This window comes from Sulfitobacter sp. L-8 (assembly GCF_056859255.1).
The window spans coordinates 513712-569572 of the sequence record NZ_JBSXOD010000056.1; the positions used below are offsets into that span (position 1 = coordinate 513712).

Here is a 55861-nt window from a genome sequence, read left to right on the forward strand (position 1 = left end):
AACGAAAAAAAGGCGAAGGTACTGATGCGCCCTCGCCCTTTGTCTTATCTGCTGTGTGACAGCTTAGCCTTTTGCGGCTTTTGCAACTTCGGCTGCGAAATCTTCCTTGACGACTTCAATGCCTTCGCCGACTTCCAACCGGACGAAACCGGTGATTGTCGCGCCGGCTTCCTTGGCCGCGGCACCCACGGTCACATCAGGGTTCACCACAAACGCCTGGTTCAGCAACGTCACTTCGGACATGTACTTTTGCATACGGCCGGAAATCATCTTTTCGATAACAGCTTCAGGTTTGCCGGACTCGCGAGCGATGTCCATCTGAACCTGCTTTTCTTTTTCAACAACAGCCGGGTCCAGATCATCCTCGGACAATGACGCAGGGTTAACAGCCGCGATGTGCATCGCAATCTGCTTGCCAAGTGTTTCGTCACCGCCGGTCATTGCGACCAGAACGCCGATTTTGCCCATGTCAGGTGCGGCTGCGTTGTGCACGTAGGAAACCACCAGATCGCCGTCGATGGATTGCATGCGGCGTACCGACATGTTTTCGCCGATGGTGGCGATCGCGTCTGTGATAACGGTGGATACAGGCTTGCCGCCAATTTCAGCCGCGTTCAGCGCGTCGATATCCGAAACGGACACAGCCGCATTCGCAATACCAGCAACCATTTTCTGGAAGTCGGCGTTTTTGCCAACGAAGTCGGTTTCCGAGTTCACTTCGACAGCAACACCGTGGCCGCCTTCGACCTTAACCGCGACCAGACCTTCGGCAGCGGTACGGCCGGATTTCTTGGCAGCTTTTGCCAAACCTTTGGTCCGCAGCCAATCGACGGCTGCTTCCATGTCGCCATCTGTTTCTGTCAGCGCCTTTTTGGCGTCCATCATGCCCGCACCGGTTGTGTCGCGCAGTTCTTTGACCATGGATGCTGTAATTGCCATCGCTTTGGTTCTCCTTGAATGGGAATGAAAGAAGGGGCAGGAAATCCTGCTCCGATGTCTCAATCATGTGAATTTTCAGGGCAGGCAGGAGCTAACCCCTGCCCGCTTATATTCAGTCGATTACGACTTGGCTTCGGCGACGGTTTCTTTTTTGGATTCGATATCCAGAACCGCGTCCTTGCTCATTGCGTCGTTCGATACGGTCTCTTCCGACGCATTGCCGACTTCGACGCCACCGTCGATCAGGGCTTCTTCTTCGGGCGCTTCTTCCATCGCGCCGATATCAACGCCGGCTGCACCCAGCTGCGCAGACATACCGTCAAGCGCGGCGCGTGCTGCCAGGTCGCAATACAGTCCAATGGCGCGTGCCGCGTCATCGTTGCCGGGGATGATATAGTCGATGCCATCGGGGGAGCAGTTGGTGTCGACGACGGCGATAACCGGGATGCCCAGCTTGTTCGCTTCGGCCACGGCCAGCGCTTCTTTTTTCACGTCGATGACGAAGATCAGGTCAGGGCGACCGCCCATTTCACGGATACCACCCAGCGATGCTTCCAGCTTCGCTTGGTCACGTTCCATGCCAAGACGCTCTTTCTTGGTCAGGCCGGCAAAGCCACGCTCGGACTGTTCGTCGATGGATTTCAGACGCTGGATCGACTTGGAAACAGTCTGCCAGTTGGTCAATGTGCCACCCAACCAGCGGTGGTTCATGTAATACTGTGCGCATTTTTCGGCGGCATCGGCGATCGGCTGGGCAGCCTGACGCTTGGTACCAACGAAAAGAATGCTGCCGCCCTTGGCGACGGTGTCACGGATGACTTGCAGTGCCTGGTCCAGCATTGGAACAGTCTGTGTCAGGTCCATGATGTGGATGCCGTTACGCGCGCCGTAGATGAACGGACCCATGCGTGGGTTCCAGCGCTGCGTCTGGTGGCCAAAGTGTACGCCTGCTTCAAGCAATTGGCGCATGGAGAACTCAGGAAGAGCCATGTCTCTATACCTTTCCGGTTTTGCCTCGTCGGGGGTCTCGATCCGCGTATGCGGACCAACCGGCGGACATTCAGGGATTTTTCCCCCAAAGGCCCAACCCCGACTGCGGGTTTAAGTCCCGCGCATATAGGATACAGGCCGGTGGTGCGCAAGGCGTAAGTTGATGTCAGGCAATGAACTGCGCAAATTCAGGGCGCGAGCGACGTGTCCGGCATGCCCAGGCTACGAAACCGGGGTGTCGGTGGACTGATGGCTCGATCTCACCTGTCTTTCACATGCCAGCGCGAGCTCTTTGCGGTTCGGGAAATCGCTGACCTTCAGCGGAGGGTGATAATGCGCGATAACGCTGCCTTGGCGATAGACCGAGAGCGTCTTCAACAGGTGCACACCAAAGGTCATATCACCCCACCATCCATAAAACCGAGGGTCGGCCCCTAGGGGGGCGGTATAGGATATGGTCACAGGTTGTATCCAGATGGCATCGCGCAGTGCGTCGGCAAAAAATGACTGGAACAATGTCGTCTTGAAAGGCAGCACCTGTCGTCCGTCGGTGCTGGTGCCTTCGGGGAAAAACAGCAGCCGCTGTCCTTTCAAAAGTCTTTTCTGGAAAACCACCGTTTGCTCTCGGGCCCGGATGGGGTTGCGTTCGATGAACAAGGTTCCGGTGGCACGGGCCAGCCAGCCGATACCCGGCCAGCTTTCGACTTCGGATTTAGACACGAAATAAATCCGCTGCGCCGCGTTAAGCGTGAAAATGTCCAGCCAACTGGTATGGTTGGCCACCACCGCGCCTCTGAAGCGCATGGGCTCACCTTTTATGATATGTTTCAACCCCATGATCACAAAAGCCCCCCGGCAAACGCCTTGCGTGATATAGGGTGTGACAGGGCGGCTTTGACCATAAATCGGGCGTTCGATCAGGCGGATCAAAAGCAACAAGATCAACCCGCCGAAAACCAACAGGGCCAACATCAGGGCCCTCACCACCGCCAGCCCCCAGCCCAACGGTCTGATCTGCAACTGAACCGGTGGTTCGGTACTGTCCCATGCAGTGCTCATCTGGTATCCCCGCCAAACATCTTCCATTTTCGTTCGCTCAAGCAGGAAATGTCCAGCATCACACAGACATCGGTGGTGTTGAAATCATGGTCAATGAACGCACCATCCCCGACGAATCCGCCAAGCCTAAGGTATGCCTTTATCAAACTGGGAATCTGTATCATCGCGCTGCGCCGATCCAGTGAGGTTTCTTCGATCAGGTTCATATTTTGATACGCTTCCGGCAACGCAGTGACCCGAAACTCCGGCGGGGCAAGGTGATGGTGATGCAGCATCGACAGTGGCTGCGCCAACGTGTTGATAACGGTACCGTGAAAGCTTGCCACCCCAAACAGGATTTCGATTTTGTGAAGAGCGACATATGCGGCAAGCCCGGACCACAGTTGATGCATCGCCGTACCGCCGCGATAGGCGGGGTGCAGACAGGATCGCCCCAGTTCGAGGATCGGGCACCCGGAAGACTTCAGTTTGCTGAGATCGTATTCATTTTCAGAATAGAAGCCCCCTGCCCGGTCGGCCATATCGCGGCGCAATAATCGGTATACACCAACTGTTTGACCGGTCTTTGTGTCAATCAGCAACAAATGATCGACGAAATCGTCAAATTTGTCGATCTCGAGCTTGTGTGCGTGGTCCACCAACGGTCCGCTGCCACCCAATTCGGTGATGAAAACGTCATAGCGCAGCCGTTGCGCCGCACGCAAATCTTCCGAAGTGCGTGCAAGCCGGACTTGGTACGCTGCCGATTTCACAAGTGTCATGGGCGGTTGGTATTTCCTTCACGTGTCCGGGTCGTTAAATATGCACTTGTGTGTTCCAGCGCAATCCTTGCTTAACGGCGGATACAGGGCAGATAACACCGGACAAATTCCTATCTTAATCATTTGCTAACGATGACCGGTCATCAAAGACAGGCGTTAAGCCGACGCGGTAGCTGTCGATCACCATCTTACCCTGATTGCGAAAGTTCACCGTCAGTTTTCCGCCTATGTTACTTTGGACCTGTCCCACACCCCAATCGGGATGTTGAGGGTGACGCACAAGCATACCGGGTGTAAGAATGGCATTGAGATCATCCATGGACGTATCCTTTACAGCGAAAGATTGATTGATGGCCGATTCAGAAAACGACCTCGCCGCGCTTATCGGAAGCCGTGTTTGCCATGACCTGATATCGCCGATTGGTGCGATCAACAATGGCCTGGAACTGGTCGCGATGAGCGGCAATGTAATGAGCCAGGAAATGGAGCTCATTGCTCAGAGTGTGAATAACGCCAGCGCTCGCATACGATTGTTTCGCATCGCGTTCGGCGTTGCCGGGGAGCAGTTGATTGGCCGCGCTGAAATTGTGTCGATCTTGACCGATCTGTATGCGCAAGGACGCATGCAGGTCACATGGGATGTAGCAGAACCCCAGCCCCGCCAGGATATAAGGTTGGCTTTTCTGGCAGTGCTTTGCCTTGAGACCGGCATGCCATACGGCGGCAATATCACGGTCAGCAAAGACGGCGCGAACTGGCAATTCGTGGGCACCGCTGAAAAACTGCTGATCGATCCTGATTTGTGGCAGTTGTTAGGGGGCGGCCCCAGAACAGGATCTCTGGAGCCCAGGCACGTTCAATTCGGGCTTCTGCCCGGTTTTGCCCATGACGCCGGTCGCAAAATCAAATCATCAGCGGATGAAACCGACATCAAGCTTACGTTCTAATCGCCGCCTAACCACGAACGGTCCCTTCGCCGCGCACGAGGTATTTAAAGCTGGTCAGCTGTTCGGCACCGACCGGTCCACGTGCATGCATCTTGCCCGTGGCGATACCGATCTCGGCTCCCATGCCGAATTCACCGCCGTCCGCGAACTGGGTTGACGCATTATGCATCAATATCGCCGAATCCAGCTGCGTCATGAATTTCGTCGCCGCTGCGTTATCTTCGGTGATGATGCAATCGGTGTGATTGGACCCGTATTGGCGGATATGCGCGATCGCGCCATCGATATCGGGCACTGTTTTGGCCGCGATTATCATTTCCAGATACTCGTGCCCCCAGTCATCGTCGGTTGCGGGGACCGTCCCTTCGATTTCCGACAAAGTCTGGTCGGCGCGCACTTCGACGCCGGCGTCCATCAGAGCCTTGATCACGCCCTTGCCCATGGTGCGCGCGACATTTTCGTGGATCAGCAGGCACTCGGCGGAACCACAAATACCCGTGCGCCGGGTTTTGGCATTCAACACGACCTTCAACACTTTTTCAGGATCGGCGTTTTCGTCAATGTAAATGTGCACGATCCCTTCGAGGTGGGCAAACACCGGCACGCGCGCCTCGCGTTGCACCAGCCCGACCAACCCTTTGCCGCCGCGCGGCACGATGACGTCAATGGTATCGGTCATCGACAACATCGCGCTGACGGCCGCCCGATCACGAGTCGGCACGAGCTGGATCGCATCGACGGGTAAATCCGCGGAGTCAAGACCGCGCTGCAAGGCCGCATGGATCGCACGCGATGAATGAAAGCTTTCGGAGCCGCCACGCAGGATCACCGCATTTCCGGCCTTGAGACAGAGGGCACCGGCATCGGCGGTGACGTTGGGCCGCGATTCATAGATGACCCCGACCACACCAAGAGGGGTGCGGACACGTTGTATGTTCAGCCCTGAAGGTTGATCCCACTCGGTCAAGACCTGCCCGACCGGGTCATCCTGCGCGGCAATGCTGCGCAGGCTGTCAGTGATAGCCTGGATACGGTCGAGATCGAGCGCAAGCCTGTCCATCATCGCATCGGACAGCCCTTTTTCGCGCGCATAGGTCATATCTTTTTCATTGGCGGAAAGGATATTCTCGCGGTCGTCCCATATGGCTTGGGCCGCGTTCTCAAGCGCTTTTTGTTTCTGCTCAGCGCTGGCAAAACCCAAGGTGGCACTGGCAGATTTCGCCCGGGTGCCGATATCTGCCATCAACGCAGGAATGTTGTCGGTTTGTGTCATATCCAGTGTCATAGCCTAATTACTGCTTTTTATAATTTCGGGTTGGTCACTACCTAACGCCTTCGGCGAGGATTTTAAACCATTTGGAAGTCAGGAAAGCGCTAGATCGTCACGGTGTATGAGTGCGGCGCGGCCAGGTGAGCCTAAAAGGGCTTCGATATCAGAGGTTTGGTGGCCTTTTATAATTTCGGCTTCGGCGGAGGTATATCGGGTAAGCCCGTAGCCGATCGGGTGACCCTGTGGGGTAAGGAGGGCAATGCTGTCCCCCCGGCCAAAGGGACCATGGACGGAGATGACCCCGGCGGGGAGCAAAGACTTGCCTTTGGACATGGCGGCCACAGCCCCGGCATCAAGAGTGACGCTGCCACGGGGTTTTATCGAGGCGATCCATTGCTTGCGGGCGGTCTGGGGATCGGAATGGGCGGTAAACCAGGTGGCATTTGCCCCCATCGACAGCGCGTGCAAGGGCCGATTGGTCGCCCCGTGAGAGATGGCCATGGCGCACCCCGCAGCGGTGGCGGTTTTGGCCGCCATGAGCTTGGTCTTCATACCACCTTTCGACAGGCCGGAGCCTGCGTCACCCGCCTGTGCTTCGATGTCGGGGGTAATGAGGGTGATGGTTTCATAGCGGATCGCCAGGGGATCATCGTTTGGATTGGCAGAATAGAAGCCGTCTACATCGGAAAGCAGGATCAACCGGTCCGCGCCCACGGTCACCGCGATCTGGGCCGCGAGCCGGTCATTGTCACCAAAACGAATTTCATCGGTCGCCACGGTGTCGTTTTCATTGACGATCGGTACGGCGCCTAGTGACAACAGTTGTTCCATCGTCGCGCGGCTGTTGAGATAGCGGCGGCGATCGGCGCTGTCTTCCAGGGTAACCAGCACCTGGGCGGTGGTAATGCCATGCGGTTCAAGTGCTTCTTCGTATGCGCGGGCCAGACGTATCTGGCCGACGGCAGCGGCCGCCTGCGATTGTTCCAGCGCCAGCGGCGTTGCGGGAAGTCCAAGCACTCCGCGGCCCAGAGCAATGGAGCCGGAGGACACCAGCACCACGTCTTTGCCCTGCCCCTTGAGCCATGCCACATCCTGCGCGAGCGAGTGCAGCCAATCGGAACGCAGCAAGCCGGTTGCGCGATCCACCAACAAGGCGGACCCGATTTTTACAACGATGCGTTGGCCGTCGCTCAGGGCTGCCACGGTGCCTCTTCCTCGGTATCACGAAATTTCAGGCGGTCATCGTCGATCTGCCCCCGGAGGGCGCGCAGCACCTCTGTCACACCTTCACGGGCGACGCCGGACATCATCATCACGTCGCAACCGCACGCGTTTATCAAGCAATCACGGGCTGTTATGCGTTCTTCTTCATCAAGTGCATCAATTTTGTTGAGAACGGTTATGCGCGGTTTACCGGCAAGTTCCCCGCCATAGGCTTCGAGTTCGGTGATAATGGTCTGGTAGTCTTCGGCAATCGTCGCGGACGTGCCATCGACGAGATGCAACAACACGGCACAGCGTTCGACATGACCCAAAAACAGGTCACCCAAACCGCGCCCTTCGGATGCGCCTTCGATGAGACCGGGAATATCGGCGACGACGAATTCGGTGTTGTCGACCCCCACGACGCCCAGATTGGGGTGCAACGTGGTAAAGGGGTAATCGGCAATTTTCGGACGTGCATTGGAAGTGGCCGCCAGAAAGGTAGATTTCCCGGCGTTTGGCAACCCCAGCAACCCGACATCAGCGATCAGCTTCAGGCGCAACCATAGGGTACGGTCCACGCCTTCCTGTCCGGGGTTGGCGCGGCGAGGAGCTTGGTTGGTGGCGGATTTGAAGTGCAGGTTACCCCAGCCACCATTGCCGCCGCGCGCCAGTTCCACGCGTTGACCTAGTTCGGTCATGTCGGCAATTACGGTTTCCTGGTCCTCGTCAAGGATTTCAGTGCCTACCGGAACGCGCAGTACAATGTCGTCGCCGTCCTTGCCGGTGCGTTGCTTGCCCATGCCCGGCTGGCCGTTCTTGGCAAAAAAATGTTGCTGATAGCGAAAGTCGATGAGGGTGTTGAGCCCATCCACCGCTTCGGCCCACACGGAGCCGCCGCCTCCGCCGTCACCGCCGTCGGGCCCCCCGTATTCGATATATTTCTCGCGCCGGAATGACACACAACCGCCCCCGCCTGCGCCAGAGCGAATGTAAACTTTGCACAGGTCGAGAAACTTCATTGCAGGAGCCTTTCCGGGCACAGGTGGTCAAAGCTTGTGGCTATAGGTCCATGTAGGTACGCAGGTCTCGCGTGCCAGACAATAGGTTTCCGCATTGCCAAGGTAACGAAAACCCGCATTTGTCAACACTTTGGCAGAGGCCGGGTTATCGCGAAACACCGAAGCGAACATGTTTTTGTTGCCCAGTGGGTTCGCCTTTACCAAGGCCTGCACCGCATCGGATGCCAGATGGGTGTTCCAGAACGCCGGGGCAACCCAATATCCTACTTCGGATTGGTCGCGGTCCATTCGCACCAGTGAAATGACGCCCATGACCTCTGCACCATCGGCCTTGAGGCCGTCCATCACCCACACGTCTTCGGTGCGCGGTTCGGTGGTGGCCCGCTTTATGTAGGATTCGATTACCCCAGGCGGTAATGGATGGGGGATCGATATCGTATTGGTCGCTACCCGAGGGTCGCTGGCGTAATGTTCGATCAACCCTAGATCGGAGCGACGCACAGGGCGCAGGTCGAAACGTTCTGTTTCTATCACTGCCTGAGGTGTAAGCGTTTGAGTTTCCACCGTTATGTTCCTCCTCCGAACAATACGAAAAGAACCACGATGGCAGTCAGATGTGCCAGGGTCCAGCGAAGATGTCGCGTGTCAGATGCAACTGTCAGACCGGGAGAAAGCGCGGCAAAGCTTGCGCGGCTATCCAGGGGCGGTTTTCCGGACCGGCCGGATGCTGCGACCATCCGGGAACGCGCCGGTTTGCGGTACTGCCTGACCCTTGCCTGGGCATCAGCGTCTTTGGGCACATGCAAGACAACGCCCTCGTCCGAAAGCTCGGGGTGTTTAAAGATTGTCATTCTGACCCGTCTCCTTTCCGGATAGGTGTGGTCGTGCAAACACGAAAAAGGACCGGCGCTTCCGCCGATCCCTGAATTTTAAAAACCCTGAGGGGTGCGGCTTACTCTGCGGCTTCTGCCACCGGAAGAACCGAAATAAACGTACGGTTTTTCAGGCCCTTATGAAACTGAACCTTACCGTCGACCTTGGCAAAGATCGTGTGATCCTTGCCCATGCCCACGCCTTCGGCTGGCCAGAACTTCGTGCCGCGCTGACGCACCAGGATGTTGCCGGGAATGACTGCTTCACCGCCGTATTTCTTCACGCCAAGACGGCGACCCGCTGAGTCGCGGCCGTTACGGGATGAGCCGCCTGCTTTTTTATGTGCCATTGGTGTCTCTCCTTAGCCTTTTGCCAGTTCTTTGGCCTGTGCGATCCAGTCTTCACGACCGACACGACCTTTGAACGACAGTTTCTCTTCGATAGCTTCGACGTCTGCGTCAGTCCATGCAGCAATCTGAGCGAAGGTTGTGATGCCCTCACCGTTCAGCTTGCCAACAATCACCGGGCCGATACCCGAGATCTTGCTTAGATCATCGGCGCCTTCAGCTGCGGGGGCCGCTTTGGCCTTTTTGGCTTTTGCGGGCTTTTCAGCGGCTGGTGCAGCCTCTGCCTTGACCTTCTTGGCTTTGACCGGCTTGGCCGCTTGGGTTTTGGCCGCAGCGTTCGCAACGATCTCGGCTACCACAGCAGCGCTGACAGACCCTGTTCCGATAGCAGCCTTTGCGCCGGACTTGTCTGCGCCGGACGCAAGGATGTCGCCAATCTTCACCAACGTCAGTTTCTGACGGTGGCCCTTCGTGCGCTTGGAAGAGTGCTTCCGGCGGCGCTTGACGAAGTGGATTACCTTTTCACCTTTGATCTGCTCGACAACTTCGGCTTGAACGCCGGCATCCGCAACCAGTGGTGCGCCCAGCTTGGGGCTGTCGCCGCCCAGCATGAGAACTTCGTTGAATTGAACTGTTTCGCCCGCGTCAGCAGCCAAACGTTCCACCCGAAGCATATCTCCGGATTGAACCTTGTACTGCTTGCCGCCTGTCTTGATGACCGCAAACATGCGTCTTCCTTTACTGTTTCCGCGTCCTGTGGTCCCCCTCTGGGTGTTTGCGGGCAAAGCCCACCTCGGACAGCGCACCCCGTTTCGGGATGATCATAAAATAACAAAGGCACGCAAAACGCGTACCTATGGAGTGAGGTCTGCCATTTGCACCAGCCCTGACCATATGTCAAGAGCGGCAGGCAGGTAAATCATTCTAAAGCTCTTGCGCGATGACGTTCAGCGCCACAGCGCGCCCAAGCGCATACGAGATGTCTTCGTAGGCTGCGCCAAATCCGTCGAACAAGGCACGATTTAATGCCACCCCGGCGTCGCTGAGAGAGAATTCAACGTAGGCATCAAGCATGTCGTCAGGCAGCGGTGAATACGCAAGTAAAAGATAGCCGTAAAGCCAGGACGTCGTATCAGTGGTGATTGCTTCCTGCTGCGCGCTGATATCGGCGATCAATTCATCCTGGGTCATTTCAGCCGCGCCACCGTCCACCAGACCGCGCATGAACTGTAGGTTTGAATTCATTGTGGCAGTGACGTTTCGATCAATCATGTCGCCGCTTTCGATCAGCGCTGATATCTGCGCTAGCCTCGGGTCATCGCTACCTTCAAGCTCGAAATAGCGCTCGCGCGCGGCATCCTCTATCGTTTGATCATTTATGGCGGCGCGGGCAGCATTTTCAAGCGTGACAATCCTCTGACCGGTGTCGGAAGCAAAAAAGGCAATGACCTCTTCACGCAGGTCCCCTTGCAATTCAGCATCAAGCCTGGCGCTCAGCGTATCCGCTATCCGGTCCGGATCATAGATATTCGCGACCTGAAGCTGCCAACCCGCTCCACCCTTGCCCTGTAACATTTCCTGATTTAGCGTCTCCGCGTAAGTTTCGCCTTCCGCTTGCAAGATTTTAACAATCTCGGCGATCTTGAGCACTTCCAGCAATACGGCTCCTCTTGCGTCGGCCCATGCCGGAAGGGCCAACACCCACAAGAGCGGCGCGATCAGAAACGCTTGTTTCATCATAACTCCTGACTGGGCTGCATCCCTGCCAAGCGCTGCGCCACGACTTCATAACGGTTGGCCATAATCTCGAATTGCACCGCGTTCATGAGCGCGTAAACTTCCTGCATCTTCGGGTCTTCCAGCGCCGCAGCATATGTGCGGATCTCCTCATCCGAAAATGCCTGATACGTATAGGCCGAGCTCGCCAGGGCGTTGTTCTTGATAGAGGCCCGCATCTCGGGTTCCTGGGCCCGCAAGACCTCTCGTAGGTCGGGTTCTTCCATTTGCAATTTTATCACCCCGGCGTTGGCCGCCGCCATCAAGAACCGGATCTGCACCTCCTGGATTGCCCGAACCGAGCTGTCTTCGACATCGCTGGCCTCATTCAGCCGCGTCAACAACGCTACCCGGGGCGACTTTATACGCTCAAGCCCGGCCAGAATGGCATTTCCCGCTTCGGCTTTGGTGGCTTCGTCTTCCTCCATATGAGACCCGTTTTCCGCCTTGACCAGCCGCTGGCCCAGATCGGTTGCGTAAAACGCCGATGCGTGATTCAGGGCCTGTTCGCTCAGGGTTTTCGAAAGAATCCCGATCCCCATATCTAGCATGACCCCAGTATCGAACACCTCGCTCACGAGGCGCGACCATTCCGAGCCGAATTCCTGCGCGTTTATACCCAACATCTCGGGGGCTGAATCCGCTGATAGTCGAATACTTTCTAGCGCGACGTCGAAACCGGTTACCTTCAGAAAAGCGTCGACCTGTTTCACGTCAGCCGCCTGGGCAGAGGGCGTTATACTGGCCAGCATTACCGCAAACATGAAACATAAGGTAAGTGAAAATCGGATCATGGCGCGCATCGGGTTCATCCTTTCAGAAATCTATATCATCGACATTAGGCGAATTACCCCGAGCATCAATGAAATTCCCCGTGACTTCGAAAACTGGTCCTGCCCTCTTGCCAGCCGCGAAAATCAATACTAAACGGGCGCACCACACCAACACGGAGAGGTGCCGGAGTGGTCGAACGGGACGGTTTCGAAAACCGTTGAGCCTCTAAAGGGTTCCCAGGGTTCGAATCCCTGTCTCTCCGCCATTACCTCAAATCGTTCATTCCCATGCTCGGCAAGAACTGTCTCTCTGCTATATGTCATGGTACATGCGATTGAGTTCTGTCGATGACGAAATGCGTGAATGAAAAGCGTATAACTGTATGTTTGGTCTGCATATTCGCAATCCAGCGCAGTGAATGACGTCGCGTGCGGTATGCGGTTCAAACATGCCGTCGGGCGACCGGGCTGACGGATGATTGGAAACATCTGTTCCGTGTTGAGGTTTTAGCGTGGGTGCGGGCGACGTGGTGTTGATACCGCTGGCTCAGGTTTCGTTTTTGCGGGTTGAATCGATCAGCAGGTTTTCCGGTTCAATGCCCCGTTGTTCGGCGCTTGCCCGAACGGCGTTGCGCAGCGCCGAACTGCGAGACAAAAGAGAACGAAACCGCTTTTCGTCCAGAACAAGCAAGGTTGACGGAGCGATTGCCTGGACTTCGACCCGGCGCGGCCTGTTCATCAAGATCGCCATTTGGCCGAACATCTCACCCCGGCCCAGCCGCCACGTTTGTCCCGCAGTTTTCAGCTCAACCGCCCCCGAGGCTATAAAAACGACGCTTTTTGGTGCGTTGTCTTTGGGAACTATGACCTTGCCCGCATTGACATATCTGGTTTTCAGCGCCCGCCCCAGCCGTTTCGAAGCTTTTTCGTCAAGGTCGACAAACAGCGGAAACTGACGGACAAGCTCGCTCCGCTGTACAGCGATATCAAGCGTGGGGCGTGCTTCAGCAGAGTTCCTGCGTTCAGCCAGATCCTGCATGAGGGCCGTATAGACCTCGGCACCGATCAGGCCATCCTCGCGGATGGCAGTGTACTCTCGTTCCTCTAACCGCAGGGCTGTGCGACGGATAAAGCGGCGCTCCAGTTCCTCCGCGTATCCGGGGTATTGCAGCCGCAGCCCTTCCAGTGCCGTATCGACGCTTTCTATGCGCCGCGACAAAAGTTCGTGCAAAAGATCGGCAACGCGGCGCCCGTGAATTCTCCGTATCCGACCGTCGATGAACGCGGCCAGATCGCGCAGGATCAGGCGTTGCGACAGGAGGCGTTCGAAACGATCCGCAGTCAGGCGCACAAGGGGCTTTGAGAAGCCCAGCCTGCTGTGCAACACAACCGCTGTCCGAAAAGCCCGGCTATACGCAACCGACCGCCGCGCGGACCGCTGATAGCCGCTGCGGCCTCCGGCGTGGGTACCTTCGATCAAGCGGTCGGCTTCGGACAGGATCTGGTCGGCCATGCGTGCCGAAATAGTGCGTTCGCGTACGCGCTCCAGGATCGTCTCGCGTTCAAAGCCGGCAAGCGCGATCAGCCCCAACGTGACCCGGTCCCGGTCGAGGATGTCTTCGCTGTCTTCGGCAGCCTTCACCGCGTCGTCCAACCGTTCGCCGAATGTCTTTGCCTCGGACCGAACCGTTTCGTGTGTTAATTCATAAGCTTCGGTCGTGCGGGCAATATCTTCGCGCACGGTCTGAAGTGCCACCGCGACCACTTGTCGTGACATCGCCTCGTCTATCGGCGACAACCGATCCAACCCCAGCCAGCCGATCATCGTCCTGAGCGTCGTACCCTGCACGATCAACGTGAATAGCGTGAATCCGGTGGCCAGGATACCGACAAGGCGCTTGACTTCAACCGGGACGCGCAGGCTTTCGGTAACAGCCAGTGCCAGCGCCAAGGTAACGGCACCGCGCAAGCCGCCCCACAGAATAGCCGCGCGATACGGGCGATCAACAGCAGGCGAAAGACGCAGAAATGTCAACGAGGGCAACAGGCCGAACAGGATAACGGCACGTGCCGCCGTGGCCGCCAGAACAACCACGCCGATCAGCCCAAGATCGCTCAGCCTGACCTCTTCGAGCATTCGGGGGATCAGCAGAGCGGCGAGGATAAAGATCAGGGCCCCGGCCCAATGCGCCAGCAAATTCCACACATCGCGCAGGTTGCCCCACGCTTGCGGCGGCACGCGCCCCGGCCCGGCAAGGTTAAGCGTCAAACCGGCGGAAACGACAGCAATAACCCCCGACGCACCGATGCTTTGTTCTGCACCGATGTAGGCAAGGTAAGGCAGCGCTACCGAAACCGAGATGATAGCAAGCTCTTGTCGGCCGAACATCGCCATGATCCAGATCGCGATATGTGCGGCCACCCAGCCGGTCAAGGCACCTCCAGCGATCAAAACGGGGAACCGCGCCACCGCATCGCCCAGTTCGGGGTCCGGGGTGTTCAGCATCACAAACCCCATGAAAAGCCCGAACAGGGCGATGGCCGCCGCATCGTTCAGCAGGCTTTCGCCCTCGATGATCCGGGCCAGCCGTCGCGGTGCCGAGATTGATCGAAAGATGGATACCACCGCAGACGGGTCGGTCGTTGATACGATTGCACCAATCAAAAGACACGCCGCCAACGGCAAGCCACTGACCCAAGACAGCGCATAGCCCACGCTCAGCGTGGCGACGATGACCGCTACCACGGCAAGGACAAGTATCGGTACCCAATCGTCAAGCATGCGGCGCAGGTTCATCCCGAGCGTGGCTTGAAACAGCAACGTCGGCAGGAACACATATACAAAGACGTTCGACCGGATCGGCAGTCCGAGGATCGCCTCTGCCACCGGGTTCAGAGCATCGGTGATATTGGTGCGCAAAAAGAAAACGGCCCCCAGGGCAATGAGGATGCCGAGGATCGCAAGGATCACGCTATAGGGTAGCTTTACACGCTCCGCGAGAGGTTCTGCCACGCCTATAACAAGGAACAGCGAAGCGACGACAGTAGTGATCAGAACGATATCCATACCCAGCAAATATCAGCTTCGGATGGTATTGGAATAATGCAAATGAGATATCGACAGCAGATTATGTCCTTCGCGTGCCGCATAGGGTGCCGCGCTTGCCTGTGCACAGTCTGAAAGACTCGTTTATCAATCGCTAAGCGCTATGGCATGAAGGGCAAAACCATGCCCCTGGCGGTGGAGATGTTTCTGCCGACTGCACTTTATGAAATGCGTGAAGCCGAAGGGCAACGGGCAATCGCTGGTTACCTGTTGCCCCAATGGCTATACGACTTAATATTCAAGATTAGTATTCAAGACGCTTATTTTAGGTGCGCCCGCAGCATCCATGCGAACTTTTCGTGGACCTGCCCGCGTTCGATACACATGTCTTCCGTCAACGTATCGCCATGGTTCGCTGCGGTTTCGCCCGCGCCCGCGATTGTCTCGGCAAGGGTTTCTTGCGCATCTTTCATCAAACGGATCATCTCCTCCGCGGAAGGAGCCTCCTCTACCTCGGAGACCTTGGACCGCTTGAGCATTCCGGCCAGGGTTCCTTCGGCGTGGCCTTCAAGTGCCCTGATCCGCTCGGCCAGATCGTCTTGGGCCTTGAAGTGGTCTTCATAGATTGTCTGGAACAGGTCATGAAGCGTACCAAACGCCATTCCCGTCACATTCCAGTGAAAGTTCTGCGCCAACATCGTGGTCACAGCGGTTTCGGCGACAGATTGGTTTAGAGCTTCGATAATTTGTGCAGTCGCGTCAGTTGAAAGTGTCTGTGCGGTCTGGGTCATCTTTGTCTCCTGCATCATGGTTTGGCGCTGGTTGGCGAAACGCTCGCTTACTGGTGCAGACATAGCCCGACAAAGTAGTGCATCAAGAGAGCCCGACGATATTGTCGACTTGGTCGAAGCTCTCAACGACAGACCGCACCAAGAACACCAGATTTCGGTGGGCAGACTTCGGAACTTGCGAGTGGAGAAGGAAGGTCACGCTTGGCGTGTCGCCTGATTTCAGGCCCCGGGCGAGAGCCAGCAGCCAATTTTCGTCGAAAGATGTTTCTGATTCACCTGTCCGAAACATCACCGGGCGTCGGCCAAGCGCTTGATCCAGACAGCGCATCAGAACCTCGCAAGCGGCTTTGGCGGCAATTTGCCGATTGCCTGACAGAACGGCACATGCCCCAAAAAGATCGACGTATCGTTTTGAACGCGCATCTCGGGCGGCGTTGCGCAGATGGTCAAGAAGCGGCGGGACATCCGTGTGATGGTCATTCGTGAAAGCTGTGCCAACAGCCGGCTTGCGCCGTTCAGCGGTCATAAATCCGGTACCCTTTTTATTCTTTGGGCGGTCACGTGTCAGGCCAGAGCAACATTAGGCTGCCTTGTTCCCATTGATTACCGCAATGCTGGCAGTCTTGCCGTGACATTGTTTTTCATAAGCCTGTTGCCAGTGCTTATAGCGGCCCAATACAGCCTGCTGCGCGATGACCAGCTCGACAAATGCCTCGCGGTGTTCGGATTTCTTCAGTTTCTTGAAGGCTGATTTTTGCTTTTTGGTCATTGAGCAACCGATGCAGTGACCGGCACGTTTAAACTTGCACACGTTTATGCAAGGGCTGGGAACCTTGGTCATATAGTTTCTCCCCCGTCGCCTGACATTCCAACGCCTCACAAGATCTCAGCGGGACATTCAGGGCTAATGACACGTTGTGATATCTGACTAATACACTCGGAAATAAAGGGCAAGCGTCATTGTCATAGTGTTTTGGTCAAGAAAATGTTATTCGTGGCATCGATTACCCTTGGGCCAGAGAGGCTCGGCGCAAAATGAAACCGCCGCAAAGCGGGCAGGCTTTGCGGCGGGGGAAATCTGGTCCATAAAGGCTGGGGTTCAGCCGCTTACGGTTGCCTGCGAGGCAATATGGCGAATGTCGCCGCGCGCGATGCCGATATCGGCCAGATCGCGATCGCTCATCGCGGAAAGTTCATTATAGGTCTGACGCATCGCGCGACGTTGGGCGCGCTGGTTACGGATCGCGTCACGCAGGACACGCAGCTTTGGCATCAAACCCGAAACAGGGCTGGCGGTATATGTGGATGTATAGCTCATCTTGATTTTCTCTTTCACGGATATGCGGTGGCCTATCCACCGCAGACGGGTTGGTATGATTGTATGCTTGGGGCGTCATGCCCGAGGCACAGCTGGGTTAACTTGTGACAGCGCCTTGAGGTGCTGCGCGAAAAAGACCTGCAATCTTGCGCTTTGTAGAAGCGGCCCAAGACGCGATATACGCGCTGCGCAGGGCGGTGGCTTCGGCAAGAAGACGGTCGACTTCGATCGGGGTAGCGGTGTGATAAGTAGTGTCGGTATTCATTTTTCAGGCTTTCCGTTTCTGGGCTTCATTGCCCGTGACCCTCATATGTGCCCGCTTATGCAAAGGTGCAAACCATAGTCGTTATGCGTATTTTGCATGGCTCATCGGCAGGAAAACCGGTCGTGAAACCGCCTCATTCCCGCCCCGTGATCGGCAGTTTCATGGGGCAGCCTGTATTGACCGCCGAAGTTTTTTCGGCAGCTAGACAGGAGAAGTTCGATGCCCCAGACGAAACCCTATCCTCAAAAGCCCACAGGTCCGGCACAACCTACCGCCGCCCCTGCCCCCCCGTCTACGCGGAAGCCTCCACGGGTGATTTTCACGGATTTCGCCAGTATCTGAAAGTGACAGCACGGCACGATCGGTATAAATTGCACCTATGACCGACCCCGTATCTTCCATTCGCAACCTCGGCCCCGCCTTTGAGGAAAGCCTCGCGCGTGTGGGTGTCCACACGGCTGATGAGCTTCGCGAACTGGGGGCCGATGCCGCCTATGAAAAGCTGCTCAGGGCCGGCAGTCGACCGCATTTCATCGCTTATTATGTATTGGTGATGGGGTTGCAGGGGCGCCCTTGGAATGACTGCAAGGGTACCGAGAAAAAGGCGCTGCGCGTCAGGTTCGACGCGCTCAAGGCATCCGCACATGACCCGGCGGCGGCTGAGTTTGAACGCATGATGGACCTGATCGGCGTCAAGGATCCGTAAAGCGCTGCACACTGACAATGGCGGTTGGAACGCGACCGGGTGTCGATGCGTTGGAAACAAACCGCAACGACTAGTGTCTGGAGCCAATACATGTCGCAATCCCAACCAGAGGTGCAACGAGACCTTGACCGGCTGCGTGGGCTTGCCCGGCGGATGGATACCGCTTTCAAGATACCGCTGATCGGGGTTCGCGTGGGCTGGGATTCGATACTGGGTCTTATTCCAGGTGTCGGCGACGTCCTTGCCCTTGCTCCGGCTGGGTATATCCTGAAGGAAGCGCACAGACTGGGGGTGCCCGGTTCGGTTCTGGCCCGGATGGGTACCAATGTTGGCATTGACCTGGCGATCGGGGCGATTCCGCTTGTGGGCGATTTATTTGACATCGGTTGGAAAGCGAACACGCGCAACGTCGAATTGCTTCACCGTCATTTCCAACAGACCACACCGCCCGGGCGCGACCATAATGGCGAAGGTGCGCTTTCCTCGCACCATCCAACTTTGCGCGGCTAGATGCTGCGGCGCATGCGCAAAAGAGCCGCAATCGCTTGCGGCCCTTTGTATCGTTTCGTGAAGCTTAAAGCTTAGTGTCGCAAAGTCGAGGCTGGATTACCCAACCAGTTCCAGACCCGAGAAGAAATACGCGATTTCGACAGCGGCCGTCTCAGGCGCGTCGGACCCGTGGACCGAGTTTTCGCCAACAGATTCGGCGAATTCGGCGCGAATGGTGCCTTCGGCTGCGTCTGCCGGGTTGGTTGCGCCCATCACTTCGCGGTTCTTCGCGATGGCACCTTCACCTTCGAGAACCTGAACGACGACAGGCTCGGACGCCATGAATTCGCACAGTTCGTCATAGAACGGACGCTCGGCATGCACTGCGTAAAACACACCGGCTTGGGCTTTTGTCATGTGAATACGCTTTTGTGCGACGATACGCAGGCCTGCTTCTTCGAATTTGGCGTTGATTTTGCCAGTCAGGTTGCGGCGTGTCGCGTCTGGTTTGATGATCGAGAATGTGCGCTCAAGGGCCATGATAGCTCTCCTAGGTGAGGTTGATTTGGCCGCTCCCTAGCATGGGCCTTGTCACATGAAAAGCCGTGATTGACGCGGGGCCGGACATGGTTCACACCGCGCCCATGTTACGCATTTCAGAAATCAACTACTCCGTCGAAGGCCGCCCCTTGTTTGAGGAAGCCAGCGCCGTCATTCCCGAAGGCCACAAAGTGGGCCTTGTGGGCCGTAATGGTGCGGGTAAAACCACGCTGTTCAAGATTATTCGCGGTGAATTGGGGCTGGACGCCGGCGACATTTCGTTGCCGTCCCGTGCCAAGATCGGCGGCGTGGCCCAAGAGGTTCCATCGTCCGACGTGTCGTTGATCGACACAGTGCTGGCCGCAGACACCGAACGCGCCGCCTTGATGCATGAGGCGGAAACCACCAAAGACCCCTCGCGCATCGCAGAGGTACAGACCCGTCTTGCCGATATTGACGCCTGGTCTGCCGAAGGTCGCGCTGCGTCGATCCTCAAGGGGTTGGGTTTTGACGACCACGATCAGCAGCAGCCATGTTCGGCCTACTCCGGCGGCTGGCGGATGCGCGTCGCCCTTGCGGGTGTGTTGTTCGCCGAACCCGATTTGCTGCTTCTGGACGAACCGACCAACTATCTCGACCTTGAAGGGGCGTTGTGGCTGGAAAATTACCTGTCCAAGTATCCGCACACTGTGATCATCATCAGCCACGACCGCGGATTGCTGAACCGTGCTGTCGGCGGAATTTTGCACCTCGAAGACCGTAAGCTTACCTATTATCAGGGTAATTACGATCAATTCGCGAAAATGCGGGCCGAAAAGCGCGCGCAGCTGACAGCGGCCGCCAAGAAGCAGCAGGCACACAAGGCGCATATGCAGGCGTTCGTTGATAGGTTCAAGGCCAAGGCATCCAAGGCCAAACAGGCGCAATCGCGGATGAAGGCCATCGAGAAGATGGTGACGATCACCCCGCCTGAAGAAGCCGCGCGCAAGGTCTTTACCTTTCCGCAACCCGATGAACTTTCGCCGCCGATCATCAGCATCGAAGGCGGGTCCACAGGCTATACCGAAGGCCAACCGGTGCTGTCGCGCCTTAACCTGCGCATTGACCAAGATGACCGCATCGCCCTGCTTGGTCGAAATGGGCAGGGCAAGTCCACCCTGTCGAAGCTGCTTTCCAACCGGTTGGTGTTGTTCGAGGGCAAGGCGATCAACTCCAGCAAGCTGCGCATCGGGTTTTTTGCACAACACCAGGTGGATGAGTTGATTGTCCATGAAACTCCGCTGCAGCACATGATCAGCGCGCGCCCCGGCGTGATGCAGTCCAAGCTGCGCGCACAACTTGCGGGTTTCGGCCTGGGCCCCGATCAGGCTGACACCGAGGTCGGACGCTTGTCCGGGGGGCAGAAAGCTCGACTGTCGCTGCTGCTTGCCACCCTCGACGCGCCGCACCTCTTGATCCTCGATGAACCGACCAACCACCTTGATATCGAATCGCGCGAAGCGCTGGTCGAGGCGTTGACGCGGTATTCCGGTGCTGTGATCCTGGTCAGCCATGACATGCATTTGCTGTCGATGGTTGCCGACCGGCTGTGGCTGGTGTCCGACGGCACGGTGAAACCTTACGAAGATGATCTCGAAGCCTATCGCAAGATGCTGTTGACCGTTGAAAAACCGGTCAGCAAAAACGCAAAGCCAGTCAAGGAGCTGCCGAAACCCAAACGGGCCAGCCGCGACGATATCTTGGCGCTGCGGTCCGAGGTGCGCAACTCTGAGGCGCGGGTCAACAAGATTAACGACATGCGCGACAAACTTGCCAAAAAGCTTGCTGACCCTGCCCTGTACGAAAAAGACAAAGTCGGCGAACTTGAGGTCTGGAATAAGAAATATGCCGAAGTGATGGATGCATTGGAGCGCGCAGAAGCGCTGTGGATGGCCGCGCTTGAAAAGCTTGAAAAAGCCACGGCTTAGGGGTTTTATCGCGCCAGGGTTTATTGGGGGCCGGGGCATGGCCCCCGCAACAGCACATGATCACATTCGATACGGCTTACATGATCACCGCCTTTGCCACGATGGTCGTGATTATCGACCCGTTTGCAATCGGGCCGATGTTTCTTGCGCTGACCCCGGGGATGACCGCCCGTCAGCGGCGCCGGATTGCATGGCGTTCGGTTTTCATCGCCGGTCTACTTCTTTTGGTGTTCGCAGCCTTCGGCGAAGCGGTGTTGGGGTTTATCGGTATTTCCATGCCGGCTTTTCGCGTGGCGGGCGGCATTTTGCTGTTCCTGACCGCGCTTGACATGCTGTTCGACCGCCGTACCAAACGACGCGAAGGTCAGGCCGAAGCCGATGATGACCATGACGATCCTTCGGTTTTTCCACTCGCGATTCCATTGATCGCAGGGCCCGGGTCTATCGCGTCGGTGATCCTGCTGACGGGTGAAAAGCCAGGAATCGAAGGACTGGTAACGGTGATGACCATTACGTTTGGGGTGCTTATCATCATGGGGCTTACGATGCAGGCCAGCGGATACCTGGAAAGGGTTCTGGGCAAGGTCGGCATCAATGTCATCACAAGGCTGTTGGGAATGTTGTTGGCGGCCCTGTCGGTGCAATTTGTGCTAGATGGTCTCAGCGCGTTTGGATTTGCTCCCGGTCCGGGCTGATATTCAGCCGATGACCCCCCATATTCCTTTCAGTAGTCAAGGAAGCCGTCATGCCCGAAATTGAAACCAGCCGTCTGATCTATCTTATCCTGCTGTTGCTGATGGTGGCGGGATGGTTTTACATGCAAAACCGTCAGGGGCTGAACAAGTCTCTGCAACAGATCGCCGTCTGGGGGATGATATTTGTCGGGGTTGCCGCTGGATACGGGTTGTGGGGCGACATCACGCGCAACAGCGGGGTCCCCCGACAAAGCTACGAAACAGGTACCGGCGCTGTTACCATACCACGTTCCGCCGACGGGCATTATTACCTGACGGCATTGGTCAATGGCGAAGCGATCAGGTTCGTGGTCGATACCGGTGCAAGTGACATGGTGCTGACCCGCCAAGATGCAGAACGCGCGGGCCTTTCACCGGACACGTTGAACTATCTGGGGCGCGCAACCACCGCCAACGGAGAGGTCCGCACCGCCTATGTCCGGTTAAGCGAAGTGCAACTGGGCGAGGTCCGCGACTTCGATGTGCCTGCGGTGGTCAATGACGGGGAAATGCCGCAATCGCTTTTGGGGATGGGATATCTACAACGTTGGGGGCGGATCGAGATTGCCAACAACGAACTTATTCTAAAACGTTAAGTATGCCGCGCAAGCACCTTATGTTTCTGATTTTTTCTCCCATCTTCCGCTTTCTTCAGACCAGTATTGTGCACGTGCTCCGGCGTTTTTCAATTTGACCCACTGGCCCCGCGCCGCATTCAATGCAGCGTCGTCCAACCCGTCAAAAAGAATGCAGACGCGATCCAGCCTCGCCACTTCCTCGGGCGAGACATCGGCACCGTGGATCGAGAATAAACATGTTGCCCCGTTGGCGGCTTCCACCGAAGTGGTGAGCAAAATCGGCTGGTCCGCATCATGATCCCCCCCTGCGAGTCCATGCGCCAGGAATGCATCGTCGGGGCCACGCCACAACGCAACATCCATCTGGGCAAGCATATCGGCGTCTGTCCCGCGGATGACCACGCGCCAGCCCGCGCTGCGGGCTTTGCCCAGCAACATGGTCAATGTCTCGACCAATGGTCGCTGGGTCAGGTGGTAGAAATAGGCAACCCCCATTACCCTAGTCGGTCTCAAGCGTGTCAGAGATCAGGCGGTTCAGGGCGGCAACCCCCCAGCCGGTCGCGCCTGCGGGTGCCAGCGTGGTTTCGCTTTTGACCGACGCGACACCTGCGATGTCAAGGTGGATCCACGGGGTTCCATCCTTGATGAACCGCTTTAGAAACTGCGCTGCGGTGACCGAACCGGCGGGTCGCCCGCCAATGTTTTTCATATCCGCGATCCGGCTTTTCAAAAGCTTGTCATAGCCGGGGCCCATGGGCATGCGCCATGCGCCTTCGCCTTCGGTCTGCGCCGCTTTCAGAAAGGCATTACACAATGTATCATCATTCGAGAAGACGCCGGCGTTTTCATGCCCAAGCCCAATGATGATGGCACCTGTCAGGGTCGCCAGATCAATCACGCCGGTTGGATTGAACCTTTCCTGAGCGTACCAAAGCACGTCACACAGAACCAGCCGGCCCTCGGCATCGGTGTTGATGATCTCGACGGTGTCGCCCTTCATGGTCTTTACCACGTCCCCCGGCCGCGTCGCGGTGCTTGACGGCATGTTTTCCACAATTCCGACCAAGCCGACGACATTGGCCTTGGATTTGCGCAACGCAAGGCTGCGCATGACACCAGCCACGACGCCAGCACCGCCCATGTCCATCGTCATGTCTTCCATGCCGACACCGGGCTTGAGGCTGATGCCGCCGGTGTCGAACACGACACCTTTTCCCACAAGCGCCAATGGAGGCACGGTTTTCTCGGCCCCGTTCCAATGCATCACCACCACGTAGGACGGGCTGGCCGACCCCTGCCCGACGCTGAGCAGCGTGCGCATGCCCAATTCTTCCAACTTCGCTTCGTCCAGGATTTCGACCTTCAGGCCGATGGATTCCATTTCGGCCAGACGGTCGGCAAATTCGGTCGTGGTAAGGACGTTTGCCGGTTCATTGGTCAAATCCCGCGTCATAAACGCACCCTGGGCGATGGCCAGAAGCGGTGCGGCGGCGGCTTCTACCGCTTCGGGGTTTGTACACATGATGGTAACGGCCCCCTTGCGTGGCTTGCCGTTCGTCTTGCGATCTTCAAAGGTGTAGTCCCGCATCGCCAATCCAAAGCACAGTTCGGCCGCTTTGCGCAAACCACCCAACAGCGCCAGCAGGTCGGAATCCCCACGACGTTTTGCCAAGGCCGCTCCGGCCTTGCGCAACGTGGTCGCATCCGAGTTGTTCTCGAGCTTTACGACGTCAACCGCGATTGCATCCATGCCCGACGGATACCCAAGGCTTATTGCATCACCAGCCGACAGATCCGCGAATTCCTTACCGTTGACGAGCCGCTCTACCGCCCCCTTTGTCAACTTGTTGATCCGCCGCGCACCCGCGTTCATTTTGCCGCTTGCATCAACCGTGATGGCGACGCGGCCAGCATGGGTCTTGGCCTGATCTATATCTGTCTGGGCAAAGCTCATCGGCGTCAATGTGGTCATATAGGGCATCCCTTCAGTCATATTCTTGCTTAGACGTACCGCGCGAGGCCGACTAAGACCAGATAGCAGTTTTCGTGGTCGTAAAATTCATTTATCGTGACACGAAATTCCAGCCTCAGATCACCCAAGGGAAGCAGATTGGCAAAGTTCGACCGCTATATGTTGTCCCAGTTTCTGACCCTGTTCAGTTTCTTTGCGTTGGTCCTGGTTGCGATCTTCTGGATCAACCGGGCTGTCGTGCTGTTTGACCGCTTGATCGGCGACGGGCAAACCGCCCTTGTTTTTCTGGAGTTCACGGTACTGGGATTGCCCAAGCTCATCACGACCGTTCTGCCCATCGCCACGTTTGCCGGGGCTGTGTACGTGATCAACCGCATGACCAGCGAATCCGAACTGACGGTGTTGCAGGCGACGGGTTCTGGCCCTTGGCGACTTGCCCGTCCGGTTTTTATCTATGGCTTGTGTGTCGCGGCGATGTTGTCGGTGCTCACGCATTTTCTGGTGCCGATGGCGAACGCCCAGCTCAAGCAACGCGAAGCTGAAATCTCGCAAAACGTGACGGCACGGTTGCTGACCGAAGGCACATTCCTCCATCCTACCTCCAAAGTTACGTTTTACACCCGGCTGATCGGAGCAGACGGGGTGCTGCGTGATGTGTTTCTTTCTGACCGACGAAAGCAGGACGAGGGTGTGATCTATACTGCCGCCGAGGCCTATCTGGTACGAAACGGCGAAGGGACGACGCTGATCATGGTCGACGGTCTGGCGCAGCGGTTGCAGGCGGAGGGCAAGCAATTATCAACCGCCAAATTCCGCGATTTTTCCTTTGATATTTCCGCTTTGGTGACCAGCAAAGCCAATAGCGTCGCTTCAATAGATAGTTTGACGACCCCGGAAATCTTGGCCAACTGGACCGGGCTTGCCGAGAAGGTGAAGCAATCACAAGGCGCGCTGGTCGAAAATCTCGCCGCGCGCTTTGCCGAGCCGTTGTTTTCGGTGGTCGCCGCGATGATTGGCTATGCCACGCTGATCTTGGGCGGATTTTCGCGCTTTGGCGTGTGGCGGGAAATTGTGATCGCCTTTGGTCTGCTGATCGCGATCGACGGCCTGCGCGGCGCACTTGTCGACACTGTGCGCAACGATGCCAGCATGTGGCCGGTGATGTTTTTTCCCACTCTGCTTGGGGCCGCTCTGGTTATCGGCATGATCTGGCAAGCTTCCCATCCGGGGTGGACACGGCGCATCCGATCGCGAAGGAAAACCGCATGACTTTGCATTTTTACTTCGCCCGCCGGTTTTTGATGGGTTTCGTGCTTATCTCGACGGTACTGTTTGCACTGGTGACACTAGTCGACCTTGTGGAACAGTCGCGAAAATTCGGCAGCTATGAAATCGGCTGGGGGCGCATCCTTGCAATGACCATGCTGAACACCCCCGCGACGATGAACCTGATCCTGCCATTGATCATGATCCTCGCGACTGTTGTGTTGTTCCTGTCTTTGGCACGGTCGTCTGAACTGGTCGTGACCCGCGCCTCGGGTCGATCCGCCCTGAGCGCCTTGCAGGCCCCTGTCGGGGTGGCACTGATCATCGGGGTGATGGCGGTAGGCATGTTGAATCCCATCGTCGCAGCGACGGCCAAACGTTACATGCAACTGTCCGAACATATACGCTCAAGCGGCGCGTCGGCGCTTTCCATCAACGAAGAAGGGTTATGGCTGCGCCAAGGTGGCGAACAGGGGCAGACTGTTATCCGGGCTTGGCGCTCCAATCAGGATGCATCGGTCCTGTATGATGTCACCTTCCTGTCTTATGAGCCAAATGGCGGTCCGGTCCGGCGGATAGAGGCAGAGAGCGCGGCTCTCGAAGACGGCGTATGGATGCTGACCAACGTCAAATCGTGGCCGTTGGCTCTTGGTGTTAACGCCGAAGCAAATGCCGAAACATCCGACACCTTGTCATTGCCATCGAATTTGACCTTGGACCGGATACGCGAAAGCATAAGCGACCCCGGTGCCGTTTCCATCTATGATCTGCCCGCATTTATCAAGCAGCTTGAATTGGCGGGTTTCAGTCCGCGGCGTCACAAGGTCTGGTTGCAGGCCGAACTGGCGCGGCCGCTTTTCCTTGTTGCGATGGTTCTTGTTGCGAGCGCTTTCACCATGCGCCATACGAGGTTCGGCGGCACAGGGGTCGCGGTGCTGGCGTCGGTGTTGTTGGGGTTCGGATTGTATTTCATTCGCAGTTTTGCGCAGATCTTGGGCGAGAACGGGCAGATACCCGTGGTCTTGGCTGCGTGGGCACCGCCTGTCGCGTCCATTTTGCTGGCGCTTGGCCTACTTTTACACGCTGAGGATGGTTGAGATGCGCCGACTTTTCCTAATTCTTGCCCTGATAATCTCGACGCCATGGTCGGTCATGGCGCAAAGCACCGGTTCTGACGGCGCGGCGGTCTTGGTGGCGGATGATCTGTATATCACGCGCGACCGCGTGCTGGTTGCCCAAGGCAACGTCGAAGCCGTTCAGGGCAATACCCGTTTGCGTGCGAAAGCCATCAGCTATGACGACCAGACCGGGCTTTTGACGATCACTGGGCCTATCGTGCTGAACGACGGTGCCGGCGCGGTGATATTGGCCGACACTGCCGAACTTGATCAAGGACTGCAAAACGGATTGCTACGCGGTGCCCGGATGGTCCTTAACCAGCAGCTTCAACTGGCAGCGGCGCAGATTGACCGCGTAGATGGGCGGTATAGCCAGCTTTATAAAACCGCCGTAACGTCGTGTAAGGTGTGTGCAGACGGTGAGGTGCCGCTTTGGCAAATCAGAGCCCGCCGTGTCATCCATGACGAGGTAGCGCAGCAGCTCTATTTTGACGATGCGACTTTCCGTATTCGCACGGTGCCGGTGTTTTATCTGCCGCGGTTGCGCCTGCCTGATCCCACGCTCAAACGTGCCTCGGGGTTTCTTGCCCCGTCGGTACGAACGACATCGCAACTGGGGACCGGATTGAAAATTCCGTACTTCATCAAGCTGGGCGACTCTCGTGACCTTACGGTGACCCCGTACCTTTCTTCGTCCACCCGCACGCTTGAACTGCGGTATCGGCAGGCATTTACCAACGGTAAAATCGATTTCATCGGTGCCTACACCCGCGATGATCAACGGCCCGATGAACAGCGCGGGTACCTGTTTGGATCCGGTGCCTTCAAGATGAGCCGTGGTTACCTGCTGAGTTTCAACATCAAGACCGTGAGCGACGAGGCGTATTTCAGCGAATATGGGTATTCATACGAAGACCGGTTGCGCAGCGACCTTACCTTGTCGCGGGCGCGTCGCGACAGCTATGTGCGCGCCAGTCTGTACAATTTTGAATCACTGCGTGCAGGCGAAGTGAATGCGACACTGCCGACGCTGGTAATTGATGGCGAATTTGAACGACGGTTCTTTCCCAAGTCGGTCGGTGGCGAAGTGCGGCTTTCGCTTCAGGCCCATAGCCATCGCAGAAGTTCAGACAGAGACACAGACGGCCCCGACCCGGACCTGATCGTCGACGGGCGTGACGTCGCGCGGATCAATGGCAAGCTGGAATATCTGCGCAGGTTTACCTTTCGATCGGGTCTGGTGACAGATGTGCGAGCGGGAACCAGCTTTAATTTTTTCGACATCACCCAAGACAGCACCTTTGCACAGAACCATAGCGATATCGCGCCGTTTTCATCTGTCGCGCTCAGCTATCCGATGGTGCGACGCGTGTCGGCAGACGTTTCACAGGTGCTTACCCCTGTCGCACAACTGGGGTGGACCGGGGGCGACCGGCAGCTTATCCCGAACGAGGAAAGCACCCGGGTCGAATTTGATCAAGGCAACCTTTTGGCGCTGTCCCGCTTTCCACGGCCAGACCGGCGTGAACGCGGCACAATCGCTGCCCTTGGCGTGAACTGGGCGCGGATCAACCCCAAGGGGTGGGACGCGTATATTTCTGCCGGTCAAGTGTTCCGCAGTATCGTGGACCCATCCTTTTCGGATACCTCGGGTCTTGCCGGAACCAGTTCCGACCTTTTGCTGGCCGCGCAAATTCGGAATACAGCCGGGATGGCGATTACCGCCCGTACCTTGCTGGATACGAACTTGCAGATATCCAAGACCGAATTGCGGGGTGACTGGTCATTTCGCAAAGCCAGCATTTCGGGCACATATGTGTGGCTGGAAGCCGATGCAGCCGAAGACCGGACCCAGGCCGTTTCCGAAGTGTCGTTGGACGGGACATACGACATTGGGCGGCATTGGACCGCTGCGGCAGATGTCCGCTTTGATGTGGTGAACAAGCAGGCCGCGACGGCGGGTGTTGGCCTGACTTACAATAATGAATGTGTAAGCATAGACCTCTTGGTGCGTCGTCGCTACACCTCGTCTACAAGTGTTGAGCCGTCGACCAATATCGGGTTTAACGTCGGCATGCGCGGCTTTTCGGCCTCAAACGGAAAAGAAAGATATGTGCGATCATGTGGGAAGTAAGCAAGATGAACCTGAAGCGACTGACGTGTAGTATAGCCGTTCTGGGGATGGCCTTATTGGCATTGACCCCGGTTGCGGCGCAGGGTCTTTATACGCCTGTTGCGAAGGTCAATCAGATGGTGGTGACCGAATTCGAAGTGCAGCAGCGCCAGAAATTCCTGCAAGCGCTGAACGCCCCGGGGGCCACGCGTGAGGGGGCCATAGAGTCGCTTATTGATGAACGGCTTCGCAACGAGGCTGTTACGAAATCCGGCATCGAGCTGTCCGCCGAGACGATCGATCAAAGCCTGTCCGAATTTGCCGGCCGTGCAAACTTGAGCACCGACGAATTTGTGAAACGCCTTGAGCAGGCCGGCATTTCAAGAGAGACCTTCCGGGATTTCGTGGTGAACTCGATCGGATGGCGCGAGCTTATCCGAGGTCTTTATGGATCACGCACCCAGATTACCGACGCTGAAATCAGCCGAGCACTGGGATCGACACGCGGCAGTGGCGTTCGTGTGCTGATGTCCGAGATTATCATCCCGGCCCCGCCACAGGACGCAGCCCGCATCAACGCGCTTGCCGAGCAGATTTCTCAGTCAAAAACAGCGGCTGAGTTTTCCAACTATGCAACCAAATATTCCGCAACGGCGTCCCGAGGGAATGGTGGCCGCCTTGATTGGCAAAATCTGTCGGACCTGCCGCCCAGCCTGCAACCACTGGTCATGGGGCTCGCCCCCGGACAGGTAACGGACCCCTTACCGATCCCCAATGCCGTGGCACTGTTTCAGATGCGAGATATCCAGGAGACAAACGCACCCGCACCGACCTATTCGGCCATCGAATACGCAGCCTACTATATCCCCGGAGGACGTAGCCAAGCCGGCCTCGCCGAGGCTGAGCGGGTTCGCGCACGCGTAGACACCTGCGACGATCTTTACGGTGTGGCCAAGGGGAAACCTGTAAGCGTCCTTGATCGTGAAACCAAAAAACCCGGTGAAATTCCGCAAGATATCGCCCTCGAACTGTCCAAGCTGGATCAAGGAGAAGTGTCCACCGCCCTGACAAGAGCAAATGGTCAGTCGCTGGTATTTTTGATGCTGTGCGGTCGTACCGCCTCTGCCAACGAATCCGCTTCCAGGGACGATGTCATAAATGTGCTGCGTCAGGAACGCCTGTCGGGATATGCCGATCAACTTCTCGAACAGCTTCGGGCCAACGCGCGTATCGTCAGAAAATGATCCCGGATCGACCCGTCGTTATATCGTGCGGGGAGCCTTCAGGTATCGGCCCCGAGGTCGCGGCGCGCGCGTGGGCCATGCTGGCGGGCGAAATTCCGATGGTGTGGTTGGGTGACCCGCGTCACCTGCCACACGACATTCCCCATCAGGTGATCGACACCCCTGCCCAGGCACTTGGGGTCAATTCAGAAGCCTTGCCTGTCCTTGCGCATACGTTCGCCAAAGATGTGCGCCCCGGCATCCCCGAGCCCGCCAATGCACAAAACGTGATCGACGTGATTGCCCGGGGTGTTGATCTGGTGCGCAGCGGCGAAGCCTGCGCCCTGACAACGGCGCCGATCCACAAAAAGGCGCTCAAGGATGGGGCCGATTTCGCCTATCCGGGACACACTGAATATCTTGCAGCCCTTGCGGGGGTCGCTGACGTGGTAATGATGCTTGCCAGTGATCAATTGCGGGTGGTGCCCGCGACGATACACATTGCATTGGATCAAGTGCCGCTCCTGCTTGCTCCGTCCCGTCTGCGCCGGGTGATAGAAATTACCGCCGCCGGCATGCAAAACCAGTTTGGCATTTCACAGCCTCGCATAGCTGTTGCCGGGTTGAATCCTCACGCGGGCGAAGGCGGCACGATGGGCCGCGAAGAACAAACCTGGATGGTGGGGCTTGTGCGTGAAATGCAGGCAGAAGGTTATTCGCTTCGTGGTCCCTTGCCCGCGGATACGATGTTTCATGCCGCTGCGCGTACCAGTTATGATGTTGCTGTCGCAATGTATCACGACCAAGCGTTGATCCCGATCAAGACGCTGGATTTCGACCGTGGGGTCAACGTGACCCTCGGCCTGCCGTTTGTGCGCACCTCTCCAGATCATGGCACTGCGTTTGACATCGCCGGTAAAGGGATCGCCAACCCGACAAGTATGATAGAAGCGATACGTCTTGCCTATAAGATGGCACAGAAATGATGCAGACGTTTCACACAACAACTGTTTGGCACAAGGCCATCCGTGGATCGGGCCCTGACAACCATATAGGACCGGCGCGCTGATGAGCTCCATCGATACCCTTCCACCACTGCGTGACGTGATCAACACCCATGACCTTAAGGCGCGCAAATCGCTGGGTCAGAATTTCTTGCTTGATCTGAACCTCACGGCCAAGATCGCACGACAAGCTGGCGACATGTCAGAGTGTGATGTGCTCGAGATCGGGCCCGGTCCCGGCGGGCTGACCCGGGGATTGCTGGCAGAAGGTGCACGACACGTTCTTGCGATCGAAAAGGACACGCGTTGCTTGCCCGCGTTGACGGAGATCGCGGATGCCTATCCGGGACGTCTTACGGTCATTGAGGGCGACGCGCTTCAGGTTGACCCGCTGGCGCATCTGACCCCGCCTATCCGCATCGCGGCCAACCTGCCCTACAACGTGGGTACCGAGCTTTTGGTCCGTTGGCTTACACCTCGTGAATGGCCGCCGTTCTGGCAAAGCCTGACCCTGATGTTTCAACGCGAAGTCGCTGAGCGTATTGTCGCAAAGCCAGGGTCAAAGGCTTTTGGGCGTCTTGCGCTGTTGGCCCAGTGGCGGGCCGATGCGCGGATTGTGCTACAGCTCCCTCCCGAGGCATTCACCCCGCCCCCCAAAGTTTCGTCTGCGGTTGTCCACCTTACCGCCTTGGCTGAACCACGTTTTCCGGCCGACCCCGAGGTTTTGAACCGCGTTGTCGCCGCCGCGTTTAACCAACGCCGCAAAATGCTGCGATCCGCATTGAGAGGCGTTGCTCCCGATATCGAAGATCGGCTTCTGGCTGCCGGGCTGAAACCCACCGACCGTGCCGAACAGGTTCCGCTCGAAGGGTTCTGCGCCCTGGCACGCGAAGTCGCCAAGGTCTGACCACGGTCGATAACTTTCGCCAGCAACGCTCCTTGTCTGGCTCTGTCGACCAAACCCTCTTTGACATTCTCCAACACCAACGTAGCTTCAAGGCCCGACCCTCAAGCGCCGTTGATCACACCCACCACGCTGGTGTTAGTCGATATGTGTCCGAACAGTGTGACGCCGCGGTAGTGTACACCAATTGAACGGCGCTTAAGACAGGCTACTCTGGATATGCCGGTGAAACGCTTGGTATCGCAGCACATTCCTGCGAGTACCGAATTGAATGGCACTGTCCGATTTCTGTTGCGTTACAAAACATCCCCGTAGGTCAAACAAGGGTAAAGAGTGCCGGAGCTTTCACGGAATATCTGGTTCGCATCAAAGTTGAATAGTGCGATGTGTCGTGGCACAAAATGGATGATCGGCCCGTGCCCCGAGCATGATTATCTCTTGTGGCGCAGAGCTTGGACAGCCCCTTTGATGCCTCATACCCTAGGTGTCATTTGGCCGCGGGTTCCAGACCGACACCCGGTTGCGTCCACCATACTGGGCCCATGATCACACTCAAAACAACCGAGGGCTCGATGAAATTGGAATGGCCCCACACAACGCACGGCCATTCAATCACTCCGGTAGTTTATTCCGCCGCTTCGGACTGATCGTCGTTCTTGTTGTCGGTGTCTGCGCTGCGGTTTTCACGCTTTTGCGCGTTCTGGTCGTCACCGTTTTCCGAATTGGTGTTGTCCGATTTAGGCTGGGGTTTACGCCGCGGTGCGCGACGCGGCTTGGGCTTGCTTTCCGGTGTTTCAACCAGATTGGTTTCTTCCGATTGCTCGGCGGTGCCATTGGCATCCCCATTGGCGTCGGGCGTATCTTCAGCGGGCTTGTTGTTATTGTTGTTGCGGCTCCGCCGCCGCTTAGGTTGCTCCGAAGCGGGTTCTGGTGAGTCCGACCGCGCAGGATTGTCCTGCTGTTGGCGTTGCTGTTCAGGCTGGCTTGATTGGGGTGTCTGCTCAGCTTGCTCAGTCTGATCGCTGGAATCACCTTGATCGTTGTTTTGTCCGGCCTGCGCTGCCTCGCGCTCCTGACGCTCGACGCGCTCGCGGTCACGTTCAGCTTGGCGCTCGCGGTTTTCACGCTCTTGCTGGTCGCGGCGCTGGTCAATCTCGCGTTGGGCTTCCGACAGCATGCGCAAGTAGTGTTCGGCGTGTTGCTGGAAATTCTCGGCGGCTACGCGATCATTGCTAAGCTGTGCGTCGCGGGCCAGTTGATTATACTTTTCAATGACCTGCTGAGGTGTGCCACGCACTTTGCCCTCGGGGCCAGAGCTGTCGAAAACGCGGTTTACGACATTGCCGCCTTGCGGTTGACGGTTGCGAGGATTCTTGGACCGGGACCGTGATCTGGAAGATTTCATGTAATCAGTTCAGCCTTGTTATGCTGTGCTTCGATAAAAAGCTGCCGGATGCGTATGCATCCATCAAAAGCTAGCCTTATGCTCTGTTGGGCTTACCGCCGCGCGGGACCGCCAACTTGGCATCCACCGCTGCAACATCTTTGAATAAGCACGGCTATCGACCTTGGGCAAGCATAAATTACCGCAAATCGCGGGAAAACACGATTTTTTAGTGACTCTAGGCTGGTGTGTCGGCCCAAAGGACACGGTCACGCCCGTCTAGATCAGGGAGGATACGCACCCTGCCCCAACCGCCATCCCTGAATATCGCGGCGACCTCGGGGCCTTGCTGCCAGCCGATTTCCGCCAATACCCGGCCCGTGGCGGTCAGATATCCCTGTGCTTGCGACGCGATAATCCGGTACGCGCTCAGCCCATCATGACCGTCGGTCAATGCCATTTCGGGCTCGTGCAGGCGCAATTCCGGCGCCACGGAAAGCATTTCGCTTTTTGCCAGATAGGGCGGGTTCGCAACGATCAGATCGAACCGACCTTCAGCGGCATCGAACCAGTCTGATTGCCGTATGTCGGCCCGCCCGGCGACCCCGTGCAACACGGCGTTGGCGCTGGCTTGCAGGCATGCGGCCTCTGACAGATCAAGCCCCATGCCTTGGGCGTTGGTCTGTTCCGCCAGCAAGGTCACCAGTATACAGCCCGATCCGGTGCCCAGGTCGAGCACACGGTTGAACGGTTCCGACAGGGACAGTTCTATCAGGCTTTCTGTTTCAGGCCGAGGATCAAGCACATCGCGGCTCACCTTGAAATCGCGTCCGTAAAAAGCACGTTGCCCGACCAGGTGTGAAACCGGGACCCGCACCGCCCGCAACGCGACAAGGTTCTCGAACCGTTCCGCTATGTCGGGCGCTATTTCCTCCGGGGCGATCAACGTTATGCGCGCGGCATCGACCGATGCGGCGTGCGCTAACAGAACTCGAGCATCCCGCGCCGGGTCAGGCACACCTGCGGCGCGCAGCCGGGCGGTCGCCGCCGCCATGGCCTGAGCGGCTGTGGGAGCGGTCATTGGCCCATTTCCGCCATGATCCGCGCCGTCGCATCGGCTGTAAGGGCGTCGATAATCTCGTCCAGATCGCCTTGCATGACCGAATCCAACCGATAAAGGGTCAGGTTGATCCGGTGGTCTGTCATCCGGCCCTGCGGGAAGTTGTAGGTCCGGATACGTTCGGACCGGTCGCCAGACCCGACCTGAGCCGCACGATCGGCCGAACGCTCGCGGTCGACCCGGTTGCGCTCCATGTCATACAGCCGCGACTTCAGCACCTGCATGGCAATTTCACGGTTGCGATGCTGCGATTTCTCAGAAGACGTAACGACAAGGCCGGTCGGAATATGCGTGATGCGAACGGCTGAATCAGTGGTGTTGACGTGTTGGCCCCCCGCCCCGGAACTGCGCATGGTATCGATGCGCAGATCATTGGCGTTCACGTGTATGTCCACATCCTCCGCTTCGGGCAGCACGGCAACAGTGGCGGCCGACGTATGCACCCTGCCACCGCTTTCAGTGGTGGGAACGCGCTGTACCCTGTGCACCCCGGATTCGTATTTGAGCCGCGCGAATACGTTCTGCCCCTTGATATGCGCCACAACCTCCTTGATGCCGCCAAGTTCGGTCAACTGCTCTTCGATCAGGTCAAATTTCCACCCCTGCGCCTCGGCATAGCGTTGATACATCCGCAAAAGATCCGCCGCAAACAACGCCGCCTCATCGCCGCCGGTTCCGGGACGGATTTCCAGGATGGCCGGCTTTGCATCGGCGGCGTCTTTGGGCAACAGCGCCAGCTGCAAGGCGGTCTCGGCCTTGGGCAGGGCCGCCTTGAGGCGCGGAATTTCCTCTTCGGCCAATTCAGCCATTTCGGGGTCTTTCAGCATGGCCTGCGCGTCTTCCATATCGCCCAGCAACCGACGATAGGTCTCGATCTGGTCGACCACGGGCCGCAAATCCGCGTATTCCTTGGCAAGCTTGGCAAAATCCGCACCGTCAGACCCAGCCGACATCGACGCCTCCAGAAACTGGAAACGTTGGATAATCTGGGCAAGGCGGTCCATGGGGATCATAGGTTGGATGTCGCTGATGACGGCGCTTTGGTCAAGAGCCGCTCTGTGCTATCGTCGTCTTATGAAACCGATATTGCTGCTTTTCGTGCTGTTGCCGGTCAACGTACCGGCCAACCCGACATATCCGGACGGTCGACCGGTGGATTGCTACTGCACGGATCGCAGCGGCGGCAGGATAGAGCTAGGCGATACCATTTGCCTCAAGGTGAACGGCCGCAGCTTTCTGGCGCAATGCCAAATGTCACTGAACGTCCCGATGTGGCGAGAGATACAATCAGGCTGTCAGACCCTGTCGTCAAAGCTCAAGCCCCAGCCGCCGCAAGATATGGTTCATCCGCTTGCGGTTCACGCCCATATCTGATTTCCCGAACCGCAGGCGGCTGAAAATCACGGCACGCGACTGCTCCATTCCCGGCAAGGGTGCGACCGATACCGTCGTGTAATCCGGAAAACCCCATAGCTTGGAGCGCGACTCATAGATATTCTGCCCTGATATGGTTGCAATCCTGCGGGTCCGCGGCACCTTCAGCATTTCCTGATCAAACAGCTTCAAAACGCTGTCCCTGCTCCCGTCAACATCCCTTACCACCATAAAACCATTATCGTATCGATAATCGCCGACAGTTTTCTCGTTCGGAACAATGACCCAGCGGTCCGCTTGCGTCGGCGCAAAGCGCACATAGACCTGCACCGCGCCGATCAGTGCCAGCACCCCGATCAAGATCCACATCGCTGGATGTCCTTTCATTTTGCCCTTGAAACTCCCCGCGGAGCGTCCGGCGGTTTCAACGGTATGCAACCCCAGGTAAGACCGATAAGATTTCAAACAGGATATTTGCACCGGTCAACGCTGTGTTTCCCGAGGTGTCATAGGGCGGCGATACCTCGACAAGATCTGCGCCTACGATATTCAGCCCCTTGAAGGCACGCAGTAACTCCATAGCCTGAGGCGTGGTGAGACCGCCGATTTCTGGCGTGCCGGTACCCGGCGCATAGGCCGGGTCCAGGCTGTCGATATCGTAGGTCAGATAGACAGGTGCGTCGCCGATATCTGTTCGGATTCCCGCGCCAAGCGCGGCGAGGCTGCGGTGCCACAGTTCGTGGGCCGGAAATTGCTGAAACCCCCACGCGGCGGCTTCGGTGAAATCATCCGCACCGTATCCCGTACCCCTCAAACCAATCTGATATGTTTTATAAGGATTTATAAGCTCTTCTTCATAGGCCCGTCGAAAAACCGTACCGTGGGTCTCACGCTCTCCGAACATCTCATCATTTACATCGGCATGCGCGTCGATGTGGATAAGCGCCAGCGGTCCGTGTTGCCTTGCCATCGCTCGCAGGATCGGCAGCGTGATCGAATGGTCACCCCCGATCGCCAACGGGGTAACGTCGTGCTTCAGTATCGCGTCGTAACTGTCTTTGATTATTGACAAACTCTTACTTAACGAAAAGGTATTGATTGCCAGATCGCCAATGTCGGCCACCTGAAGTGAATCGAATGGGGCGGCCCCGGTTGCCAGGTTGTAGGGTCTCAGCATCGCGCTTTCAGACCGCACCTGCTTGGGGCCAAAGCGTGTTCCCGACCGCCACGATGTGCCGATGTCCAAGGGTATGCCCAATATGGCGACATCCAGTCCACTCAGATCACCGGCATGAGGAAGCCGCATGAATGTATTCGGGCCTGAAAACCGGGCCAAGTCGTTGCCGCTGATAGGTTGATTGCTTGGGTTCATGTGTTGCGCATCCTCCAGCCCAACAGGCAAAGAATCTCGGTCGCCACATGCGCCCCGGCAATCGCTGTGGCACCTGTTGTATCAAACGGTGGTGACACTTCGACCACATCCCCGCCGACTATGTTGATCCCGGCCAGGTCCCGCAACATGATCGCGCATTGTGCCGACGTCAAACCACCCCAGACTGGCGTTCCGGTACCCGGAGCATAGGCCGGGTCAAGGGCGTCGATATCGAATGTAAGATAGCAAGGCCGGTCGCCAAGTATTTGTTTTATCTTGCTGACAGCAGCTTGGGGTCCTTTTTCATGGACTTCGCGGGCGTCGATGACGGTAACGCCCATACTATCTGGATTGGTGGTTCTGATCCCGACCTGCACCGACGTCGCCGGGTCGATCAACCCCAGCTTCACCGCCTTGTAGAACATGGTTCCATGGTCGATCCTGTCCATGTCGTCATCTGCCCAGGTATCGGAATGCGCGTCGAAATGCAAAAGGCTGACGGGACCGTATTTGCGTGCATAGGCCTTGAGGATCGGAAAACTGATATAGTGATCGCCGCCCAAAACCACGCTGGCGGCCCCTGCGTCCAGGATACCCGCGATATGTGCGGTCAGCGCGTCGGGAAATTGGCTGGTGTGGCCATAGTCGAACGCCAGATCGCCATAGTCGGCGATGGCAAATTCGCTCAGCACGTCAAAGTCCCAGCCATAGGGCGGATCATAGGGTTGCAACGTTGATGCCTCGCGGATCGCGCGTGGCCCGAGCCGCGTGCCCGGACGGTTTGTCACGGCTTGGTCAAACGGGACCCCGGTCACGGCGATATCCACGCCTGCAAGGTTCTTGGTATAACGTCGGCGTAGAAATGATGGCGCACCGCCAAATGCGTTTTCAAAGCTCGGACCTTTAAGATCTTCCCGGGTAAAGGCTTGATCTACTTGTGTTTTCGCGTCCTCTAGTGCCATCAGACCGTTCCCAGTGGTTGGGCCCGTTCAACCAGTCGGGCGAAAAACGAGGCCCCTACCGGTGCGATCGCATCGTCAAAGTTATACTGCGGATGGTGCAGCCCCGCGGTGTCGCCCTGCCCAAGAAACAAATATGCACCGGGACGTTTTTCCAGCATATAGCTGAAGTCCTCCGCCCCCATCTGGCGGCCGTATTCCGCGGTGACGTGGTCTTTGCCCGCCACATCATTCGCGACCGACACCGCAAAGTCCGCCTCGTTGGGGGTATTGATGGTCGCCGGATAGCCTTTGTCATAGTCAAGCTGTGCCTCGACCCCGTAACTTTGGGCCTGACCGGTGACGATCTGCTGCAAGCGCCGCATCACCATCGCCTGTACTTCCGTGTCGAAGGTCCTGACCGTGCCATTGATATAGGCGGTGTCGGGGATGACGTTGTCGGCCGTGCCGGTGTGGATTTGTGTTACCGACACCACCAGATCATCTTGGGTATTGTGGTTGCGGCTGACGATCGTTTGGATGGCTTGGGCTATTCCGCAGGCCGCCACGATCGGGTCACGCGTCTGGTGCGGCATCGCCCCATGCCCCCCTGAGCCTTTGATGTTGATATGAAAGGTGTCCACGGCGGCCATGATCGGCCCCGATGAGGTAAAGAAGCCGCCCTTGTCCAAACCCGGCGCATTGTGCAGCGCATATACCTGCGAGATATCGAAACGGTCCAGCACGCCTTCGGCGACCATTACCTCGGCACCGCCGCCGGTTTCTTCCGCCGGCTGAAAGATCAATGCCACCCGCCCGGCAAAATTACGCGTTTCGGCCAGATACCTGGCCGCACCCAACAGCATTGTCGTGTGACCGTCATGACCGCAGGCATGCATCCTGCCCTCGTGGGTGCTGGCGTACTCCACACCTGTGGCCTCGGGGATCGGCAGCCCGTCCATATCGGCGCGCAGCCCGATCGTCGGTCCCTTGCCCTGACCATTGATGATTGCGACCATGCCGGTTGTCGCAAACCCTTCGTGCAGCTCATCAACCCCGAATTCACGCAATTTTTCGGCAACAAAGGCAGCAGTCTTGTGGCATGCGTTGCCCAGTTCGGGAATCGTATGCAGATGCCTGCGCCATTCGGTCATTTCCGGGCCATAGTCTGCGATGCGGTTGACAACGGGCATTGGTGTGGACTCCTCGAGCGATGTTCGTCAGGTTGCATCTGACACCAGACACACGAGGGCTGCAATGGCCGACACCAGAAATGATGCGCTGATCCACGACCGGGATGCCGGGATCGAACGATTGTTGGAGATCATGAGGCGCCTGCGCGATCCTGATACCGGCTGTCCGTGGGACATCGAACAGGATTTTGACAGTATCGCGCCCTATACCATTGAAGAGGCGTATGAAGTAGCTGACGCAATCGAACGCTGTGACTGGCCTGAATTGGAAGGGGAATTGGGCGATCTGTTGCTTCAGACAGTTTATCATACCCAGATGGGTCAAGAGAAAGGGCATTTCAGTTTTCAATCGGTGGTGCGCAATATCTCGGACAAAATGGTTGCCCGGCATCCGCATGTATTTGGCGACGAAAGCCGTGATAAATCTGCCGAACAACAAACCGCCGACTGGGAAGCGATCAAAGCCGCCGAACGCACGGGCAACGCGCAAGATGGTATCCTGGACGGTGTTGCAGTCGGACTGCCGGCGTTGTTGCGTGCGTACAAGCTGCAAAAACGCGCAGCGCGGGTCGGGTTTGACTGGCCCGTCGTGGATGACGTGATCGCCAAAATCGCAGAAGAGGCAGCTGAACTGGTCGAAGCCCGCGATAGGCTGACCCCGGCAGAGGTCGAGGAAGAATACGGAGACCTGATGTTTGTCATGGCCAATCTGGGGCGACATCTTGGTGTCGAACCCGAAGCGGCCCTGCGCGCTGCCAACAAAAAGTTCATCCGCCGTTTCAACGGTGTTGAGGCGCGGTTGCGGGACATCGGCAAAACCCCGCAGGACAGTGACCTGACCGAAATGGACGCGCTCTGGGAGGCGGTAAAGCACGCGGAACGCAGCTAGTCGCGCCCTAGCCTGCTGGACAAGGAGAGCAGGTTGCGGCAAGGCTCTGGCAGCACGCCTGACAGGAGCACCGCATGACACAGCGAAAGATTATCATCGACACTGATCCAGGTCAGGATGATGCCGTGGCGATCCTCGTCGCTTTGGCCAGCCCGGAAGATATCGACGTTCTGGGCATCACCTGTGTGGCGGGCAATGTGCCGTTGGATCTGACCACCCGCAACGCGCGTATTGTCTGCGAACTGGCCGGTAAGCCGGAAGTCAGAGTATTTGCCGGCTGTGACCGCCCGTTGGGGCGCGATCTGGTCACGGCAGAACACGTTCATGGCAAAACCGGTCTTGATGGTCCCGATCTGCCCGAACCGACGATGGCGATGGCCGATGGCCATGCGGTTGATTTCATCATCGACAGCTTGCGCGACCACGCACCCGGCACCGTTACGCTATGCCCACTAGGGCCGCTTACCAATATCGCGACGGCGCTGCAAAAGGCACCCGATATCGCCAGACGTATCGCCAAGATCGTTCTGATGGGCGGTGGCTATTTCGAAGGCGGCAACATCACACCCGCCGCCGAGTTCAACATATATGTGGACCCCGAAGCCGCCGATATTGTTTTCAAATGCGGCGCGCCTATCGTTGTGATGCCGTTGGATGTGACGCACAAAGCGCTCGTTACCAAAGATCGCAACGACGCATTTCGGGATATCGGCAGCCCGGTCGGTATCGCGGTTGCGCAAATGACCGAATTCTTTGAACGCTTTGACAAGGAAAAATACGGGTCGGATGGCGCTCCGTTGCATGACCCTTGCGTCATCGCATACCTAATTCAGCCCGATCTTTTCCAAGGCCGTCATATCAACGTCGAGATCGAAACCCACAGTGAACTGACGATGGGCATGACGGTCGCAGATTGGTGGGGCGTCACCGATCGTGCACCCAATGCCACCTTCATGAACGGCATCGACGCCGACGGGTTCTTTGATTTGCTGACCGCCAGGTTGGCCCGGCTATGAGCGCGGCTTTCACCCTCGCCAAACCCGAGCACCTGGACAGGTTGGTGTCGTTGGTCGCCGCATATCATGCCGAAGAAGGTATCGAGCAGACGGAAGAAACGCGACGCAACGGCCTTGCGCCGCTGCTGGATGGTATTCCGCATGGCGTCGCTTACCTTATCGGACCCGCGCGCGCGCCGATCGGGTATATCATCCTGACGTTCGGGTGGTCGGTGGAATTTGGCGGGCTGGATGCCTTCGTAGACGAAATCTATGTTCGCCCCGGCGTTCGTGGGCGTGGCATCGCGACCGAAGCCTTGATGGCAGTCCCGAACGCGCTGGCTGGCGGCGGGATCAAGGCAATACATATCGAAGTCGCCCGTGCCAATGGGATTGCACAAAAACTGTATGCCCGAGCCGGATTTAAACCGCGCGATGACTATATGCTGATGTCGCGCAAATTCTGATCGGACTGGCAAAGGCTGTGGGTCGACACTATATCTGACATATGACGATTACAGCCCCCTTCGATAATAGCTATGCAGCCCTGCCAGAGGGTTTCTTCAGCCGTATCAATCCGACGCCCGTGGCGAACCCGCGGCTGTTGGCCTTCAACGAACCCTTGGCATCGTCGCTGGGGTTAGAATTCGCGACAAAAGACGACCTTGCCTTCGTTCTTGGCGGAAACGAACTGCCGGTCGGCGCTGATCCGCTGGCGCAGTTGTACGCCGGGCATCAGTTTGGCAGTTACAACCCACAGCTAGGGGACGGACGGGCGATCTTGCTTGGTGAAGTCGTCGACAGATCGGGCAAGCGCCGCGACATCCAGCTCAAGGGATCGGGGCGCACCCCGTATTCTCGGGGTGGCGATGGACGGGCCTGGCTGGGTCCGGTCCTGCGCGAATATGTGGTGTCCGAGGCGATGCACGCCTTGGGCATTCCGACCACCCGTGCCCTTGCCGCCGTCGCTACCGGAGAAGACGTTTATCGCGAAACCGCCCTTCCGGGTGCTGTACTTACTCGCGTCGCCTCCAGTCACCTGCGGGTAGGCACTTTTCAAGTCTATGCGCACCGCGGCGAGATCGAGAACCTCAGACTATTGACGCAATATGCGATAGAACGTCACTACCCTGACGCGGACGGCCCGATGGGTCTGTTGCGCGCGGTATGTGACCGCCAGGCAGACCTGATCGCGTCCTGGATGTCTGTCGGGTTTATCCACGGGGTGATGAATACAGATAACTGCGCTATTTCTGGCGAGACCATAGATTATGGCCCCTGCGCGTTTATGGATGCCTTCCACGTCAACCGGGTCTTCAGTTCGATAGATCGCCAAGGCCGCTATGCCTTTTCCAATCAGCCGCAAATCGCGGTGTGGAATATGGCGCAGTTGGCAACAGCCTTGCTACCGTTGCTTGAAAACTCCGACGCAGCGTTGGCCGAAGCGACGCAGATCGTTCACGCCATGTCGGATCAGATCGAAACCGCGTGGGGCACGCGCTTCGCGGCCAAAATCGGCATCACTTCCCCCACCAAGCTAGACGGCGCGTTGATCGATGACCTGTTGGTGTTGATGCAAAAGGACGGAGCTGATTTCACCAATTCCTTCCGTGCCTTGTCGGGCGATGATGCGGTGGCTCAATTCACTGACCGGGTCGGGTTTGCTGCGTGGCAGGAAAAATGGCGCGCGCGCCTTGCAGCCGAGGACGACCCCGAAGCGGTCATGAATGCCGCCAACCCGGTTATCATTCCGCGCAATCACCGGATCGAGGAAATGATACAGGCGGCGGTTGCGGGCGACATGGCTCCGTTCAATCGGTTGATGGACGCACTGGCTACCCCGTTTACGGCGACCGACCCCGAATTGCACCGCCCGCCAAGTCAGGATGAAATTGTGCCGGCCACATTCTGCGGGACTTAGTGCCTCAGGCGATCATGCGGGGTTTGCGGTTGATCAGATAGATACCCGCTGCAATCAGCGCCAAGGCTGCCCAGACGGACAGGGCCACGTGTTCCGACAGCAGTACCCAACCCAGAATGACTGACAATACCGGTGACAGAAAGCTGAACGATGCCACGCCCGATGCCGGATAAACCGACATCAGCCAGAACCAGGCGAGAAAGCCGAAACTGGCAACTGCGAATATCTGAAAGGTCAGTCCGGCCAGGTGGATCAACTGTACATCGCGCACAAGCGGGCCGAACAGCGGGGCCATCAGCACCAGAATGGGCCCGGAGATCGCAACCTGGCACATCAGTTGCTGCGCAGGCGGCACTTTCTCAAGCGGGGTGACACGCACCAAAAGCGCAATGCCTGCCCAGCTTAACGCCGCCAACAAGGCCAGCAGATCGCCGGTCCAGCTGACATGCCCGCCGCTTCTGTTGCCGAGCGCAACCGCAATACCGAGCATGGCAAGCATCAAGCCGATGATCTTGGTGCTGGTCAGCCGCTCGTCAGGCAACAGAAAGTTTACCGCAATCGTCAGCCAGACCGGCATCGAATAGAAAATCACCGACGCGCGGCTGACTGTCGTGGTATCCAACGCGACAAAAAGACAGGTGAATTCAAAGGTAAACAGAATTCCCGACAACACCGCAGCCCCCCAGGCCGCCCGAGGGAAGGCAAAGCTGACACCGCGCATTTTCATCCAGATCACCAGCACCACGATTGCCCCCAGCGACCGCAGTCCGGCCGAGAACACCGGGTTGAACCCCCCATTGGTCACCTTGATCACTACTTGGTTGAAGGCAAGGTTAAGCGCGAACGCGATCAATGCGATGGCACCGAATGCGTCGATATGAGATTTGCGTTCCATTTGGACAGAAACCCGCGACGGCAAAGCTTTGTCAATCGCATTTCCGCTTATGGTCGCGATGTAGAGGAACAGTTGACCTTGGTTCTTGGTTGGGCCTGAGCACAGGCTGTTTCCCTGTGTTGACTGTTCAACAATATAACCAGGGGTGACCAACCATGAGCTTGATGAGAACATTGGCCAAAGTGGCTATCGGTGTGGCTGTGGCCAAAGGCGCGAAAGCTGTCATGCAGAACAACAAGTCCGGCGCTGGTGGGGGTGGCCTTGGCGGTTTGTTGGGCGGGCTGACCGGCGGCGGCAACAACCGATCCACGGAAGCCGGCGGTGCAAATACACGGTCTGGCGGCGGTATCGAAGACATGCTTGGCGGGTTGCTTGGCGGCACCTCGGGGACGAACCAAGGCGGCTTGGGCGGATTGCTGGACCGGTTCGGCAGCTCTTCCGGCGGCCGTTCGTCAGCCGGATTGGGTGGACTTGGCGGTCTGCTTGGCGGTCTGGCAGGCGCTGCGGGCGCGGGCGGGATGATGTCGGGACTGGACCGTAAGGTTGAAGCCGCGCCGGACCGACCCGAGGCCGATTTCGGGGCTGTGCTGAATTCTCAGTTCGACAGCACCGGTGCCAAACCGGTGACGCCCTCCAAGGATCAGGAAGCCCTGGCCGGTTTGATGATTTCCGCGATGATCCAGGCGGCAAAATCGGACGGGACTTTCGACGACAAGGAACGTGAAAAACTGCTGTCAAAGCTCAACGGTGCCGATCCGGATGAAGAAGCTTTCGTCAAGGCACAGATGGAGGCGCCCGTGGATGTCGATAATCTTGTGGCGCAGACCCCTGATGGAATGGGGCCCAAGGTGTATGCGATGGCCTTGCTCGCGATTGAACTGGATACCCAGCAGGAGGCGCAGTTCTTGCACAAGCTCGCCAACGGTTACGGGATGACCCCGGACGAGGTCAACGATATCCACGCGCAGGTCGGCGTACCGTCGCTTTATGCCTGAAACAAGAATGGTAAAGCCCGGGCCGAGCCGATCTTGGCTCAGGCCTTTACCTTGGCATCCTGTTTTTCTTTGGCAATGACGTGGCCTGCCAAATCGCGGGCAATCGCGAAGGCACCTTTTATCTTGTCGGTTTCGGTTGCCCAGTCACGACGCACCACGATTCTGTTATCCTTGACCTTGGCCAGGCCCCGTTGATCCTGAATGAATGTCACCAACCCCTCGGGGGATGCGAATTTGTCATTGTGGAATTGGATGGTGACGCCTTTGGGGCCGCCGTCAAGCTTGGCGATACCTGCCCGTTTGCACATCGCCTTGATCCGGATCACCAGCATCAACGTATTCACTTCGCGCGGCAGCTTGCCGAACCGGTCGATTAGTTCGGCGGCGAAGCCCTCAAGTTCGACCTTGGTGGTCAGGCCTGACAACCGCCGGTAAAGTCCCAGCCGCACATCCAGATCGGGAACGTATGCTTCGGGAATCAAAACAGGTACACCCAGATTGATCTGCGGAGCCCATTGGCCGTCATCGTCGATTACGCCCTCCAGTTCGCCCGCCTTGATCTTGGCGATCGCGTCTTCCAGCATGGATTGATAAAGCTCGAACCCCACGTCGCGCATCTGGCCGGACTGTTCCTCGCCCAGCAGGTTGCCCGCACCGCGGATATCAAGATCCTGCGACGCCAGCGTAAAGCCTGCCCCTAGCGTATCAAGGCTTCCCAATACCCTAAGACGTTTTTCAGCCGTCGCAGTCAGCTTGGCGCGGGGTTTGGTTGTCAGGTAGGCATAGGCGCGGGTTTTTGACCGGCCCACCCTGCCCCTGATCTGGTAAAGCTGCGCCAGCCCGAACATGTCGGCACGGTGCACGATCATGGTGTTGGCGGTCGGGATGTCCAGACCGGATTCCACAATCGTCGTTGCCAGCAAGATGTCGTACTTGCCATCATAGAAGGCGTTCATTCGGTCATCAAGCTCGCCCGCCGCCATCTGGCCATGTGCTACCAGATAGGTCAGTTCGGGCAACTGTTCTTTCAGGAATGCTTCGATTTCAGGAAGGTCAGATATTCGCGGTACCACATAGAACGATTGTCCGCCGCGATAATGTTCGCGCAACAGTGCTTCGCGCAGGGTCACGGCGTCAAATTCGCTGACATAGGTACGGATCGCCAGGCGATCCACGGGCGGTGTACCGATGATCGACAGATCGCGCACACCTGTCAGGCTCAATTGCAGGGTGCGGGGAATGGGCGTCGCTGTCAGGGTCAGCACATGAATATCGGTGCGCATCGCCTTGAGCCGTTCCTTGTGTCCGACGCCAAAATGCTGTTCTTCATCGATGATCAGCAGGCCCAGGTTGTTGAACTTGATGCTTTTTGCCAGCAGTGCATGGGTGCCGACCACAATGTCGACAGTACCGCGGGCCATGCCTTCGCGGGTGGCGTTTGCGTCTTTCGCAGAAACAAAACGCGACAATTGCCGAACCTCGAGAGGGAAGCCCCGGAACCGTTCCGCAAATGACTTATAGTGCTGCCGTGCCAGCAGGGTCGTCGGCGCAATGATCGCCACCTGAAGGCCGGACATGGCCGCGACAAAAGCGGCGCGCATCGCCACCTCGGTCTTGCCAAAGCCCACGTCGCCACAAATCAGACGGTCCATCGGGTTGCCGCTGGTCAGATCATCCAGCACATCCGAAATGGCGGTCATCTGATCTTCGGTTTCAGTATACGGGAAACGGGCCGCAAAGGCGTCCCACATGCCCGGCGGCGGGTCCATGACCGGTGCCTTGCGCAGGGCACGTTCCGCCGCGATGCGGATAAGCTTGTCGGCCATCTCGCGGATGCGTTCCTTGAGCTTGGCTTTCTTCGATTGCCATGCACCGCCACCCAGCTTGTCCAGCAACCCTTCCTCGTGGCCGTATCGCGAGAGCAGCTCGATGTTTTCAACAGGCAGGTAAAGCTTTGAGTTTTCCGCATATTCCAACAAAAGGCACTCGTGCGCGGCCCCAGCGGCGGTGATGACCTCCATTCCCAGATAACGACCGATACCGTGATCCACATGCACCACAAGGTCACCCGGGCTCAGCGATTGGGCTTCGGTGAGGAAATTATCCGCCCGCCGCTTGCGTTTTGCCGACCGGATCAAGCGGTCACCCAGAACGTCCTGCTCGGAGATAACAGTAAGCCCCGGTGCCTCGAACCCGTGCTCCAACGCCCAAACGGCAAGGTACAAACCGCGTTTGCCGATGCGGGTGCCGTCGGGAATCGGGATCGCTTCGCCAAGACCCTCGTCTTCGATAAGCCCGGTCAACCGTTCCCGGGCCCCTTCGGAATAGCTGGCGATGATCACCGGCCCATCTTGAAGCTTTACCTTAATGTGTGACGCTAACGCACCGAATAAGCTTAGAGATTCTTGTTGTCTTTCAGGGGCAAAGTTGCGCCCGATGCGCCCGCCTGCATCCAATACATTAAGGCCGGTGGGTTGGGGTAGCGGTTTGAAGTTGATGACCCGTTTGCCGCCAAGAGCGGCGTCCCAGGCGCTGTCGTTCAGGTACAGCCCTTCGGGAGGCGCGGGCTTGTACACGCTGTCCATCTTTGACCGGTTGGTCATGGCAAGGCGGCGTGTTTCGTATTGGTCGGCAATGCTGTCCCAACGGGCCAACCGCTGCCCGGTTACCTGATCGTCCAAGCTGACGGTCGCATCTGGCAGATAGTCGAACAGGGTTTCCAACTTTTCGTGGAAAAACGCCATCCAGTGTTCCGCACCTTGGTGTTTGCGCCCCGCACTGATCGCTTCGTATAGCGGGTCATCCGTGCCTGCCGCGCCAAATTCAATACGGTAGTTCTGCCGAAACCGTGTGATCGCAGCCTCATCCAGGATGATTTCGCTGACCGGGGCCAGCTCTACCAATTCCAGCTTTTCTGTGGTGCGCTGCGTCAACGGATCAAATCGGCGCGCCCCGTCCAGCGTATCTCCGAACAGGTCCAACCGCACCGGGCCAAGGTCACCCGGGGGGAAAATGTCAATGATACCGCCCCGGACCGCGTAGTCGCCGGGCTCGGTTACCGTGGGGCTTTGAACGAAACCCATCCGCACCAGGAACTGCCGCAGGGCCGCTTCGTCGATACGGTCCCCGACCCGGGCGGAAAATGCGGCGTCGCGCAGGATGCTGCGGGCCGGAACCCGCTGCGTGGCGGCATTTATGGTTGTCAGTAGAATGAATTGCGCCGGCATCCCATGCACCAACCCGGCCAGCGTTGCCATACGCTGCGCCGAGATATCGGCATTGGGTGAAACACGGTCATAGGGCAGACAATCCCAGCCGGGAAAGGTGACGACCGGTGTGCCGGGGGCAAAGAACCGCAGGGCAGCCTGAAGCGCCGCCATCCGCTTGTCATCGCGGGCGACGTGCAGCACCGGGGTATTGGTCTTGCTTAATTCATCGAGAAGTGCGCGGGCATCGTAGCCTTCGGGAACGCCCGATAGCGTTATGTGATTGGTATTTACCATGAGGTGTCACTTGATCCTGGTACGTGTTTTGTCAACCGCCGAACGGACCTATGTAAAGGTTTTGGTACATGCCCCACATCGACGTGACGAAAATGGACACCATCCCAATCAGCTGGGTGTATAGCCGGTGACGGGTCAGGCGTTTGAACAAAAGGTCGCCGGTGGCAGCTTCGTTGCGGATTTGCTGGGCCGTTCTGATGCTGAGCAAGCCAACAAGGCTAAGCGGGAACGCCAACAGCAGCACTGCCTGAGCGAACTCGTGGCTGTAGAAGACCGCCAGCGTAAAGAGCACCGTCAGAAAGAAGCAGCCGAATCCCATGATCCACAGCCCCGAAACCTGAACGATATAGAGCAACCGGTTGACGTTGATACGCACGATGTCCTCAAGATCGACCTGGGCCTGATCGCGGTGACGCCGCGCACGCAATACCATATCATAGGGAACGCCCAACACCCAATGGCTGGCCGAAGACCATATCACTGCGACCGCGATCCAGAACCAAAGGTTCGAAAATGACCGCATATCAATGACTTCAAAGATTTTTTGATAAAGGTCCAAGGTATGCTCAACTTTGATTTGATCCAGAGTGTTCGGACGTGCGCCCAACAACCTGTGCCTGTCATAGCGGTGCCTTGAGGTAATTCCTAGCCTTGAGCCATGCAAAAATACATGCCAAGCCTAGCGGCATAACAGCCGAGGTAATTTTGCATGAGACCCCAACAAGCGCCATTTCCCGCATCCCGCATGCGCCGCACCCGTCAATCCGAGGGTGTCCGCGCCCTGGTGCGCGAAAATGCGCTAAGCCGAGGCGACCTGATCTGGCCGGTGTTTGTGCGCAGTGGCGAAGGAATCGAAGAACCCGTTCCGTCAATGCCCGGTGTGTTTCGTCGCAGCGTCGACAAGGTGGTGGACGCCGCGCGCGAGGCGGCCGATCTGGGGATCGGCGCGATGTGCATCTTTCCCTATACCGGCGTCGAAGACCGCACCGAAGATTGCGAAGGTGCCTGGGATCCTGAAAATAATGCAAACCGCGCGATCCGTGCCATCCGCGATGCGGTCCCCGAAATGGTGATCATGACCGACGTTGCGTTGGACACCTACAACATCAATGGACACGACGGTTTCGTAGAAAACGGTATCATCGTCAACGACCGCACTGTAGAGGCCTTGGTCAAGATGGCGCTCGCGCAAGCCGATGCAGGTGCCCACATCATCGGCCCATCCGATATGATGGACGGACGGATCGCCGCCATTCGATCCGGACTTGAAGAAGCGGACCATACGGATGTGATGATCATGAGCTATGCCGCCAAATACGCGTCGGCTTTCTATGGGCCGTTCCGTGATGCAGTGGGCGCTTCGGGCGCGCTGACGGGGGACAAGAAAACCTATCAGATGGATTACGCCAACAGCAACGAAGCGCTGCGTCTGATCGAACGTGATCTGCGCGAAGGTGCCGATATGGTGATGGTCAAGCCCGGTATGCCCTATCTCGATATTTGCCACAGGGTGAAATCGACGTTCGGTGCCCCGACCTTTGCATATCAGGTGTCGGGTGAATACAGCATGATAAAAGCCGCCGCCCAAAACGGCTGGATCGACGAGCAGCGTATAATGATCGAAAGCCTTATGGGGTTCAAACGCGCCGGTTGCGACGGCATTTTGACGTATTTCGCACCTGCCGCGGCCCGGCTATTGGGCGCGTGATGGCAGTTTGGAGTGAAAATCGCCGTTTCAGTGGCAGTTCGTCGCTGATTATGCGCCTAAATTGGTGACACCCGACAATTTTCGGCATATGGTTGCCCACAAGCCGGAATAATCGGCATAGGCAATTACAGGCAGTATAAAATGAACTATTCAACAGTTTCGCGCCGCGCGTTCACCTTGGGTGCGTTGGCAAGCGCTGGCGCAGTGGCAGCATGCGGCAATGGCATCGGCAGCCGCGGCAGCGGCATGATTGACGCCCGCGTTCAGGCGACACTCGCCGAGATGTACCGCACCTACCCCAACACCCGGCAATTGGCCGAAAAGTCCAACGGGATGTTGGTGATGCCGTTGGTCACCGAAGCGGGCCTCGGCTTTGGAGGGGCCTACGGGCGCGGTGCGTTGCTGGTCGATAACGTCACGGTCGACTACTATTCAGTCGCCAAGGCGTCCGGTGGGTTGCAGATCGGTGCACAGCAATACGCGCATGTGCTTTTCTTCATGACAGAGCAAGCGTTGTCGCAGTTTCGCCGGTCCCCCGGCTGGGCTGCCGGGGCGGATCTGGAATATGTCATCTCTGACCGGGGCGAAAGCGTCGAGGCCGACACGACCACCGCGCTGGCACCGGTTCTGGCCGCTGTCTTTGGCCGCGCCGGCCTGCGTATCGGGGCCACACTCGAAGGCACCAAGTATTCGCGCATCATTCCGTAACGTTCGATCCGCCCGACCCGCAGAACCTGCGGATCGGGCGGGTCCGTCAGCCAGCTGAATTCAGACGTTTGATCAAGCTCGACGTATCCCAGCGGCCGCCGCCCACTTTCTGAACGTCCTTGTAGAATTGATCAACAAGGGCGGTAACCGGCAGGCTTGCATCGATTTCGTTCGCGGTGTTCAGACAAATCCCCAAATCCTTGCGCATCCAGTCGACAGCAAAACCATGGTCGAACTTGTCGTCCAGCATTGTCTCGTAGCGGTTGGCCATCTGCCAGCTACCGGCAGCCCCTTGGCTGATGACTTCAACCACATCACGCCCGTCGAGCCCGGCTTTCTGTGCAAAATGCAGCGCTTCGCTCAGCCCTTGAACCAGCCCGGCGATCGCGATTTGATTGCACATCTTGGTCATCTGGCCGGCACCGCTATCGCCCAGACGGCGGCATATCTTGGAATAGACTTCCATGATCGGCAACGCTCGGTCAAACGCCCCTGCATCGCCCCCGCACATGATCGAAAGCTGACCGTTCTCAGCCCCTGCCTGACCGCCCGAAATGGGGGCGTCGACAAAACTGATCTGACGCGCATCGGCGGCCTCGTACAGTTCTCGGGTCACCGCGGCGGACACGGTCGTGTGATCAACAAAGATCGCGCCGTTCGTCATACCTGCAAAAGCACCGTCTTCACCAAGACAGACCGACCGCAAGTCGTCGTCGTTACCGACGCAGGAAAAAACAAAGTCCGCACCCTTTACAGCTTCGCGCGGCGTTGTGGCCATCGCACCACCGTTTTGTTCCACCCATTTATGCGCTTTCTCAGCGGTCCGGTTGTAAACGGTAACGTCGTGACCCGCCTTTTGCAAATGGCCAGCCATCGGCCCGCCCATTACACCCAGTCCCAGAAATGCGAGTTTTGCCATCGTCTTTTCCTTATCATTCAGTTGCGCTATTGGCTGATGTAACACCTATCACCCTGCGGGCAGTGGTCAATCGCACGCGAGAATAATCAGGAGCACAATATGGCACGGATATTTCGATGGCTGATGCGTATCGCAATGCTGTTGATCGCACTGGTGATACTGGCATTGGGCGGCGGCTATTGGTTGGCCTCGCGATCCCTGCCCGATTACAATGATACCGTGCAAGTGTCCAAACTTGCTGGCGAAGTCGAAATCGTCCGGGATAACGCGAATGTGCCACATATCTTCGCAGCTGACGATCTAGATGTATTCTACGGGTTGGGCTTCGCGCATGCCCAAGACCGCCTGTGGCAGATGATCACCATGCGCCGCACAGTCCAGGGGCGGCTGTCCGAAGTGTTCGGCACCTCCACCATCGGCATTGACCGCCTGTTGCGCAGGTTCGATCTGTATACTCTGGCGGTTCGGTCGGTCGACGTGCTCGACCCGAAAACCCGGGCGGTGCTGGACGCATATGCCTCCGGTGTGAATGCCCGGCTCGACCAGATCAACTCCGAAGCTCTGGGGCGCGGTGCGCCTGAAATGCTGCTGTTCGATGCACCTGTCGCACCGTGGCGGGCCGCGGATTCAGTCGCCCTGGTCAAGCTGCTGGCGCTGCAGCTTTCGGGTCACCTGGATGCAGAGGTCAAACGCGCCCGGACATCACTCGCGTTGACCGACCAGAAGCGGCTGCTTGATATTCTGCCCGACGCGCCGGGTGACGGCATCGCCGCCCTGCCCGAATATGCCAGCCTGATGCCGGGGGTGAAACAATTCTCCGAAAACATCCCGCTTGATCCCTCTCCGCTGTCACCCTTCAAATCGTTCGATCTTGCCGGGGCGTCGAATGCATGGGCCGCAGCGCGCGATCGTTCGGCGGCCGGCGGCACGTTGATTGCCAATGATCCTCACCTCGGGTTCACGGCACCGACGGTTTGGTACCTGGCCCGTCTCGGTTTGCAGTCCGGCGGCGTCATCGGTGGTACGATCCCGGGCATTCCCGCAATCTTGACGGGCCGCAGCGCCGCTTTGGGTTGGGGAATCACCTCGTCCTACGCCGATGATCAAGATGTCTACATCGAAGAGCTCAACCCGGACAACACCGAAGAATACCGCACCCCCGACGGTTTCAAGAAGTTCACCAAGCGTGCCTCGATCATCACCGTCAAGGACGCCGATCCCATCACCCTGACACTGCGTTGGACAGATAATGGCCCGGTCCTGCCAGGAAGCCATTACAACCTTGCCGCCATTACCCCCGCCGGCCATGTGGCCGCGCTTAGCTGGACAGCGCTGAGCCCGGCGGATACGTCAATCTCGGCGGCACTGAAGCTGATGGAGGCGAAAACCGTAAACGAGGCTATCGCGGCCGGCGAAGCCTATATCGCTCCCTCCCAGAACCTCACGCTGGTTGATGTCGACACCATTGCACTTAAAACCATCGGCGCATTGCCGGCACGCGATCCTGGGCATCAAAGTCAGGGTCGCATGCCGACACCGGGGTGGATACCGCAAAACCGCTGGAAAGGGATACTGCCATACGCCGATAATCCCGAATTCGTGGCCCCGCGCGGCGGCATCATCGGCAATACCAACAACAAGACCGTCGACCGACCGTTTCCCGAACATGTGTCGTTTCTGTGGGGCGATACACAGCGTATCCAACGCTGGCGCAACCTGATGCAGCGTCGACAGGTTCATACCCGCGACAGCTTTATCGAGGCGCAGCTCGACACGGTCAGCTTTACCGCGCGGACATTGTTACCGCTGATCGGCTCCGAACTGTGGTTCACCGGTAAAGCCGCCCCCGATGGCACGCCCGAACGCCAGCGCCAGCGCGCGCTTACTTTGCTGGCAGGCTGGTCCGGTGAAATGAACGAACACATGCCCGAACCGCTGATCTATGCCGCGTGGGTGCGGGCCCTGCAAGCCCGACTTATCCAGGATGAACTCGGCCCCCTGGCAGAGCAGTTCGATCACGTCGAACCCCTGTTCATAGAAAGGGTGTTCCGCAATGTGGACGGTGCCGGCGCATGGTGCGATGTGCTCTATTCGGCACCGGTGGAAACCTGCCCGGAAATGGCAAGACTGGCGTTGGATGATGCTCTGATCTGGATCGACGAAAATTGGGGCAGCCAGCTGGAGTCCCTGCGTTGGGGTGATGCTCACCAGGCGACCCATGACCATCCCACCCTGGGGGACGTTCCGATCCTGCGGTATTTTGTCAACATCCGTCAGTCGACCTCGGGGGGCGACAACACGCTGCTGCGGGGCCGGACCCTAGGCACTGGCCCGAACCCATTCCTCAACGTGCATGGCGCGGGGTATCGCGGCGTCTATGACTTCGCTGACCCGGATTCGTCGGTGTTCATCACGTCGACCGGTCAATCCGGGCATTTCCTGTCGCGCTATTACGACGATCTCGCCCAGCTCTGGCGGCGCGGCGAATATATCCCTATGTCGCTGGACGAAGAGCTGGCGCGCGCCGCAGCCGTCGGGGTGACACGGCTGATACCGGCCGACAAATGAACCGGGTGCTGCTTTTCAACAAACCGTACGGGGTGCTGTCGCAATTTACTGACAAAGGCACGCTCGGGTCGCCGCGTCCGACCTTGTCTTCCTATATCACTGAAAAGGGCTTCTACCCCGCCGGGAGGCTTGACCGGGACAGCGAAGGGCTGATGGTGTTGACCGATAGCGGACCGCTTCAGGCCCGCATTTCGCATCCGAAATACAAACTCGCAAAAACCTATTGGGTGCAGGTCGAAGGAACACCGGATGACGCCGCCCTCAATGCCCTGCGATCAGGTGTGATACTCAAGGACGGCAAGACCGCTCCGGCAAAAGCCTCGCAAATCGCGCCCCCCGCAAACCTTTGGGAACGCACCCCGCCCGTCCGTTTTCGCAAATCCGTACCCGATGCATGGATCGCACTCACCATAACCGAAGGGCGTAACCGTCAGATCCGCCGCATGACAGCCCACGTAGGGCTGCCGACGCTGCGCTTGATCCGTGCGCAAATAGGCGGCTGGCATCTCAATCAACTGCGTCCCGGCGCATGGCGGTTCGCGTCAGAAACAGGCCCGTGATTCCAAATGGTCCAAAATCCCGGGGGGCGGCCAAAGGCCGTGGGGGCTGGCCCCCGCAAAAGCCTATGTCAATGGCGCGATGATGCGTGTGCCCCATACCCCGACCAACGCTGAAACCCCGCTCAGCGTGATACCCCAGACAAAATCCGTGACCACCATCCGTGCGGTCCAGTCTTTCAATGTGGCAAGATTGGTGAACTCGTAAGTGCCGTACCCGACCGCCCCCAAAAGTGCGGCGTTCAAGAAAACCCACCCTAGATCGCTTTCCGATTTCAGCGCCGGCCAGGATACGAAATATAAAAGTACCGCAACGAAAAATGCGTAGAATGCGAATGCGGGGAGTATTCTGAAGCGGTCCAGCAACAGCGTCCCGATATCACGCTCAAAGACCGGCTTGACCAAAAAACTCAACCCCAGAAAATCCAGCCCCAGGAAAACCGCAAGCGTCAAGAAATATAGGACAATCAGCGTCATCGCGTAAGTTCCTGCCAATAGACGCGGCCCCCGTACAACATGCAGGGGACCGGCAACTCGCAGTATCAGCCAAGACCCGCGCGCAATCAATCCTGAGCGGTTAGATCCTGTGGAATTGTGATTCTTGCTCGGAGGACCAGCGCACAGTCACAACAAACCCTTCTTCGGTCTGCTTCTCGTCTGTCACGATTTCCTGCGCAAACAGCCAGGCGCGCTTTTTGCCATCGGCAAAGCCAAGGGTCAGTTCTGCTTCGCGGACAGCACCTTGCAGCGCCTCGGCGATGACCGCTTGCAAGTTGTCCATCCCCTCGCCGCTGATCGCGGAAATCGCCAAAACATCAGGGTCTCGCT

The 55861-nt window shown here is 57.7% G+C and carries 57 protein-coding genes and 1 tRNA gene (1 of these 58 cut by a window edge); 22 read left to right on the forward strand and 36 right to left on the reverse strand.

The features are described from left to right. Positions 1-63: 63 nt before the first annotated feature. The 5 genes from tsf to AC13DE_RS19195 form a co-directional block, all read right to left on the reverse strand. A complete protein-coding gene (tsf, locus tag AC13DE_RS19175; RefSeq protein ID WP_446305998.1) occupies positions 64-939 on the reverse strand; it encodes a translation elongation factor Ts in 876 nt (291 codons plus the stop codon). A gap of 120 nt (positions 940-1059) precedes the next feature. Beyond that, positions 1060-1929 carry a 30S ribosomal protein S2 gene (gene rpsB / locus AC13DE_RS19180; RefSeq protein ID WP_446297635.1) on the reverse strand — a complete coding sequence of 290 codons (870 nt, stop codon included), beginning with the start codon at positions 1927-1929 and terminating at the stop codon, positions 1060-1062. A 222-nt stretch (positions 1930-2151) separates the two neighbouring features. Next, on the reverse strand, positions 2152-2988 hold the full coding sequence (gene olsA / locus AC13DE_RS19185; RefSeq protein ID WP_446313618.1) for a lyso-ornithine lipid O-acyltransferase: 837 nt from the start codon (positions 2986-2988) through the stop codon (positions 2152-2154). Next, a complete protein-coding gene (olsB, locus tag AC13DE_RS19190; RefSeq protein WP_483048728.1) occupies positions 2985-3749 on the reverse strand; it encodes an L-ornithine N(alpha)-acyltransferase in 765 nt (254 codons plus the stop codon). The genes olsA and olsB overlap by 4 nt, the downstream gene beginning before the upstream one ends. A 115-nt stretch (positions 3750-3864) precedes the next feature. After that, a complete protein-coding gene (locus AC13DE_RS19195; protein WP_446297632.1) occupies positions 3865-4068 on the reverse strand; it encodes a DUF3553 domain-containing protein in 204 nt (67 codons plus the stop codon). A gap of 31 nt (positions 4069-4099) precedes the next feature. Here AC13DE_RS19195 and AC13DE_RS19200 point away from each other — a divergent pair, with 31 nt between their 5' ends. Next, the gene (locus AC13DE_RS19200; RefSeq protein WP_483048729.1) at positions 4100-4696 is read left to right on the forward strand and encodes a histidine phosphotransferase family protein; all 597 of its coding nucleotides are present in this window, start codon (positions 4100-4102) and stop codon (positions 4694-4696) included. Positions 4697-4703: 7 nt separating this feature from the next. On the opposite strand, the gene AC13DE_RS19205 is transcribed toward AC13DE_RS19200, so the two are convergent. From AC13DE_RS19205 to AC13DE_RS19245, 9 genes are all read right to left on the reverse strand, one after another. Then, complete coding sequence (locus tag AC13DE_RS19205; protein ID WP_483048730.1) at positions 4704-5981, reverse strand: glutamate-5-semialdehyde dehydrogenase; 1278 nt, start codon at positions 5979-5981, stop codon at positions 4704-4706. 78 nt (positions 5982-6059) lie between these two features. Then, positions 6060-7169 carry a glutamate 5-kinase gene (gene proB, locus AC13DE_RS19210; protein WP_446297629.1) on the reverse strand — a complete coding sequence of 370 codons (1110 nt, stop codon included), beginning with the start codon at positions 7167-7169 and terminating at the stop codon, positions 6060-6062. Further along, positions 7157-8191: a GTPase ObgE gene (gene obgE / locus AC13DE_RS19215; protein ID WP_483048731.1), complete on the reverse strand. Its 1035-nt coding sequence runs from the start codon at positions 8189-8191 to the stop codon at positions 7157-7159. Before obgE ends, proB begins: the two co-directional genes overlap by 13 nt. Before the next feature lie 27 nt (positions 8192-8218). Next, positions 8219-8755 carry a GNAT family N-acetyltransferase gene (locus tag AC13DE_RS19220; RefSeq protein ID WP_446297627.1) on the reverse strand — a complete coding sequence of 179 codons (537 nt, stop codon included), beginning with the start codon at positions 8753-8755 and terminating at the stop codon, positions 8219-8221. A 2-nt stretch (positions 8756-8757) separates the two neighbouring features. Beyond that, positions 8758-9042 (reverse strand): hypothetical protein, encoded by a 285-nt coding sequence (locus AC13DE_RS19225; RefSeq protein ID WP_483048732.1) that lies wholly within the window; start codon positions 9040-9042, stop codon positions 8758-8760. 101 nt (positions 9043-9143) lie between these two features. After that, positions 9144-9413 (reverse strand): 50S ribosomal protein L27, encoded by a 270-nt coding sequence (gene rpmA, locus AC13DE_RS19230; RefSeq protein ID WP_008225807.1) that lies wholly within the window; start codon positions 9411-9413, stop codon positions 9144-9146. 12 nt (positions 9414-9425) lie between these two features. Further along, entirely contained in the window at positions 9426-10139 is a 714-nt protein-coding gene (locus AC13DE_RS19235) for a 50S ribosomal protein L21 (protein ID WP_446312591.1), read from the reverse strand. A 196-nt stretch (positions 10140-10335) separates the two neighbouring features. Continuing rightward, positions 10336-11148 (reverse strand): DUF2059 domain-containing protein, encoded by an 813-nt coding sequence (locus AC13DE_RS19240; RefSeq protein WP_483048733.1) that lies wholly within the window; start codon positions 11146-11148, stop codon positions 10336-10338. Then, entirely contained in the window at positions 11148-11990 is an 843-nt protein-coding gene (locus AC13DE_RS19245; protein WP_483048734.1) for a DUF2059 domain-containing protein, read from the reverse strand. The genes AC13DE_RS19240 and AC13DE_RS19245 overlap by 1 nt, the downstream gene beginning before the upstream one ends. A 145-nt stretch (positions 11991-12135) precedes the next feature. Between AC13DE_RS19245 and AC13DE_RS19250 the strand changes: the two genes are divergently transcribed. After that, a tRNA-Ser gene (locus AC13DE_RS19250) sits at positions 12136-12226 on the forward strand. Between the two features lie 281 nt (positions 12227-12507). On the opposite strand, the gene AC13DE_RS19255 is transcribed toward AC13DE_RS19250, so the two are convergent. From AC13DE_RS19255 to AC13DE_RS19280, 6 genes are all read right to left on the reverse strand, one after another. Then, positions 12508-15027: a cation:proton antiporter gene (locus AC13DE_RS19255; protein WP_483048735.1), complete on the reverse strand. Its 2520-nt coding sequence runs from the start codon at positions 15025-15027 to the stop codon at positions 12508-12510. A gap of 299 nt (positions 15028-15326) precedes the next feature. Beyond that, positions 15327-15797 (reverse strand): Dps family protein, encoded by a 471-nt coding sequence (locus AC13DE_RS19260; protein WP_446297187.1) that lies wholly within the window; start codon positions 15795-15797, stop codon positions 15327-15329. Positions 15798-15879: 82 nt separating this feature from the next. Next, complete coding sequence (locus AC13DE_RS19265; RefSeq protein ID WP_446312444.1) at positions 15880-16323, reverse strand: hypothetical protein; 444 nt, start codon at positions 16321-16323, stop codon at positions 15880-15882. 54 nt (positions 16324-16377) lie between these two features. Continuing rightward, entirely contained in the window at positions 16378-16638 is a 261-nt protein-coding gene (locus tag AC13DE_RS19270) for a DUF1289 domain-containing protein (RefSeq protein WP_446297185.1), read from the reverse strand. A gap of 258 nt (positions 16639-16896) precedes the next feature. Further along, positions 16897-17115 carry a DUF1127 domain-containing protein gene (locus AC13DE_RS19275; protein WP_446297184.1) on the reverse strand — a complete coding sequence of 73 codons (219 nt, stop codon included), beginning with the start codon at positions 17113-17115 and terminating at the stop codon, positions 16897-16899. Positions 17116-17212: 97 nt separating this feature from the next. Beyond that, positions 17213-17380 carry an RSP_7527 family protein gene (locus AC13DE_RS19280; RefSeq protein WP_446297183.1) on the reverse strand — a complete coding sequence of 56 codons (168 nt, stop codon included), beginning with the start codon at positions 17378-17380 and terminating at the stop codon, positions 17213-17215. 379 nt (positions 17381-17759) lie between these two features. Here AC13DE_RS19280 and AC13DE_RS19285 point away from each other — a divergent pair, with 379 nt between their 5' ends. Together AC13DE_RS19285 and AC13DE_RS19290 are read left to right on the forward strand one after the other, a co-directional pair. Beyond that, complete coding sequence (locus AC13DE_RS19285; RefSeq protein WP_446297182.1) at positions 17760-18086, forward strand: TfoX/Sxy family protein; 327 nt, start codon at positions 17760-17762, stop codon at positions 18084-18086. Positions 18087-18176: 90 nt separating this feature from the next. Then, positions 18177-18596, forward strand: coding sequence for a DUF4112 domain-containing protein (locus tag AC13DE_RS19290; protein WP_446297181.1), 420 nt, complete (start codon positions 18177-18179; stop codon positions 18594-18596). A 96-nt stretch (positions 18597-18692) separates the two neighbouring features. Here AC13DE_RS19290 and ndk read toward each other — a convergent pair whose 3' ends face one another. Next, positions 18693-19115 carry a nucleoside-diphosphate kinase gene (ndk, locus tag AC13DE_RS19295; protein ID WP_005853549.1) on the reverse strand — a complete coding sequence of 141 codons (423 nt, stop codon included), beginning with the start codon at positions 19113-19115 and terminating at the stop codon, positions 18693-18695. A gap of 104 nt (positions 19116-19219) precedes the next feature. On the opposite strand from ndk, the gene AC13DE_RS19300 reads away from it, so the two are divergent. From AC13DE_RS19300 to AC13DE_RS19310, 3 genes are read left to right on the forward strand one after another with little or no spacing between them, the layout of a single operon-like run. Continuing rightward, positions 19220-21082 (forward strand): ABC-F family ATP-binding cassette domain-containing protein, encoded by a 1863-nt coding sequence (locus AC13DE_RS19300; protein ID WP_446312449.1) that lies wholly within the window; start codon positions 19220-19222, stop codon positions 21080-21082. 56 nt (positions 21083-21138) lie between these two features. Then, complete coding sequence (locus AC13DE_RS19305; protein ID WP_446312440.1) at positions 21139-21777, forward strand: MarC family protein; 639 nt, start codon at positions 21139-21141, stop codon at positions 21775-21777. Positions 21778-21827: 50 nt separating this feature from the next. Then, positions 21828-22412 (forward strand): retropepsin-like aspartic protease family protein, encoded by a 585-nt coding sequence (locus AC13DE_RS19310; protein ID WP_446297178.1) that lies wholly within the window; start codon positions 21828-21830, stop codon positions 22410-22412. Positions 22413-22430: 18 nt separating this feature from the next. Here the strand turns inward: AC13DE_RS19310 and AC13DE_RS19315 are convergent, their stop codons facing one another. Both AC13DE_RS19315 and AC13DE_RS19320 read right to left on the reverse strand, forming a co-directional pair. After that, positions 22431-22889 carry a DNA polymerase III subunit chi gene (locus AC13DE_RS19315; RefSeq protein WP_483048736.1) on the reverse strand — a complete coding sequence of 153 codons (459 nt, stop codon included), beginning with the start codon at positions 22887-22889 and terminating at the stop codon, positions 22431-22433. A gap of 4 nt (positions 22890-22893) precedes the next feature. Beyond that, complete coding sequence (locus AC13DE_RS19320; protein WP_483048737.1) at positions 22894-24366, reverse strand: leucyl aminopeptidase; 1473 nt, start codon at positions 24364-24366, stop codon at positions 22894-22896. Between the two features lie 138 nt (positions 24367-24504). Here AC13DE_RS19320 and lptF point away from each other — a divergent pair, with 138 nt between their 5' ends. The 6 genes from lptF (at position 24505) to rsmA (ending at position 31997) form a co-directional block, all read left to right on the forward strand. Next, on the forward strand, positions 24505-25635 hold the full coding sequence (gene lptF / locus AC13DE_RS19325; protein ID WP_483048738.1) for an LPS export ABC transporter permease LptF: 1131 nt from the start codon (positions 24505-24507) through the stop codon (positions 25633-25635). Continuing rightward, positions 25632-26729: an LPS export ABC transporter permease LptG gene (gene lptG / locus AC13DE_RS19330; RefSeq protein WP_446312436.1), complete on the forward strand. Its 1098-nt coding sequence runs from the start codon at positions 25632-25634 to the stop codon at positions 26727-26729. The genes lptF and lptG overlap by 4 nt, the downstream gene beginning before the upstream one ends. A 1-nt stretch (position 26730) precedes the next feature. After that, complete coding sequence (locus tag AC13DE_RS19335; RefSeq protein ID WP_483048739.1) at positions 26731-28884, forward strand: LPS-assembly protein LptD; 2154 nt, start codon at positions 26731-26733, stop codon at positions 28882-28884. Positions 28885-28889: 5 nt separating this feature from the next. Further along, positions 28890-30107: a peptidylprolyl isomerase gene (locus AC13DE_RS19340; protein ID WP_483048740.1), complete on the forward strand. Its 1218-nt coding sequence runs from the start codon at positions 28890-28892 to the stop codon at positions 30105-30107. Next, entirely contained in the window at positions 30104-31072 is a 969-nt protein-coding gene (pdxA, locus tag AC13DE_RS19345) for a 4-hydroxythreonine-4-phosphate dehydrogenase PdxA (RefSeq protein ID WP_483048741.1), read from the forward strand. Before AC13DE_RS19340 ends, pdxA begins: the two co-directional genes overlap by 4 nt. Before the next feature lie 82 nt (positions 31073-31154). Then, on the forward strand, positions 31155-31997 hold the full coding sequence (rsmA, locus tag AC13DE_RS19350) for a 16S rRNA (adenine(1518)-N(6)/adenine(1519)-N(6))-dimethyltransferase RsmA (protein WP_483048742.1): 843 nt from the start codon (positions 31155-31157) through the stop codon (positions 31995-31997). A gap of 622 nt (positions 31998-32619) precedes the next feature. Here rsmA and AC13DE_RS19355 read toward each other — a convergent pair. The 7 genes from AC13DE_RS19355 to AC13DE_RS19385 all read right to left on the reverse strand — a co-directional run bounded on the left by AC13DE_RS19355 (position 32620) and on the right by AC13DE_RS19385 (position 39375). Then, complete coding sequence (locus tag AC13DE_RS19355; RefSeq protein WP_483048743.1) at positions 32620-33399, reverse strand: DUF4167 domain-containing protein; 780 nt, start codon at positions 33397-33399, stop codon at positions 32620-32622. Positions 33400-33616: 217 nt separating this feature from the next. Continuing rightward, positions 33617-34459: a peptide chain release factor N(5)-glutamine methyltransferase gene (prmC, locus tag AC13DE_RS19360; protein WP_446297168.1), complete on the reverse strand. Its 843-nt coding sequence runs from the start codon at positions 34457-34459 to the stop codon at positions 33617-33619. Beyond that, positions 34456-35511, reverse strand: coding sequence for a peptide chain release factor 1 (gene prfA, locus AC13DE_RS19365; RefSeq protein WP_483048744.1), 1056 nt, complete (start codon positions 35509-35511; stop codon positions 34456-34458). The genes prmC and prfA overlap by 4 nt, the downstream gene beginning before the upstream one ends. Positions 35512-35806: 295 nt before the next feature. Beyond that, a complete protein-coding gene (locus tag AC13DE_RS19370) occupies positions 35807-36241 on the reverse strand; it encodes a DUF1499 domain-containing protein (protein WP_483048745.1) in 435 nt (144 codons plus the stop codon). Between the two features lie 55 nt (positions 36242-36296). Then, entirely contained in the window at positions 36297-37244 is a 948-nt protein-coding gene (speB, locus tag AC13DE_RS19375; protein WP_446297164.1) for an agmatinase, read from the reverse strand. Further along, on the reverse strand, positions 37241-38206 hold the full coding sequence (speB, locus tag AC13DE_RS19380) for an agmatinase (RefSeq protein ID WP_446297163.1): 966 nt from the start codon (positions 38204-38206) through the stop codon (positions 37241-37243). The genes speB (AC13DE_RS19375) and speB (AC13DE_RS19380) overlap by 4 nt, the downstream gene beginning before the upstream one ends. Next, complete coding sequence (locus AC13DE_RS19385; RefSeq protein WP_483048746.1) at positions 38206-39375, reverse strand: M20 aminoacylase family protein; 1170 nt, start codon at positions 39373-39375, stop codon at positions 38206-38208. Before AC13DE_RS19385 ends, speB (AC13DE_RS19380) begins: the two co-directional genes overlap by 1 nt. A gap of 64 nt (positions 39376-39439) precedes the next feature. Between AC13DE_RS19385 and mazG the strand changes: the two genes are divergently transcribed. From mazG to AC13DE_RS19405, 4 genes are all read left to right on the forward strand, one after another. Continuing rightward, positions 39440-40264 carry a nucleoside triphosphate pyrophosphohydrolase gene (gene mazG, locus AC13DE_RS19390; RefSeq protein ID WP_483048747.1) on the forward strand — a complete coding sequence of 275 codons (825 nt, stop codon included), beginning with the start codon at positions 39440-39442 and terminating at the stop codon, positions 40262-40264. A 74-nt stretch (positions 40265-40338) separates the two neighbouring features. After that, the gene (locus AC13DE_RS19395; RefSeq protein WP_446312426.1) at positions 40339-41280 is read left to right on the forward strand and encodes a nucleoside hydrolase; all 942 of its coding nucleotides are present in this window, start codon (positions 40339-40341) and stop codon (positions 41278-41280) included. Continuing rightward, complete coding sequence (locus AC13DE_RS19400) at positions 41277-41726, forward strand: GNAT family N-acetyltransferase (RefSeq protein WP_446312425.1); 450 nt, start codon at positions 41277-41279, stop codon at positions 41724-41726. The genes AC13DE_RS19395 and AC13DE_RS19400 overlap by 4 nt, the downstream gene beginning before the upstream one ends. A 41-nt stretch (positions 41727-41767) precedes the next feature. Beyond that, positions 41768-43180 (forward strand): protein adenylyltransferase SelO, encoded by a 1413-nt coding sequence (locus tag AC13DE_RS19405; RefSeq protein WP_483048748.1) that lies wholly within the window; start codon positions 41768-41770, stop codon positions 43178-43180. 4 nt (positions 43181-43184) lie between these two features. Here AC13DE_RS19405 and AC13DE_RS19410 read toward each other — a convergent pair whose 3' ends face one another. Beyond that, the gene (locus AC13DE_RS19410) at positions 43185-44075 is read right to left on the reverse strand and encodes a DMT family transporter (RefSeq protein ID WP_446312423.1); all 891 of its coding nucleotides are present in this window, start codon (positions 44073-44075) and stop codon (positions 43185-43187) included. Between the two features lie 155 nt (positions 44076-44230). On the opposite strand from AC13DE_RS19410, the gene AC13DE_RS19415 reads away from it, so the two are divergent. Beyond that, positions 44231-45070: a DUF533 domain-containing protein gene (locus tag AC13DE_RS19415; RefSeq protein ID WP_483048749.1), complete on the forward strand. Its 840-nt coding sequence runs from the start codon at positions 44231-44233 to the stop codon at positions 45068-45070. Between the two features lie 38 nt (positions 45071-45108). On the opposite strand, the gene mfd is transcribed toward AC13DE_RS19415, so the two are convergent. Both mfd and AC13DE_RS19425 read right to left on the reverse strand, forming a co-directional pair. Continuing rightward, entirely contained in the window at positions 45109-48573 is a 3465-nt protein-coding gene (gene mfd, locus AC13DE_RS19420) for a transcription-repair coupling factor (RefSeq protein WP_483048750.1), read from the reverse strand. A gap of 31 nt (positions 48574-48604) precedes the next feature. Beyond that, on the reverse strand, positions 48605-49132 hold the full coding sequence (locus AC13DE_RS19425) for a component of SufBCD complex (protein ID WP_446297189.1): 528 nt from the start codon (positions 49130-49132) through the stop codon (positions 48605-48607). Positions 49133-49282: 150 nt separating this feature from the next. Here AC13DE_RS19425 and hemB point away from each other — a divergent pair, with 150 nt between their 5' ends. Continuing rightward, positions 49283-50281, forward strand: a complete 999-nt coding sequence (hemB, locus tag AC13DE_RS19430) for a porphobilinogen synthase (protein ID WP_446297154.1) — start codon at positions 49283-49285, stop codon at positions 50279-50281. Between the two features lie 141 nt (positions 50282-50422). Then, entirely contained in the window at positions 50423-50989 is a 567-nt protein-coding gene (locus AC13DE_RS19435; RefSeq protein WP_446297153.1) for a lipid-binding SYLF domain-containing protein, read from the forward strand. Between the two features lie 46 nt (positions 50990-51035). On the opposite strand, the gene AC13DE_RS19440 is transcribed toward AC13DE_RS19435, so the two are convergent. After that, entirely contained in the window at positions 51036-51908 is an 873-nt protein-coding gene (locus AC13DE_RS19440) for an NAD(P)-dependent oxidoreductase (protein ID WP_483048751.1), read from the reverse strand. Between the two features lie 99 nt (positions 51909-52007). Between AC13DE_RS19440 and AC13DE_RS19445 the strand changes: the two genes are divergently transcribed. Together AC13DE_RS19445 and AC13DE_RS19450 are read left to right on the forward strand one after the other, a co-directional pair. Then, complete coding sequence (locus AC13DE_RS19445; protein WP_483048752.1) at positions 52008-54476, forward strand: penicillin acylase family protein; 2469 nt, start codon at positions 52008-52010, stop codon at positions 54474-54476. Further along, positions 54473-55036, forward strand: coding sequence for a pseudouridine synthase (locus tag AC13DE_RS19450; protein ID WP_483048753.1), 564 nt, complete (start codon positions 54473-54475; stop codon positions 55034-55036). Before AC13DE_RS19445 ends, AC13DE_RS19450 begins: the two co-directional genes overlap by 4 nt. A 63-nt stretch (positions 55037-55099) precedes the next feature. On the opposite strand, the gene AC13DE_RS19455 is transcribed toward AC13DE_RS19450, so the two are convergent. Together AC13DE_RS19455 and hflX are read right to left on the reverse strand one after the other, a co-directional pair. Beyond that, the gene (locus tag AC13DE_RS19455; protein WP_446312417.1) at positions 55100-55510 is read right to left on the reverse strand and encodes a DUF2177 family protein; all 411 of its coding nucleotides are present in this window, start codon (positions 55508-55510) and stop codon (positions 55100-55102) included. Between the two features lie 100 nt (positions 55511-55610). Beyond that, positions 55611-55861, reverse strand: the end of a protein-coding gene (hflX, locus tag AC13DE_RS19460; protein ID WP_446298391.1) for a GTPase HflX. It continues 1048 nt past the right edge of the window; the window shows 251 of its 1299 coding nt (coding positions 1049-1299); the start codon falls outside the window, past its right edge; its stop codon occupies positions 55611-55613.

Excerpts from the sequence above, each read along its gene's own strand:
- AC13DE_RS19445 (WP_483048752.1), top strand. The coding sequence starts at position 52,008 with ATGGCACGGATATTTCGATGGCTGATGCGTATCGCAATGCTGTTGATC.
- rsmA (WP_483048742.1), top strand. The coding sequence starts at position 31,155 with ATGAGCTCCATCGATACCCTTCCACCACTGCGTGACGTGATCAACACC.
- AC13DE_RS19315 (WP_483048736.1), bottom strand. The coding sequence starts at position 22,889 with ATGGGGGTTGCCTATTTCTACCACCTGACCCAGCGACCATTGGTCGAG.
- AC13DE_RS19440 (WP_483048751.1), bottom strand. The coding sequence starts at position 51,908 with ATGGCAAAACTCGCATTTCTGGGACTGGGTGTAATGGGCGGGCCGATG.
- olsA (WP_446313618.1), bottom strand. The coding sequence starts at position 2,988 with ATGAGCACTGCATGGGACAGTACCGAACCACCGGTTCAGTTGCAGATC.
- AC13DE_RS19340 (WP_483048740.1), top strand. The coding sequence starts at position 28,890 with ATGAACCTGAAGCGACTGACGTGTAGTATAGCCGTTCTGGGGATGGCC.
- AC13DE_RS19415 (WP_483048749.1), top strand. The coding sequence starts at position 44,231 with ATGAGCTTGATGAGAACATTGGCCAAAGTGGCTATCGGTGTGGCTGTG.
- AC13DE_RS19240 (WP_483048733.1), bottom strand. The coding sequence starts at position 11,148 with ATGAAACAAGCGTTTCTGATCGCGCCGCTCTTGTGGGTGTTGGCCCTT.
- AC13DE_RS19245 (WP_483048734.1), bottom strand. The coding sequence starts at position 11,990 with ATGCGCGCCATGATCCGATTTTCACTTACCTTATGTTTCATGTTTGCG.
- AC13DE_RS19200 (WP_483048729.1), top strand. The coding sequence starts at position 4,100 with ATGGCCGATTCAGAAAACGACCTCGCCGCGCTTATCGGAAGCCGTGTT.
- hemB (WP_446297154.1), top strand. The coding sequence starts at position 49,283 with ATGAGACCCCAACAAGCGCCATTTCCCGCATCCCGCATGCGCCGCACC.
- AC13DE_RS19405 (WP_483048748.1), top strand. The coding sequence starts at position 41,768 with ATGACGATTACAGCCCCCTTCGATAATAGCTATGCAGCCCTGCCAGAG.
- AC13DE_RS19260 (WP_446297187.1), bottom strand. The coding sequence starts at position 15,797 with ATGACCCAGACCGCACAGACACTTTCAACTGACGCGACTGCACAAATT.
- AC13DE_RS19235 (WP_446312591.1), bottom strand. The coding sequence starts at position 10,139 with ATGTTTGCGGTCATCAAGACAGGCGGCAAGCAGTACAAGGTTCAATCC.
- prmC (WP_446297168.1), bottom strand. The coding sequence starts at position 34,459 with ATGACCGCTCCCACAGCCGCTCAGGCCATGGCGGCGGCGACCGCCCGG.
- rpsB (WP_446297635.1), bottom strand. The coding sequence starts at position 1,929 with ATGGCTCTTCCTGAGTTCTCCATGCGCCAATTGCTTGAAGCAGGCGTA.
- AC13DE_RS19395 (WP_446312426.1), top strand. The coding sequence starts at position 40,339 with ATGACACAGCGAAAGATTATCATCGACACTGATCCAGGTCAGGATGAT.
- AC13DE_RS19270 (WP_446297185.1), bottom strand. The coding sequence starts at position 16,638 with ATGACCAAGGTTCCCAGCCCTTGCATAAACGTGTGCAAGTTTAAACGT.
- speB (WP_446297163.1), bottom strand. The coding sequence starts at position 38,206 with ATGGCACTAGAGGACGCGAAAACACAAGTAGATCAAGCCTTTACCCGG.
- mfd (WP_483048750.1), bottom strand. The coding sequence starts at position 48,573 with ATGGTAAATACCAATCACATAACGCTATCGGGCGTTCCCGAAGGCTAC.
- AC13DE_RS19305 (WP_446312440.1), top strand. The coding sequence starts at position 21,139 with ATGATCACATTCGATACGGCTTACATGATCACCGCCTTTGCCACGATG.
- AC13DE_RS19435 (WP_446297153.1), top strand. The coding sequence starts at position 50,423 with ATGAACTATTCAACAGTTTCGCGCCGCGCGTTCACCTTGGGTGCGTTG.
- AC13DE_RS19400 (WP_446312425.1), top strand. The coding sequence starts at position 41,277 with ATGAGCGCGGCTTTCACCCTCGCCAAACCCGAGCACCTGGACAGGTTG.
- AC13DE_RS19310 (WP_446297178.1), top strand. The coding sequence starts at position 21,828 with ATGCCCGAAATTGAAACCAGCCGTCTGATCTATCTTATCCTGCTGTTG.
- obgE (WP_483048731.1), bottom strand. The coding sequence starts at position 8,191 with ATGAAGTTTCTCGACCTGTGCAAAGTTTACATTCGCTCTGGCGCAGGC.
- speB (WP_446297164.1), bottom strand. The coding sequence starts at position 37,244 with ATGAACCCAAGCAATCAACCTATCAGCGGCAACGACTTGGCCCGGTTT.
- AC13DE_RS19370 (WP_483048745.1), bottom strand. The coding sequence starts at position 36,241 with ATGTGGATCTTGATCGGGGTGCTGGCACTGATCGGCGCGGTGCAGGTC.
- AC13DE_RS19265 (WP_446312444.1), bottom strand. The coding sequence starts at position 16,323 with ATGACCGCTGAACGGCGCAAGCCGGCTGTTGGCACAGCTTTCACGAAT.
- olsB (WP_483048728.1), bottom strand. The coding sequence starts at position 3,749 with ATGACACTTGTGAAATCGGCAGCGTACCAAGTCCGGCTTGCACGCACT.
- AC13DE_RS19290 (WP_446297181.1), top strand. The coding sequence starts at position 18,177 with ATGTCGCAATCCCAACCAGAGGTGCAACGAGACCTTGACCGGCTGCGT.
- AC13DE_RS19450 (WP_483048753.1), top strand. The coding sequence starts at position 54,473 with ATGAACCGGGTGCTGCTTTTCAACAAACCGTACGGGGTGCTGTCGCAA.
- rpmA (WP_008225807.1), bottom strand. The coding sequence starts at position 9,413 with ATGGCACATAAAAAAGCAGGCGGCTCATCCCGTAACGGCCGCGACTCA.
- AC13DE_RS19455 (WP_446312417.1), bottom strand. The coding sequence starts at position 55,510 with ATGACGCTGATTGTCCTATATTTCTTGACGCTTGCGGTTTTCCTGGGG.
- AC13DE_RS19410 (WP_446312423.1), bottom strand. The coding sequence starts at position 44,075 with ATGGAACGCAAATCTCATATCGACGCATTCGGTGCCATCGCATTGATC.
- AC13DE_RS19285 (WP_446297182.1), top strand. The coding sequence starts at position 17,760 with ATGACCGACCCCGTATCTTCCATTCGCAACCTCGGCCCCGCCTTTGAG.
- mazG (WP_483048747.1), top strand. The coding sequence starts at position 39,440 with ATGGCCGACACCAGAAATGATGCGCTGATCCACGACCGGGATGCCGGG.
- tsf (WP_446305998.1), bottom strand. The coding sequence starts at position 939 with ATGGCAATTACAGCATCCATGGTCAAAGAACTGCGCGACACAACCGGT.
- AC13DE_RS19225 (WP_483048732.1), bottom strand. The coding sequence starts at position 9,042 with ATGACAATCTTTAAACACCCCGAGCTTTCGGACGAGGGCGTTGTCTTG.
- ndk (WP_005853549.1), bottom strand. The coding sequence starts at position 19,115 with ATGGCCCTTGAGCGCACATTCTCGATCATCAAACCAGACGCGACACGC.
- AC13DE_RS19300 (WP_446312449.1), top strand. The coding sequence starts at position 19,220 with ATGTTACGCATTTCAGAAATCAACTACTCCGTCGAAGGCCGCCCCTTG.
- AC13DE_RS19255 (WP_483048735.1), bottom strand. The coding sequence starts at position 15,027 with ATGGATATCGTTCTGATCACTACTGTCGTCGCTTCGCTGTTCCTTGTT.
- AC13DE_RS19205 (WP_483048730.1), bottom strand. The coding sequence starts at position 5,981 with ATGACACTGGATATGACACAAACCGACAACATTCCTGCGTTGATGGCA.
- AC13DE_RS19320 (WP_483048737.1), bottom strand. The coding sequence starts at position 24,366 with ATGACCACATTGACGCCGATGAGCTTTGCCCAGACAGATATAGATCAG.
- AC13DE_RS19335 (WP_483048739.1), top strand. The coding sequence starts at position 26,731 with ATGCGCCGACTTTTCCTAATTCTTGCCCTGATAATCTCGACGCCATGG.
- AC13DE_RS19275 (WP_446297184.1), bottom strand. The coding sequence starts at position 17,115 with ATGAGCTATACATCCACATATACCGCCAGCCCTGTTTCGGGTTTGATG.
- AC13DE_RS19195 (WP_446297632.1), bottom strand. The coding sequence starts at position 4,068 with ATGGATGATCTCAATGCCATTCTTACACCCGGTATGCTTGTGCGTCAC.
- AC13DE_RS19280 (WP_446297183.1), bottom strand. The coding sequence starts at position 17,380 with ATGAATACCGACACTACTTATCACACCGCTACCCCGATCGAAGTCGAC.
- prfA (WP_483048744.1), bottom strand. The coding sequence starts at position 35,511 with ATGATCCCCATGGACCGCCTTGCCCAGATTATCCAACGTTTCCAGTTT.
- AC13DE_RS19355 (WP_483048743.1), bottom strand. The coding sequence starts at position 33,399 with ATGAAATCTTCCAGATCACGGTCCCGGTCCAAGAATCCTCGCAACCGT.
- pdxA (WP_483048741.1), top strand. The coding sequence starts at position 30,104 with ATGATCCCGGATCGACCCGTCGTTATATCGTGCGGGGAGCCTTCAGGT.
- AC13DE_RS19385 (WP_483048746.1), bottom strand. The coding sequence starts at position 39,375 with ATGCCCGTTGTCAACCGCATCGCAGACTATGGCCCGGAAATGACCGAA.
- lptG (WP_446312436.1), top strand. The coding sequence starts at position 25,632 with ATGACTTTGCATTTTTACTTCGCCCGCCGGTTTTTGATGGGTTTCGTG.